The sequence below is a fragment of the Streptomyces sp. NPDC127092 genome (genome assembly GCF_042722475.1).
Lineage (GTDB): Bacteria > Actinomycetota > Actinomycetes > Streptomycetales > Streptomycetaceae > Streptomyces.
This window is the reverse complement of the sequence record NZ_JBHXFE010000002.1, coordinates 76,724-124,084: the sequence shown is the minus strand read 5'-3', so window position 1 is coordinate 124,084 and position 47,361 is coordinate 76,724. Positions and strand designations below refer to the sequence as shown.

Here is a 47,361-nt window from a genome sequence, read left to right as displayed (position 1 = left end):
CGGGGGTGTGCTGCGGTGGGAGGGGGAGAATTTTGCGGCGGGTGGGGTCGTGTTCGTGGCTGTCGCTGGGGGTTTTTCGGTCTCCGCGGCGACGGCCGCCGGAGCGGAGGCGAGGGACGCGGCGGCGGCGACGGCCACGGCGATCGAACGAACGGGCTTGGACATGGCTCCCTCGATTCCCGGCAGGGGGGATGGATGGGCGGGCTCGGTGTGTTACCAACGAGTAGCGGTGGCTCGCAGACCATCATGGATGGCCTGCGGTACCGCGTCTCCGGTGCGTACGACAGAGATTCGCGAGGTGGATTGTGACCGCGTCCAACGGGGGGAACGGCGGCTCGGTGCCGCAGATCGGGGGCATGCCCGTGCACAGCCGGCTGCTGTCCGCCGCGGGGGCCCTGGAGTCCGCGGTGCTGCTCCGGCTCGTCGAGCAGGTGCCGGCGTACCGCACGCTGCCCTCCGAGCAGTTGCGCGGCGAGATCGTCAAGCAGGTGGCACGCGGCATCACGGCCTTCGCCGAAATGCTGCGCACCGGCGAGCCGTTGGGAGAGGACGAGCAGGCCGCGATCCGGGAGTCGGCGGCACGGCGCGCCGACGAGGGCGTACCGATCGAGTCCGTCGTCGGCGCCTACCACGTCGGCGCCGAGGAGTGCGCCGCCCAGGTCCTCTCGACCGCCGACCCCGTGGACCACGCCGACGTGCTGCGGGTCCAGCGCCGCCTCTTCGGCTTCCTGCGGCAGGTGAGCTGCGCCGTCGCCGCGGGCTACGTGCAGGAGCGGCAGTCGGCGCTCGGCGACGAACAGGTCGCCCTGCAGTCCCTGCTGTCCCGTCTCCTCGAAGGCGGCAGCCCGCAGGCCGCGGCCGACCGCGCCGGCATCCACCTGCCGCCCTGCTACCTCGTGCTGAGCCTCGCCATGGGTCCCCACCCGGACGAGCTGCTGCCCGGCGTGAACCGGCCGGTCGTGGTGCGCCGCAAGCTCCGGCGCTTGCGCAACGAGCTGCAACGCCACACGACCGGCGTCCCGTTGTCCGTGCTCTCGGGCGACGGCGGACTGGTGCTCGTCCCGTACGAGAAGCCGGCCGCCGACTTCGGCGCGGCGGACCGCGAACGGCTCGCATGGCTGGTCGCGCAGTTCGGCCGGATGACCGGCGCCGACCTGCTCGTGGCAGCGGCCGTCGCCGCGCCGGAGGACGTCGCGGAAGCGGCCGGGCTCGCCGGTGAGATACGGGAGGTGGCCGAGGCGTCGGGCCGCCCGCCCGGCCTCTACCTGCTCGACGACGTGCTGCTCGAATACCAGCTGAGCCGTCCCGGCCCCGCCAGGGACCGGCTCGCCGCCCTGCTCGGCCCCCTGGACGAGCGCCCCGAACTGCTCGGCACCCTGCGCACGTTCCTCGCCTGCGACCTCGACCGGCGGCAGGCGGCCGCCCGGCTCCAGGTCCATCGGAACACCGTGGACTACCGCCTGCGCAAGGCGGCGGACCTCACTGGCCTCGACGCCGCCCGGGGCGGCGACCTCCTGACGCTCCACGCCGCGCTCGCGGCCCAGGACGCCCTGCGGCGGGGCGAGTCCGCCGACGCCCGCCCTGCCGGGCCGGAGTGACGGCCCGGGCCCGCGCCCTGAGCCGGCCCGACCGGCCCTAGTACGCCGGAACCCGCGCGAAGCGCTCCGTGACGTGCAGGTCCGCCTCGATGCCGGTGATCGCGGCGGCCAGTTCCGGCAGGACCTCGCGCACGCACTCCTCGGCGGATCTGCGGCTGGCGTGGAGGGCCACGTTGACGGCGGCGACGGCCCGGCCCGCGCGGTCGCGGACCGGCATCGCGATCGACCGCAGCCCCTCCTCCAGCTCCTCGTCGACCAGCGCGTACCCGTCGCGCCCCACCCGGTCGAGGAGGGCGTCGAGCTCGGCGCGGTCCGTCACCGTGTACGGGGTGAGGGCGCGCGGTTCGGAGGCGTCGAGACGGGCCGTGCGCTCCCCGGCCGGCAGGTCGGCGAGCAGGACGCGGCCCATGGAGGTCGCGTACGCGGGGAAACGGGTGCCGATGGTGATGTGGACGTTCATGATGCGGCTGGTCTCGACCCGGCCGGTGTACTGCACCTCCCCGCCGACCAGCACGGCCAGCGAGGTGGACTCGCGGACCCGCTCGGCCAGGTCGGCGAGGTGCGGCTGGGCGATCCGGGTCAGCGTGGTCCGCGACAGCGGCGCGAAGCCCAGGGAGAGGACCCGGGGCGTGAGCCGGAACTCCCGGCCGTCCACCGCCACGCAGCCGAGGTGTTCCAGGGTGATCAGCGCCCGCCGTGCCGTGGCCCGGGCCAGACCCGTCGCCTCGGCGACCGCCGTCAGCGGCAGTGCCGCGCGGCCCTCACCGAAGGCCGTGAGCACCGTGAGCCCGCGCGCCAGCGACTCCACGAACTCCCGGCCCAGTTCCTGCTTGGACGCGCCGGTCCACGCGGCGAGCCCGCTGGGCGCGGCCGGAGCCGTCGCCGGTGCCTCCCGCAGGACGCGTTCCATCTCGGCGGCCGCCGCGCGCAGCCGGGGCAGCAGTGCCTCGCGCAGCGAGGCCGCGTCGTGCCGACTGGTGTGGCTCACGGCGCTCAGCGCGCACGCGATCCGCCCGTCGACGCCGCGCACCGGCACGGCGAGCGCGACGAGTCCGGCCTCGACCAGCTGGTCGTCCGCGGCCCAGCCGCGCGCCCCCGCCCCGGCGGCCCGCTCCTCGAAGTCCACGGCGCCCGCCGCGCGCGACGGCGCGACGGGAAAGCCCCGGCCCTGCGGATCGGCGGCCCGCCGCTCGCGCCACGCCGCCCACGCGGCCGCGTCCCACTCGGAGGCGAACAGCGCGCCCGGCGCCGTGCGTTCGGCGGGCAGCAGGTCGCCGATGCGGAAGCTCACCGACATCGCGCGCCGCCGGGTCGCCTGGTGCACGAAGCGGATCCCGTCGCCGTCCGGGACGGCGAGCGACACCGACTCGTCCAGCTCGTCGGCGAGCGCGTCCGCCCGTACGCCCAGGAGGTCGGGCAGCCGTACGGAGGCCAGGTAGGCGTTGCCGAGCTCCAGCAGCCGTGGTGCGAGCAGCACGTCGCGCCCCTCGATCCGCACGTACCCCATGCGGGCCAGCGTCCCGGTGACCCGGTCCACCGTCGACCGCGCGAGCCCGGTGGCCCGCTCCAGTTCGCCGACCGGCATCCGCCCGCCGGCGTCGGTGAGCCGGCGGAGCACGCCGACCCCGCGCAGCAGGGGGGTCACCGCCTCCGGCGGCGCCTCGGTGGTCGTGTCTTCGGTGGATGGCATCGGCTCTCCGTCGTGGATCTTCGGTCCACCGTAGTGAACACGCCGCGGGCAGGGCGCGGCAGCCCGTTGACAGGGCGACCCGCCCACGACCAGACTCCCAGCATAGTGAAGTTGTCTTCACTATGCGAACAAGCGGGCAGGTGATGGTGAACGGACCCGCACGCAGACCTGACGTCCGACGCGACGAGGAGACCCCATGCACACCACCGTCGGCATCATCGGCGGAGGCCCCTCCGGCCTGCTCCTGGCCCGCCTCCTGCACCAGGCGGGCATCGACAGCGTCGTCCTGGAGAGCCGCGACCGCGCCTACGTCGAACGGCGCCAGCGGGCCGGCATCCTCGAGCAGGCCACCGTCGACGCCCTCCGCGCCGCCGGCGCGGGCGCCCGCCTCGACGCCGAGGGACTCCCGCACGACGGCATCGAGCTGCGCCACGCGGGACGCGCCACCCGTCTCGACTTCCCCGCCCTCACCGGCGGCCGGCGCGTCTGGGTCTACGCCCAGACCGAGGTCGTCAAGGACCTGGTCGCCCTCCAGCTCGCCGAGGGCGGCCCGCTGCACTTCGAGGCCGAGGCCACCGCCGTCGAGGGCGCCGACACCGACCGCCCCCTCGTCCGCTACACCCACGGGGGCCGCGAGCGGATACTCACCTGCGACTACGTCGTCGGCTGCGACGGCTACCACGGCGTCACCCGGCACGCCGTCCCCGAGACCGAGCGGCGCACCTTCGAGCGCACCTACCCCTACTCCTGGCTCGGCATCCTCGCCGAGGCCCCGCCGGTCTACGACGAGCTGATCTACGCCCACTCCGAGCGCGGCTTCGCCCTCGCCAGCATGCGCTCACCGTCCGTCAGCCGCCTCTACCTCCAGGTCCCGAACGGCACCGACCCGGCCGACTGGCCCGACGAGCGCGTCTGGGACGAACTCGACGCCCGCCTCTCCCTGACCGCCGACCCCGGCTGGCGCCTCACCCGCGGCACCGTCACCCAGAAGTCCGTCCTGCCCATGCGCAGCTCCGTCACCGAGCCCATGCGCCACGGCCGGGTCTTCCTCGCCGGGGACGCGGCGCACATCGTGCCGCCGACCGGGGCGAAGGGCCTCAACCTGGCCGCCGCCGACGTCATCGTCCTCGCCCGGGCCTTCGCCCACCACGCGAAAACCGGCTCCACCGAGCTCCTCGACGCCTACTCCGACACCTGCCTGCGCCGGGTCTGGCGGGCCGAGCACTTCTCGTACTTCATGACCACCACCCTGCACACCGACCCGGCCCAGTCGCCCTTCGACACCAGGCTGCAGCAGTCCCAGCTCGACCGGATCGCCGGCTCCCCGCACGCCGCCGCCGAACTCGCCGAGAACTACACCGGTCTCCCGCTCGACGCCTGACGCGCCGGTCCGGCGCTCGACGCCCGAAGCGCCGGACCGTACGCGGTGAGCAGCCGGGCCGCGGCCCGGCAGGGCCACCGGAGCGTCAGCGGTGCCCGAGCAGGCCGGCCGCCGGGAGGAGCCTGTCGTCGTAGCCGAACAGCGCCTGGTTCTCCCAGCCGTTGCCCGAGGCGGGATCGGCCGGATCCCAGCCGTTCCCGGAGACCGCCGTCCACGTCGGCTCCCAGTACACGACCCCGAGCCCCCGCCCGCCCGGCACGGCCTCGACCACGCTCATGACGTCCCGCAGCCACGCCGACTGCCCCGCGCTGCTCGCCGCGTAGCCGGACACGAGCTCGGCGGTGGTGTCGATGATGTTCTCGTGCGGGTCCTTGCTGTCCAGGCGGAACGGGTACGCCGTCTCCACGACGAGCACCTTCTTTCCGTACCGGGCGGAAATGTCGTCCAGATTGGTCTGGAGAGCCGACAGCGGGCCGTGCCAGTAGCCGTAGAACGACAGCGCGATCACGTCGAAGGACACGCCCTGGGCCGTGGCGTTGTCGAACCACGTCCGGTAGAGCGCGTTGTCGCCGCCGTGCGCCAGGTGCAGTGCCACCTGCGTCGTCGAGGACACCGCCTTCGCGGCCGACGCACCCGACTTCAGCAGCCCGGCGAGCTGCGACCAGTTGGACGTCGACCCCTCGGGCCACAGCATCCCGGTGTTGATCTCGTTGCCGATCTGCACCATGTCGGCCGTGGTGCCCTGTGCCTTCAGGGCGTTGAGCACGTCGTACGTGTGGTCGTACACGTCCGTCCTCAGCTGCGCGTACGAGTGCCCCGACCAGGCGGCGGGCTTGGTCTGGGCGCCCGGGTCGGCCCAGACGTCGGAGTAGTGGAAGTCGACCAGCAGCTTCATGCCCTGGGCCTTGATCCGCTTGGCCATCGTGAGGACCCGGGCCTTGTCGTTGTAGCCGTCGGCCGGGTTCACCCACACCTTCAGACGCGCGTAGTTGGCGCCCGAGGCCTTCAGGATCGCCAGGGCGTCCCCGTTGGTGCCGGCGCTCGTGCGGTAGGTCCCGCCGAGGTCCTCGCTCTTCTTCAGCGACGACACGTCGACGCCCTTGACCGGCAGACCGGCCGTGCCCCGGGTCAGGGTCAGGTCGTCCACGTTGATCCAGTTGCCCGCGTTGGCGTCGGAGTTCACGCTCACCGTGCACGCGCCGCCGCTCACCACCACCGGGGTGACGATCCGTATCCACGCACCGTTCGGTGTGGGCGGCAGCGCGGTCCGCTGCTCGGCCGAGCCGCAGTTCCGCAGCGCGAGGTACGCCGCGTTCTGGCCGCCGCTGGAGCGCACCCACGCGCTGAGCGTGTAGCCGCCGTCGGTGAGCCCGGTCAGGTACTGGTACGTCTCCACCTTGTACGCGGAGGACGACCAGTGCGCGAGCCGGTAGCCCCCGCTGTGGCCGCCCGCCTCGGTGTACGACGCGGAGTTCTGCCCGGCGGCCGAGTACGTCGACCAGCCGGCGGGCGTCGCGGTGCCGGTTCCGTCGGCCTCGAAGCCGGCGTTGGCGAGCGTGCTCGCGGCCCGCGCCTCCTGGGCGGGCAGCGGCGCGAGCAGCAGGCCGCCGAGCACGGCGGTCACGGCGGCGGCTCGCAGGGTCGTGCGGGGTACGGCGTGCATCGTCGAGTCCCTTCGACGTTGAAGGATGGGGATGGACGTGCGGTGGTACGGCTCACCCGGGGGCGGCGCGGTGAGCGGCCGCCCCCGGGGAGATCAGGGGGAGGAGGGAGGCGCGGCCAGGCGAGAGGCCCAGGCCGTCGCTTCCGGGTCAGGACCCAGGCCGTCTCTTCCGGATCTTGGCCGGGTCCGAAAGAAACGGCCTAGCCGTCCAGCCGGACGACCCGGACCGCGCCGGCCGGCACGGCGACGTGACCGGCGACCGGCGTGCCGGACAGGAGCTCGGTGCCCGGTCCCTCCAGCGGCACCTTCGCGTCCTCGGCGGAGTGGTTGAGCGCGAAGAGGAAGCGGCCCTCCTCGCCGGCGCGGCGGACGACCTCCACGTCCCGTGGCAGGGGCCGCGTCGCGACACCGGCGTCCTCGCAGGCCGCGGCCAGGATGTGGTCGAGGGCCGCCGCGTCCGGACGGGTGGAGACGTACCAGGCGGTGCCGCGCCCCAGACGGTGCCGGGTCACCGCGGGGCCGCCCGCGGCGGGGCCGTCGGCGTACGTCCACACCGTCTCGGCGCCGCGCGGTACGACGAACTCGGTCCACACGTCGCCCGACAGCGACGCCCCGCCCGGCCCGGTGAGGCCCACGCGCTCACCGGCGAGCAGCGGCGACCACTCCTCCACGGCGACGCCGAGCACGTCCCGGAGGACGCCCGGGTAGCCGCCCTCGTGGACGGCGTCGTGCTCGTCGACGATGCCGGAGAAGCAGGAGACGACGAGGGTGCCGCCGTTCTCGACGTACTCGCGCAGGTTCTGCCCGGCGGCCTCGGTCGCGAGGTAGAGCGCGGGCACGACGACCAGCGGATAGGCGGACAGGTCGGACTCGGGGTGGGCGAAGTCGACGGTCAGGTGCCGGTCGTAGAGCGCCTCGTAGTAGCTGTCGGCCCGCTCCCGCGCGTCGAGGTCCTCGCTCGGCCGCCACTCGAGGGACTGCGCCCACCAGGACTGCCAGTCCCACAGCATCGCCACGTCGGGCACGGTGCGGGTGCCCCGTACGGCCTCCAGGGCCTCCAGGTCGGCGCCGAGCCGGACCACCTCGCGCCACACGCGGGTGTCGGTTCCGCCGTGCGGGAGCATCGCGGAGTGGAACTTCTCGGCGCCGCGCCGCGACTGCCGCCACTGGAAGAACATCGCGCCGTCGGAGCCGCGGGCGACGTGTCCGAGGGAGTTGCGGGCCATCTCGCCGGGGCGCTTGGCGGGATTGCGGGGCTGCCAGTTGACGCCGCTGGTGGAGTGTTCGAGCAGCAGCCAGGGTGCGCCGCCCGCGACCGACCGCGTGAGGTCCGCGGCCATGGCGAGGTTGACGTGGGTGCGGCGGCCGTCGGTGATGAGGTAGTGGTCGTTGGTGACGAGGTCCACCTCGCGGCCCCAGGCCCAGTAGTCGAGGCTGTCGCACTGGCTGAGCGCCGTCATGAAGTTGGTGGTGACGGGGATGCCGGGGGACAGCCGGTGGAGGATGTTCCGCTCGGAGCGGAAGTTCTCCCGGATCGTGGCGTCGGCGAAGCGCCGGTAGTCGAGCTGCTGGGCCGGGTTGCCGACGGTCGGGGTCAGCCGGGGCGGGTCGATCTGCTCGTACGAGGTGTAGACCTGGCCCCAGAACGCGGTGCCCCATGCCTCGTTGACGGCGTCGACCGATCCGTACGTCTCCGCGAGCCAGCGCCGGAACCCGGCCGCGCAGGTCTCGCAGTAGCAGGCGCTGACGGGCACGCCGTACTCGTTGTGGACGTGCCAGAGGGCGAGCGCCGGGTGGTCGGCGTAGCGGGCGGCGAGCGCGGTGGTGATGCGGGCGGCCGCCTCCCGGTAGGCGGGGGAGCTGTGGCAGATCGCCCCGCGCGAGCCGTAGGAGTGGCGCACGCCCTCGCGGGTGACCGGCAGGGCCTCCGGGTGGGCCCGGTAGAACCACGCGGGCGGCACCACGGTGGGCGTGCCCAGGTCGACCCGGACCCCGTTGTCGTGGAGGAGGCCGAGGATGCGGTCCAGCCACGCGAAGTCGTAGCGGCCCGGCTCGGGTTCGAGGAGCGCCCAGGAGAAGATGCCGACGCTGACCATGGTCACGCCGGCCTCGCGCATCAGCCGCACATCCTCGTGCCAGACGCTTTCCGGCCACTGTTCGGGGTTGTAGTCCCCGCCGAAAGCGAGCCGGTGCAGGCCCTTGGGGGCGGTCGGCGGCATGCGTGTCTCCTGGAACGTCGGGGTCTGAACTTACATCGGTGAGAGGACTCCTCTGTGAACGTGCACACAGCGGGGTCTCGATGTCGCAACGCAACATAACCGCACACGATCAACCATTGACAAGTGTCCGGAACGTTTCTCTACTGTGAACGCTCACAGATGCATGGCCGGCCTTCCCGCCCTCCGCGGAAGGCCCCTTTCGGTCAGGGAGAAGCACCCCATGCCCCACGCGCTGCGCCGCCGCGTTCTCGCCGCCACCGCCGTCACGACCGCCGTCGTCCTCGGCGCCACCACCCTCACCGCCTGTGGCTCCGGCGACGAGGCCGAGGCCGAGTCCGGCCCCGTCTCGCTCACCTACTGGTCCTGGGCGCCCAACATGGAGAAGGTGGCCGCGATCTGGAACGCCGAGCACCCGGAGATCAAGGTCACGGTGCAGAAGCAGGCCTCCGGCGACGACCTGGTCACCAAGATCATCACGGCCGCCAAGGCCCACCAGGCCCCCGACCTCGTCCAGGCCGAGTTCCAGGCCCTGCCGACCCTCGTCAGCAACGACGCCCTGGCCGACATATCGAAGGAGGTCTCCGGCGCCAAGGACAAGTTCGCCCCCGGCCTCTGGCAGCAGACCACCCTCGGTTCCGACGCCGTCTACGCCGTCCCGCAGGACTCCGGCCCGCTGATGTTCTTCTACCGGACCGACCTCTTCGAGAAGTACGGCCTCACGGTCCCCACCACCTGGGACGAGTTCGCCGCCACCGCCAAGGCGCTCAAGGCCAAGGCCCCGGAGAAGTCCCTCACCACCTTCTCCGCCAACGACGCCGGTCTCTTCGCCGGCCTCGCGCAGCAGGCCGGCGCCACGTGGTGGACCACCGAGGGCCAGAAGTGGAAGGTCGGCATCGACGACGCCGCCACCAGGAAGGTCGCCGACTTCTGGGGCGGGCTCGTCAGGGACGGCGCCATCGACAACCAGCCCATGTACACGCCCGCCTGGAACAAGGCCCTCAACACCGGCGAGCAGATCGCCTGGGTCAGCGCCGTCTGGGCCCCCGGCACCCTCACCACCGCCGCCCCCGACACCAAGGGGAAGTGGGCCATGGCCCCGCTGCCCCAGTGGGACACCGCCAAGCCCTCCACCGGCAGCTGGGGCGGCTCCACCACCGCCGTCACCACCGACTCGAAGCACAAGGCGGCCGCGGCCAAGTTCGCCACCTGGCTGAACACCGACCCCAAGGCCCTGACCGCACTGGTCAAGGAGGCCGGCATCTACCCGGCCGCCTCCGCCGCCCAGAGCGGCCCCGCGCTCGCCAACCCGCCGGAGTTCTTCGCGAACCAGCCCGACTTCTTCACCCGGGCCGCCGAGATCGCCAAGACCACCGCCCCCGCCGCCTGGGGACCCAACGTCAACGTGGCCTACGGCGCCTTCAAGGACGAGTTCGGCAAGGCCGCCAAGGCCAAGTCCGGCTTCGACAAGGCCCTCACCGCCATGCAGGACCTGACGGTCGCCGACCTGAAGAAGCAGGGCTTCGAGGTCGCCCGGTGAGCAAGCCCCACCAGGGCGCACGCGGGTCGTACGGGGCCCGGACGGCCCCGTACGCCCAGCCGTCGCCCACGACCGCCCGCGGACGAGCGCGCAGCGCCCCCTACCTCTTCGTCCTCCCGGCCGCGCTCCTCTTCGCCCTCTTCTTCGCGCTGCCCATCGGCTACGCGATCTGGCTCAGCCTCCACAAGGCCCAGGTCAAGGGGCTCGGACTCGGCAAGGGCGCCAAACAGGAGGTCTGGGCCGGCCTCGGCAACTACACCGCCGCCCTCACCGACCCCGAACTCCTCCACAGCGCCGCCCGCGTCCTCGGCTACGGCCTCGTCGTGGTCCCCGTCATGCTCGGCCTCGCCCTGTTCTTCGCGCTCCTGCTCGACTCCGAGCGCGTCCGCGCCCGCGCCTTCGGGCGGCTCGCGATCTTCCTCCCGTACGCCGTGCCCGGAGTGATCGCCGCCCTGCTGTGGGGCTTCCTCTACCTCCCCGCCGTCAGCCCCTTCCACTACCTCCTGCGCGCCATCGGCCTTCCCGAGCCCGACCTGATGGACGGCGGCCTGCTCTACGGGTCCATGGCGAACATCGCGGTCTGGGGCGGCACCGGCTTCAACATGATCGTCATCTACACGGCGCTGCGCTCCCTGCCCGCCGAGGTCTTCGAGGCGGCCCGGCTGGACGGCTGTTCCGAGCTGCAGATCGCCCTGCGCATCAAGATCCCGATGGTGGCGCCCTCCCTCGTCCTCACCTTCTTCTTCTCGGTGATCGCGACCCTCCAGGTCTTCAACGAGCCCATGACCCTCAGGCCGCTCACCAACGGCATCCCCTCCTCCTGGAGCCCCCTCATGAAGGTGTTCAGCGACGCCTTCACCGGCGGGAACATCTACGCCGCCTCGGCCACCGCCGTGATCCTCGCCCTCGTCACGTTCCTGCTGTCCTTCGCCCTCCTGCGGGCCTCGAACCGCAGCACCACGCAAGGAGCACCCCGATGAGCGGGCTCACCGCCCCCACGGCGTCGCGCAAGGCGGCCCCGGCCGCCGGCACCACCCCCGGCACCTCCCAGGGCCCGCCACGCCCCCGCCGCACCGCCCTGCTGCCGACCGCCGCCCTCGTCCTCGGCGCGCTCTACTGCCTGCTGCCCGTGGCCTGGGTCCTGGTCGCCGCCACCAAGTCGGGCTCCGACCTCTTCTCCACCTTCACGTTCCTGCCCGGCGACGGCCTCGGCGACAACCTCGCCGACCTCCATGCGTACCGCGACGGCATCTACTGGCGCTGGATGGGCAACTCCGTCCTCTACGCGGGCCTCGGTGCCCTCCTGTCGACGGTCGTGTCCGCCCTCGCGGGCTACGCCCTCGCCGTCTACCGCTTCCGCGGCCGCGAGCTCTTCTTCAACGTGATCCTCACGGGCGTCCTGATGCCGCCCGTCATCCTCGCCATCCCGCAGTACCTCCTGATGGCCGAGGCCGACCTGACGGACACGTACCTCTCCGTCCTGCTGCCGCTGATCCTCTCCCCGTACGGCGTCTACCTCGGCCGTGTCTACGCCGAGGCCGCCATCCCCATGGAACTCGTCGAGGCCGCCCGCATGGACGGCGCCGGCGAAGCGCGCATCTTCCTGCGCATCGCCGCACCGATGATGTCCCCCGGCCTCGTCACGATCTTCCTGTTCCAGTTCGTGGCCATCTGGAACAACTTCCTGCTGCCGTACATCATGCTCGGCAACGACGAGAAGTTCCCCATGACCGTAGGCCTGTTCACCCTGCTCATGCAGGGCGCCAGCCAACCCGCCCTCTACACCCTGGTGATCACCGGAGCGCTCCTCGCGGTCGTCCCGCTCATCGCGCTCTTCCTGGTCATCCAGCGCTTCTGGAGCCTCGATCTGCTCTCCGGCGCCGTAAAGTCCTGACGCACAGGGGAACGAGGAGAAACGCACACCATGAGCCCAGCAGCGAGCAGGCGTCGCCCCGCGACCATCCACGACGTGGCGCGCGAGGCCGGCGTCTCACGCGGCACCGTCTCCCGCGTCCTCAACGGGGGCCACTACGTCAGCCCCGCGGCCAAGGCCGCCGTCGACGCCGCCATCCGCAGGACCGGATACGTCGTCAACCGGCACGCCCGCTCGCTGATCACCGGAAAGTCGGACTCGGTGGCCTTCCTGCTCACCGAACCCCAGGAACGGTTCTTCGAGGACCCCAACTTCAACGTCCTGCTGCGCGGCTGCACCCAGGCGCTCGCCGCCCGCGACATCCCCCTGCTGCTGATGATCGCGGGCACCGAGGACGAACGCCGCCGCAACCTCCGCTACATCGAGGCCGGCCACGTCGACGGCGTCCTGTTGGTCTCCAGCCACTCCGGCGACCCGCTCGTCGACCACCTCAACAGCGCCGGCGTCCCCGTCGTCGCCTGCGGCAAACCGCTCGGCCAGACCGCGAAGATCGGTTACGTCGCCGCCGACGACCGCGACGGAGCCCGTGACATGGTGCGCCACCTCTACGGGACCGGACGCCGCCGGATCGCCACCGTCACCGGCCCGCTCGACACCCCCGGCGGCGTGGAGCGCCTCGCCGGCTACCGCGAGACCCTCGCCGAGTGCGGACTTCCCTACGACGAGGCCCTGGTCGCCACCGGCGACTACAGCCGCGCCGGAGGAGAGGCGGCCGCCCGACAGCTCCTCGACCGGGCCCCGGACCTCGACGCCGTCTTCGTCGCCTCCGACCTGATGGCCCTGGCCGTCCTCGACACCCTGGACCGGGCCGGCCGGCGCGTGCCGGACGACGTCGCCGTCGGCGGCTTCGACGACTCCCCGGCCGCCCTCTCGTCGCGCCCCGCGCTCACCACCATCCGCCAGCCCTGGGACCGCATCAGCGCCGAGATGGTCCGCACCCTCCTCGCCCGGATAGCGGGCGAGGAACCGGCGACGGTGATCCTTCCGACCGAGCTGGTACGCCGCGACTCCGCCTGAGGCACCGGGGTCGCGGGACCGGCGGTGCGCCGTACACACCGCCGTCGGTCACGGTGCCGCCGGTCACGCTGCCGCCGGTCAGGGTGCCGTCGGTCGCGCCGCCGCCGGTCGCGCCGCCGCCGGTCGCGGCGTCGCCGGCCCGGCTCGCCGGATGATCTCGCTCCGGTCTCGGGCAACCCCTCAGCCGCGGCGGCGCGGCTTCCCGGCGCCACCGGAGCGCGAGCTCTTGGGTGCGCCGCCGCCGGCCCTGCGCGAGCCGCCGCCGGCGGCCTGCCGCTTCTGGCCGGCCTTCTGCCCCTGCTTCTGCCCCTGCTTCGGGCCTTGCCGGGGCTGCTGGCTCTGCTGCCGGCTCTGCGGCTTCCCGGCCCGGTCGGCCTTCGCTTCCTTCGACGCCTTCTCGTCGGGCCTCCGCCCCCGCGAACTGTTCACCGTCCGCCCGCGCACGATCCCGATGAAGTCCTCCACCAGATCGGTGGTGGCCTCCTCCGGCCAGGACAGCGCGACCTGCGACTGCGGCGTGTCCGTGATCGTCCGATAGGTCAGGTCCCTGCGGTGGTGGAGGCGGGCCAGCGACTGCGGCACGATCAGCAGCCCGATCCCGGCCGCCACCAGTTCGATCGCGTCCGCCGTCGTCGCGGGCCGCTCGAACGCGGGCTGCCCCGGCGGGCGCTCCCAGTCCAGGGTGTCGTCGAGCGGATGCAGCACGATCTCGTCCGCGATGTCGTCGACGGTCACCTCGTCGGCGGCCGCCACCAGGTGGTCCTTGGGGCACACGACCACGGTCGTCTCGGTGTACAGGGGGATGGCGCTGAACACCGTACGGTCCACGGGCAGGCGCAGCAGGGCGGCGTCGGCGCCGTGCTCCCGCAGCGTCGCCTCCGCGTCCGTCGCCGTCACCTGGGTCAGCACGAGCGGCACGTCGGGATGCCGCTCGTTCCAGATCCGCACCCACTTGCCGGGCGTCACGCCGGGCACGTACGCCAGCCGGAACGACGGCGACGGCGCCACCGCGGGCGCCGAACCGAGGCCGGGGGCGGGATCCGCAGCGGCCGCGGGGTCGTGGTCGGAGTCGTGGTCGGGGGCGGGGGAGAGGGGTGCTTCCGAGCCTGTCACCAGGCCAGATTACCGGTCGTGGTCGGCGACCGCGTGCCCGCCCGATATTCTTGTCAGCATGACGCAGCACCAGAACGCCCAGTCCATGAAGCCCGCCACCGCGGCGAAGAAGCTGGGCGTCTACCTCGACGCCACCCCCGCCGATTTCCGCGAGGGTTCCGTCTCCCGCGCCGAGCTGAACGCCCTCCAGACCGACCCGCCGGAGTGGCTGCGCGAGCTGCGCCGCAACGGCCCGCACCCGCGCCCCGTCGTGGCGGCCAAGCTGGGCGTCTCCATCTCCGGCCTCGCCCGCGGCGGCGTCACCGACGCCCTCACCACCGAGCAGATCGAGGCGCTGAAGGCCGAGAACCCGGAGTGGCTCCAGAAGGAGCGCGCCACCCAGGCCGACGTCCGCAAGGAGAACGTCCGCATCAAGGAGATGCGGGCGGAGAAGGAGGCCCGCGCGGCCCAGCGCGAGCGCGACTGACCCCGCGCGGTACGGCCCCGAGCCGGCCGTCGGCCTAAATTCGCGTGCGACCGCGCCGCTCCCGGTGGTGCAATCACCGGATGCGGAGTGAGGCCGAGACCGACACCAGGACCGAGATCGGGGCCGAGCGCGGCGCCGGGGCCGAGAGCGACACCCAGAGCCAGGCCGGTACCGAGATCGGGACCGAGACACGGACCTCGGCCGAGGCCAAGACCCGGACCGGGGCCGAGACCCGGGCCGGGGCCGAGGTCAAGACGGGGGCCGGGACCCGGACCGATCACCAGGCCAGGACCCGGACCGATCACCAGGCCGGGCCGGTGACGACGGTCGACCGTGGCCGTTTCGAGGACGCGGTCACGCCCTGGGAGGAGCCCGACTGGCGCGAGGCCGCGCTGGGCTGGGCGGAGCGAGGGCTTGCCCGCCACGGCCTGCGGGAGACCGGGCCCCGCGAGGTGCGGGTCCGGCCCTGGTCGATCCTCGTCCGCTTCCGCACCGGCCCAGCCGACCGTGACGCCGTCTGGTTCAAGGCGAGCGCCCCGGCCGCCGGTTTCGAGGCCGCCCTCGGCGGGGCGCTCGCAGACTGGATTCCCGAACACGTCATGGCGCCGCTCGCGGTCGACGCGGAGCGCGGCTGGTGCCTCCTGCCGGACGGCGGCCCGCTCCTCCGCGGCATGCTCGACCGCGGCGACGCGGACCTGGGGGACTGGCTCACGGCGGTCGGGCAGTACGCGCGCATGCAGCGCGCCCTCACCCCGTACGCCGACCGCATGACGGAACTCGGCGTGCCCAGCGCCCGGACCCGGCACCTGCCGGAGATCTTCGACGGCCTCGTCGGAACCAACCCGACCCTCGCGCCCGAGACCCGGGACTCCCTGCGCGCCCGCCGTCCGCTCCTGCTCGACTGGTGCCAGGAACTCGACGCGATCGGCGTCCCCGACTCGCTCGACCACTGCGACCTGCACGACGGCCAGGTCCTCACCCCCGGCGCGGGCCGCTTCACCTTCTTCGACTGGGGCGACGCGGCCGTCGCGCATCCCTTCGCCAGCCTCCTCGTGCCCGCGCGGGACGTCCGCGAACGGTACGGCCCCGAGACCGTGACCGCCGTCCGGGACGCGTACCTGGAGCCGTGGACCGACCTGGGCGTGCCGCTCCCGCAGCTGCGCCGCGCCGCGACCCTCGCCGTCAGGCTCGCCGCGCTGTCGCGCGCCGTTTCGTGGTTCCGCCTCTTCCCCGGCACGCCGGCCGCGGACTGCCACGAGGCGAGCGCGTACTGGGTCGAGGAACTGTTCGCCGCACCCGACCTCCTCTGAACTTCCCCTGACCTCCTCCGATCTCCTCTCACCTCCTCTGACCGTCTGATCTCGTCGTGCCTCGCCCTGCCTTCGATATCCGATGGCGTACGAGGGCGTGGCCCGCGAGGATGCGCGCATGGACGCAACCGAGCGCACCGAAGCAGCAGACGTGACCCGTTGGACGCCGTCGGTCGTGGAACCCGACATGTGGGTCGACCCGGACGACGACCCGCGCGAGACCGAGGACGAGATCGTCGGCGAACGCGGCACGCTGGCCGACGGCCTGCGCTACTTCCGGCTCACCTTCGAGATGAAGTGCGCGGGCCTGGACGCGGAGCAGATGGCCCGGCGCTCGGTGCCGCCGTCCACGATGTCCCTGCTCGGTCTGCTGCGTCACCTGGCGGAGGACGAGCGGCACCTTCGCCGCATGGCCGGCGAGGACCTGCCGCGGATCTACCGCACGGCCGAGGACCGGGACGCCGACTGGAACGGTGCGGTCGCCGACCCGGAGGTGGTGGCGGAGGCGTGGAGCCGGTGGCGCGCCGAGTGCGAGCTGACCGACCGGTTCCTCGCCGGCTTCGCCGACCTCGGCGCCAGGCCCGCCGGGGAGGCGCAGCTCCGCGACATCGTGGTGGCCCAGATCGCGGAGTATGCGCGGCACTGCGGCCACGCGGACCTGCTGAGGGAGCGTATCGACGGCCGTGTGGGCCAGTGACCCTGGCCTCTGCCGTCCTGACCTACTGCCCTCCTGACCTACTGCCTTCCTGACCCACTGCCCTCCGGCACTAGCGGTGCCAGTTCCGGTCGAGATGGGCGACCAGTTCGGCCTCCTTGCGCAGCAGCGCCTCCCGCCGCTCGGCGGGAAGGCCCGCAAGGCGGTCGACGAGCACCCGACTGCGCGGGACGAACACCACGTTCGCGGCGAAGAGGCGGCAGGCGGGGCACCAGGCGAAGCCGATGCACCGCTCGTACGAGTCGGACTCAGGCGGGTGCTGCCGGTACTGGTAGGCGCGGATCGACGTCCCGCAGTCGGCGCACGCTCGCCGGTCGCCGTCGGGGACGCCCTCCAAGGGGCCCTTGATCCAACGGTACTTGTCCTGCGGGCGTCGGTTCAGGCGCATGCGGATCATCCTGCACCAGGGCCGGACCGCCCGCCGAGCCCTGCCGGTACGGATTCCCGCAGGGCGCGGGCGAGTGCGGCGACCGCCGGGTGCGGCCCCGCGCCGCTGCGGAAGGCGATCCGGGTCCGGCGGATCACCGGGAGCGCGGTGAGGCACACCCCGGGCGGCGGGTCCGCCGCGCCCAACTGCGGGACCACCGCCACGCCTTGACCGGCGGCGACGAAGGCCAGGACGGTCGCGAACTCGTCCACCTGGTGCCGGACCCGCGGCACGAACCCGGCGGCCCTGCAGACCTGTTCGGTCACCGCACGGCAGAGGGTGTCGGGCCCCGGCATGATCCAGGGCGCGTCCCGCCAGCGCGCGAGACCGTCGAGCCCGTCGAGCCGCGCGCCCCGCGGGTCGAGACCGCCCGGCAGGTCCTGCCGGTCCCCCCGGTCCCGCGCGTCGGGGCCGGCGGCGGCCGACGCCAGGTACATCTCCTCCTCGCACAACTCCTCGGCCGCGAGCCCCGGCTCCAGGGGCGAGGGCACCAGGTCGTAGTCGTGGATCAGCGCCACGTCCAGGTCGCCCGCGCGCAGGGCGTGGGCCACCGCCGCCGGATCGGTCTCGGAGACCATCGGCTCGAGCGCCGGATGCCGCGCCGCGAGTCGTACGAGCGCCTCCGGCACGATCGCACGGCTCGCCGTGGGGAAGGCGCCGATCCGCAGCGGGCCGGCCGGACCGTGCCGTGCCTCGGCGAGTTCGGCCGCCGCCCGCTCCAGGCGTTCGAGCACCGCTTCCGCGTGCCGCACCAGCTTCTCGCCGGCGGGAGTCAGCCGTACGCCGCGCCCCGAGCGTTCGAGGAGGGACACGCCGGCCTCCCGCTCCAGCGTCGCGAGCTGCTGCGAGACCGCCGAGGGAGTGAAGGACAGGGCCTCGGCGACGGCGGCGATGGTGCCGCGCAGGGCCAGTTCGCGCAGCAGGCGCAGTCGTCGTACGTCGAGCATCAGTACAGCTTACGGTTCGCATCGGAAACGCGAACTGGACCTATGGGTTTACTGCCGCCAGTCTCGAAGGCATGGCACAGGACTTCACTCCGCACGGCATCTACGTTCCCCTCGTCACCCCGTTCGGCCCCGACGGCCGCCCCGACCTCGTCGCCCTGGAGGCGCTCGCGGACTCCGCGCTCGACGGCGGCGCCGCCGGACTCGTCGCGCTCGGCACCACCGGAGAGGTCGGCGCGCTCGATCCGGAGGAGCGCGAGGCCGTCGTCGACACCTGCGCGCGGGTCTGCCGGCGACACGGGGCGCCGCTCGTCGTCGGCGCGGGCAGCGGCGCCACCGCGCAGGCCGCACGGGAACTCGCGGGCCTCAACCGATGGCCCGAGGTGCGCGCCGCCCTGGTCATCGTCCCGGCCTTCGTCCGGCCTTCGCCGGACGGCGTGGTCGCCCACTTCACGGCCCTCGCCGCGGAAAGCGCCGTTCCGCTGATTGTCTATCACATCCCGTACCGCACGGGCCGGCCGCTCGACGCCGCCACCCTGCGGGCGCTCGCCGCCGTTCCCGGAGTCGTCGGAGTCAAGTACGCCGTCGGCGGCGTCGACCAGGACACCGTCGCCCTCCTCGGCGACCTGCCCGACGGCTTCGCCGTCCTGGCCGGTGACGACGTCTTCACCTCGCCGCTGCTCGCCCTCGGTGCCGCGGGCGGCATCCTCGCCTCCGCGCACCTGGCCACCGACCGTTTCGCGGCGCTCGTCGAGGCCTGGAACGGCGGTGACGTCGCACGGGCCCGGACCCTCGGCCACCGGCTCGCCCGGCTCTCCGCGCTGCTCTTCGCCGAGCCCAACCCGGCCGTCGTCAAGGGCGTCCTGCACGCCCAGGGCCGCATCCCGACCCCTGACGTGCGCCTGCCGCTGCTCCCGGCCTCCGAGGAGTCGGTGACGGCCGCCCTGAAGGAACTCGACGCCCTGACCGCGGCGGAGGCGACCGGCTGACCGACGGCTGACCGACGGTGCCGCAGGTGCTCCGGGATCGGATCGGAACCGGAAACGGAACCGTGCCATGGACGCACCGCGTCCCCATGGCCGAGCGACGGTCACCCCGTCCCTCCGTCCCTCCGCTTCTCCATCCCTCCGTCCCTCGGCCCGGCCCACGCCCGGACCGGAAGGAGCGCCATGGCCACGCACGGTACGACCCCGCCATCCGGCCGCCGTCAGGGAGGCTGCCTCCCGACCCTGGTGATCCTCGCGGTGATCCTCGGTCTGGCCTACGGCGCCTCAAGGGTCTTCGACGACACCGGCTCGTCCTCCTCGTCGTCCTCCGCGGGCGAAAAGGCCTCGTCCTGGAACGTCGGGGACTGCGGCGGCCCCGACCCCGAGGACGCGCCTGACGGCTACCGGGCCCTGGACTGCGACGACTCGGGCGCCACGTTCAAGGCGCTGGAGGTGAAGGAGGCCAGCATCCTGCCGGACGCCATCCAGTGCCCGGCGGGCACTGACCTGATCATCCAGGTCAAGATCTCCTTCGGTTCCGGCGGCGCCAAGAACGGCGGCATCCCCAGCAAGACCGTCTGCGGCCGCAACCTCTCGGGAGACCACCCCGGTGACGCGGGCGCCGGCGGCGGCCAGCTCGTCAAGGGCGACTGCGTCACGGACACGGCCCAGGAGGTCCCGTGCGCGTCCGCGACGGGCAGCGGCTTCAAGGTGCTCGACCTCGTGAAGGACGAGAAGCAGTGCCCCTCCGGCACCACCGAGCCGATGCGCCTCACCCTGGCCATCGGCAGGCCGTACGACGTGATCTGCGCGACCAAGGCCTGACCAAGCGCGGAGCACACCGCCCAGGCTGCCGGCTGCCGACCTCCGGCCTTCTGCCGACCTCCTGCCGCCGACTTCCGACCAGAGCCCTCGCCGCCCGTACCAGGACCGCCGGACGGTGCCTACGGCCCGTCCGGTGCGTCGGGGCTGACGGTGGTCAGGAGGTGGGCGACCAGGGGGTTGGGGTCGTGCTTGCGCCAGGCGACGGCGACGCGTGTGCGGGCGGTGCCGGGGGCGAGGCGGCGGAAGGCGACGTTCCTGAGGCGGAGGCGGCGGATGCTAGCCGGGGCCAGGGAGACGCCGAGACCGGTCTCCACGAGCGCGCACACGGTCTGCCACTCCACCGCCCGCTGGGCGATCCGCGGTGTGAAGCCGGCAGCGGCACAGAGGCCGGTGATCTGGTCGTGCAGCTGCGGTCCGACGTCGTGGGGCGGCAGGACGAAGGGGGAGTCCGCCAACTGGTCCAGCCGCACGGACCGTTGGGCAGCCAGGGGATGAGCGGCCGGCAGCACCGCGACGAAGGGCTCGGTGAGTACGGTCCTGAAGCCGAGTTCCTCCTCCGTCGCGGGAGGCTCGCGCAGCAGGCCGATGTCGATGGTCTTGTCGTGCAGGGCGGCGATCTGCGGCGCGGTGGTCATCTCGCGGATGTCGAGTTCGGCGTCGGGGAACCGTTCCCGGAAGGTGCGGAGCAGGCCGGGCAGCACCGTCAGCGCGACGGAGGCGGAGAAGCCGATCCGCAGGCGCCCCGCCCGGCCGCTGCCCACGGCCCGGGCAGCCGCCAGGCCGTCCGCGAGCTCGCCCAGCACCCGCCGTGCGGCCGGCAGCAGTTCGCGGCCGGCGGGGGTGAGCGTGACGCGTCCCGGTTCGCGGCGGAACAACGCATGGCCGACCTTGTCCTCCAGGCGACGGATCTGCTGGCTCAGCGGGGGCTGCGCGATGCCCAGGCGGGCGGCCGCGTGGCCGAAGTGCAGTTCGTCGGCGAGCACGACGAAGGCGTGCAGCTGCGGGAGGGGGATGTCGGGGCGCTCCATACGCCCAGAGATATCAGGTCATCCGCTGATGAGTATTAGACGTATCGGTGCGGGCCGCCTAGCGTTCGGCGCATGACAGAGAGACGTGCGATCCTCAGCGGTTCGACCTTCGAGGAACAGATCGGCTACGCCCGGGCCGTGGTGGACGGCGACTGGGTACACGTGTCCGGGACGACCGGCTTCGACTACACCACCATGACGATCTCCGACGACGTGGTGGAGCAGGCCGAGCAGTGCCTGCGCAACATCGAGGCCGCCCTGGCCGAGGCGGAATGCACCTTCGCCGATGTGGTGCGGGTGCGCTACCTGCTGCCCGACCGCGAGGACTTCGAGCCCTGCTGGCCCGTCCTGCGCCGCTGTTTCGGCGACGTGCGGCCGGCCGCCACGATGCTGATGTGCGGTCTCTCCGACCCTCGCATGAAGATCGAGATCGAGGTGTACGCGCGGCGGGCCGCCGCGTCACCCGCCTGATCCGCCCGGGCGCCACCGGTGCTTCCGCGCCGTGACGGACCGCCGGCCGAGCGGGTTCTCCCAGCTCCCGCGCACGGTTGCCGTAATGTCCCGACCGTTCTCGTTGGTCCCGGACATGGCGCGCCGTCAGATCAACAATGGGTAACGGAAAGGGATATGCCGGGCAGAATCCTTTCCTCCGCTCCGCTCTCCTGGGATCTTGCGTCCACCCCACACAACACAGGGCCCGGTCGGCGCCACCCGCGCCTCCGGGTCATCGGAGGACGCATTGTTTTCCCACATATCGAGTCGGCTGAGACTCCCGGTCGCGATCGCCGTCGTCGTCGGCGCCACCGTGGCCGTCGCCGCCCCCGCCCAGGCCGACGGCCGGGCCGTGAACGGCATCGAGCCGCAGGCCACCGCCCAGGCCGAGGGGCGGGCCGCCACCGGCGCCCGCACCCAGGCCACCACCGGCGCGAAGGCCGCCGAGTCTTCCCGGACCTCCGCCGCCTCGGCGGCCGGCACGGCGGCCTGGGCCGCCGGCACCCGCGCGTACCTCGTCATCACGACGCCCGGTGACACCACCGCCGTACGCTCGGCCGTCGCCTCCAACGGCGGCACCGTCTTCGCCTCGTACGACGCCATCGGCGTCATCGTCGCGCACTCCACCTCCGCCTCCTTCGCCGCCACGATGCGCGGCGTCACCGGCGTCCAGCAGGTCGGCGCGACCCGTACCTCCGACGTGCCCGCCGACGCGTACAACCCGGCGCTGCCCGCCAACCCCTCGCAGGCGACCACGACGCTGACCGAGTCCAACCGCTGGGACATGACCCAGATCAAGGCCGACCAGGCCTGGGCCGTCACCACCGGCTCCGCCACCGTCAAGGTCGGCGTCCTGGACACCGGCGTCGACGACCAGCACCAGGACATCGCGCCGAACTTCAACGCCGCCGACTCCGTCTCCTGCGCCTACGGCAAGGCGGACACCCGCGCCGGCGCCTGGCGTGACGTCGGCACCCACGGCACGCACGTCGCCGGCACCGTCGCCGCGGCCAAGAACGGCAAGGGCGTCATCGGCGTCGCCCCCGGCGTGAAGATCTCCTCCGTGCGCATCGCCGAGCCCACCAGCAGCCTGTTCTTCGCGGAGAACACGATCTGCGGCTTCATGTGGGCGGGTGACCACGGCTTCAAGGTCACCAACAACAGCTATTACACGGACCCGTGGCAGTTCAACTGCCCGGACAACGTCGACCAGGCCGCCATCATCGAGGGCGTCCGCCGCGCCCAGGCCTACGCCGAGTCCAAGGGCTCGCTCCAGGTCGCCGCGGCCGGCAACTCGAACTACGACCTGGCCAACAAGACGACCGACAGCGAGTCCCCCAACGACTCCACGCCCGTCACCCGCACCATCACCAACGCCTGCATCGACATCCCGACCGAGCTCCCGGGCGTCGTGACGGTCTCCGCGCAGGCGAGCGGCGGCGCGAAGGCCTCGTACTCCAACTTCGGCAACGGCGTCATCGACATCACCGCCCCCGGCGGCGACGGCGCGACCGGCGTCTACTCGACGCTGCCCGGCGGCAAGTACGGCTCCATGAGCGGTACGTCGATGGCCTCGCCGCACGTGACCGGCGTGGCCGCGCTCATCGCGAGCACCAACCCGACGTTCACCCCGGCGGACATCCGTAACGCCCTCGCCACCCAGGCCACCGACAAGGCCTGCCCGTCCGACAGCCGTTGCACCGGCACCACGACGAAGAACGGCTTCTTCGGCGAGGGCCAGGTCGACGCCCTGAAGGCGGTCAGCGGTACCACCCCGCCGCCCACCGGCCCGTACTTCGAGAACCTCACCGACGTCGCCATCACGGACAACGCGACCGTCGAGAGCGCCATCACCGTCACCGGCGTGACCGGCAACGCCCCGGCGACCCTCAAGGTCGGCGTCGACATCAAGCACACCTACCGCGGCGACCTCGTGCTCTCGCTCGTCGCACCGGACGGCACCGTGTACCCGCTGGAGGACTTCACCAACAGCGACAGCGCGGACGACGTGCTGAAGACCTACACGGTCAACGCCTCCGCCGAGACGGCCAACGGGACGTGGAAGCTGCGCGTCCAGGACATCGCGAGCCAGGACACGGGCCGCATCGACGCCTGGAACCTCACCTTCTGATCCCCCCGCTCACAGCAGCGCCGAGCCCCCGGGAGAAACCTCCCGGGGGCTCGTTCGTGCCAGGTCCCGGGCTCGTCGACCGCCGGCGGGCAGGGTGGTAAGCGGGTGGCTTGCACCAGGAGCGGGCCGGTAACGTGCGCGATCACGCGCAGCGCCTGCCGAGCGACAGGGGGCAGAGCGACAAGGGGCGGGGAGACAGGGGGGGGGACAAGTGGTGGGGAGACAAGTGGCGGGAAGACAAGGGGCGGGGAGACAAGGGGTGGGGACGGGAACCGGGATACCGGAAGGGACCACGGCGGAAGGAATCACGCCGGAGGGGAGCACGCCGGAGGGGACCACGGCGGCGGCGGTCGGCACGATCCCGCCGGAAGGTGCGGCAGGCCGGACGACGGAGGCCTGCCCCGCGTGCGGCGAACCCGTCCCCGTCGACCCGCGCTTCGTCACCTGGTGCGCCGCCTGCGACTGGAACGTCGACCCGGCCGACGGTGATCCCGGTCCCGACCCGGAACCCGCCCGCGTCGAGCGGCTGCGGCGGGCCATGGCGCACCGGTACGGCGAGCAGCTCTTCGCCGGCCTCGTGCAGGAGCCCGCGTCCGGTTCCGGCGCGCCGCCCAGGCCGGGCGCCGCCGGCGTGCTGGCGACGGCCCTTGCCCTGGCCGTCCACGCGCTCACCCTCGTCGTCGCCTTCCTGGGCCTGTGGTTCCTGATCGCGGGCTGGGGGGAAGGCGCCCAGCCCGTCATCGGTGTGCTGCTGCTCGCGCTCGCCTTCCTCCTGCGGCCCCGGTTCGGACGCCTCGACAGGCGCCGGGCAGAACTGCCCCTGCTCGAAAGGGCCGACGCACCCCAGCTCTTCGCGCTCCTCGACGACATCGCCGCGGCGGTGGGGACCAGGGGCGTCGACGTCGTGGCGCTCGACGGGGACATGAACGCCGGCGTCACCGCGTACGGCATCCGACGACGCCGTCTGCTGCACCTCGGCATGAGCCTGTGGGCCGTCCTCACCCCGCAGGAGCGGGTCGCGCTCCTCGCATGAATTCGGCCACTACGCGCACGGCGACACCCGGCACTCCCTCCTGGTCAGCAGCGCGTTGAACTCCCTCACCACCTGGCTGTACATGCTCCTGCCGAGCGGGGGCCGCTCCCTCCTGGACACGTTCTCCAACCTGCTCACCGCGCTCCCGCGCTGGGGCGTGTACGGCCTGATCCTGCTCCTGGACCAGGCGACCCTGCGGAACTCGCAGCGCGCCGAGTACCTCGCCGACGGTGCCGCCGCCCGTCTCGCCGGACGCGATGCCGCGGCCGGCGTGATGGAACGGCTCCTCGCGGCGAGGAGCGCCGAGACGGCGCTGCGCCGCGAAGTCGTCGCCACCCGCACGCGGACCGGCGGCCCGGCCCGCCGCGACACACCGGCGGGGCGGCGCGAAGAGGCGGCAGGCGTCCTGTGGGAGCGCGTCGCGGCCGAGGTCCGTCGCGTTCCCGCCCACGAGTACGAGCGCCTGCGGCGCGTCGCCGCACGGCGAGGTCACTGCGTCGACTCCACCCATCCGCCTACCCACCTGCGGATCCGGCACATCGCCCGGACGCCGGCGCGGGAGCCGGGTCTCGAGCTCGGTCCGGAGCGGGCCGCCGCGGTGGACACCGAGCTGGAGCAGCCGGGCCGGACCGTGGCCCGGCTGCTCCTGCGCGACGGCGCCGCCTGATCACCCACCGGGCCTACGCCGTCACCTCCTCCACGGTGATGGCCCGTACGGGACAGGCGCGGGGGGGCCCCCCGAACCACAGGACGCCCCCCCCCTTTTCCCCGCCCCCCCCCACCCTTTCCCAAACGTCCTTCTCCCTGGTGCAAAAAACCGGGGAGAACCAAGGCCACCCGTCCCCGCCCACGCTCCCCCCCCCTCGGGGTTGGTCCCTGGGAGCGGAACGGGGTGTCCGCCCTCAGAGCCAGGCCCCCCCCCCGCGCCGTTCTCACGGCCCGCGACGACCGTGCCGAAGCCGTCGTCGTCCTGGGTGAAGACGTCGGGGGAGACCAGGGCACACTGGCCGGCGCCGATGCAGACGTCCGTGTCGATGGAGATGCGCATCATCGGCCCCTCACCATGCCACGGGGAGTTCGAGCATCCCCTGGATCGTGTCCCCGGGCTTGAACGGGATCTCCTCGGCGGGTGCCGCGAGCCGCAGCCCCGGCAGCCTGCGCAGCAGCGTCCCGAGCGCGATCTCCAGCTCCGCGCGGGCCAGGTTCTGCCCCAGGCACTGGTGGATCCCGTAGCCGAACGCCAGGTGGTGCCGCGCCGAGCGCACCCAGTCCAGGCTGTCCGGATCGGCGTAGGTCCCCGCGTCACGGTTGATCAGGGAGGTCGAGAACACCACGCCCTCGCCCGCCCGGATCACCACCCCGCCGACCTCGACGTCCTCGCGCGCGACCCGCAGCATCCCGTCCGCGATCGACAGGAACCGCAGCAGCTCCTCCACCGCCTCCGGCAGGATTCCCGGATCGGCGCGCAGCTCCGCGAGGCGCTCGGGATGACGGAGCAGCGTGTAGGTGCCGAGCGAGATCATGTTCGCCGTGGTCTCGTGCCCCGCGATCAGCAGGATGCTCGCCAGCTGCACCAGCTCCTCGCGGTCGGGCCTCCCGTCCCGCAGCTGCCGGGCGACGAGGTCGTCGAGCACGCCCTCGCCCTGTCCGCCGCGCTTGCCGTCGATCAGGTCGCCGAGATAGCCCTCGAGCCGCGCCAGCGCGTCCTCGGTGTCCTCGCTCGTCGGCCCGCGCAGCAGCCGCCGGGACTGCTCCTCGAAGAAGTCGTGGTCCTCGTACGGCACGCCGAGGAGGTCGCAGATGACGATCGAGGGCACGGGCAGCGCGAACGCGCTCACCAGCTCGGCCGGTGGTCCCGCCGCCTCCATGTCGTCGACGAGCCGGTCCACGGTCGCCTGGATGCGCGGCCGCAGACCCTCGATGCGCTTGACGGTGAAGCTCGGGATCAGCATCCGCCGCTGGGTGTTGTGCTCGGGGTCGTCCCATCCCAGCAGCGCGGCCCGGCGCCGCCTGCGCACGCCGGCGGCGCGCTCCGTCGGGATCGGGAAGGCGGGATGGGTGGAGTCGGTGGAGAGCCGCTGGTCCGCGAGGAGCGCACGGGCGGCCTGGTGGCCGGAGACGAACCACACCTGCCGTCCGTCCCACAGGGTCACACGGGACAACGGGCGTTCGTCGCGGAGCGGGTCGTAGGCGGTGGGCGGGTGGTAGGGGCACGTTCGGTTCTGGGGGAAGGCCACGACTTCGGTCATGGGGGGCCTCGCAGACGGCGGTGGTCGGTCGTCGGTCACGGGCCGGCTGTCACCGGTCACGGGTCGGCCGTTCGTCGGTCTCGGTCTCGGTCGGTCGTCGGTAGTCGGTAGTCGGTCGCCGGGTTCCGAAGACGGCTGACCCCTCCACTACATGCCTCAGGCATCTATCCGGTCTACACGTAGTTCGGCCAAACCACCGGAACGGGTAACTCCGTCGGAGGGACGGAAACCGGTTTCGGCCAGGACGCCGCCGCCCTACGCTTCGGCCCATGTCGGAGCCTCTCACCCAGCCCCTCGCCGATCCCCTGTCGCAGTCCCTCGCCCAGCCCCTCTCGCAGCCCCGGCCGGAGTCCCTCGCGCGACCCCGCTCGGACGGGCGGACGATGCTCGTCTTCCCGTCAGACCCCCTGCGCCCGCGCCGCCCCGACCCGCACTACGCGGAAGAGGCGCGGCAGGCCGAGAACCTCGGCGGCGGGTACGCGGTCGTCGACCACGACGCGCTGCTCGCCGGAGACGCGCGGGAGGCGGTACGGCGGGTCCCGGCCGGACCGGAACCGCTCTGGTACCGGGGCTGGATGATGCCCCGGACGGCGTACGCGGCGATGGAGGCGGCGCTCGCCGAGCGCGGCCGCACGCTGCTCACTCCGTCCCGTGACTACGCCCGCGCCCATGAGCTGCCCGGCTGGTACGCGACCTTCGCCGGCCTCACCCCGCCGAGCACCTGGATCCCGGGCACGGGGATGCCGCAGGACGCGGCACTCGCGGCGGCGGCCGCCGGACTCGGCGGCCGCGGCCCGGCCGTGGTCAAGGACTACGTGAAGTCCCGCAAGCACGAATGGGCGCAGGCCTGTTTCGTGCCCGACCTCGCCGACGCGGCCGGTCTGCGACGGGTGGTCGGGCGGTTCGTCGAGCTGCAGGGTGAGTTCCTGGCGGGCGGGGTGGTGCTGCGCCGCTTCGAGCGGTACGTGCGCGACGCCGACGGCCGCGCCGAGGAGGCCCGGGTCTGGTGGCTCGACGGACGGCCGGTCTTCGTCGGCTCGCACCCGGACACGCCACTGGTCCGCCCCGCCCCCGACCTGTCGGCCGTACGACCGCTGGTCCGTGCACTCGGCTGCCGCTTCGTCACCACCGACCTGGCCCGCCTCGCCGGCACCGGCGCCTGGCAGGTCGTGGAGGTCGGCGACGGGCAGGTCAGCGACCTGCCGCGAGGCGCGGAGGCGACGAGCCTGTTCGCCGCCCTGCTGGGCAGCGGCGCCGAAGCCGGCGCCAAGGCCGGCGCCGAGGTCCCCACCGCGGCCGGCAGCGAAGCCGGCACCGCGGCCGGCACGGGCTTCGACCCCGGGGGCCAGGGTCCGGTCCTGGGCAGTGACCCCGATCGGGGCGGCGGCGCGCCGGTGGCGTGATCAGGGTCAGTTCGCCGCGGTCTTGAGGAGCGTGGCGATCCGCTCCTCGACGGCCGGGCCGAGGCCGGTGAGGGCGAACTCGGTCGGCCACATGACGCCGTCGTCCAGGCCGGCGACGTCGCTGAAGCCCAGGGTGGCGTACCGGGCCTTGAACTTCGACGCCGGCTTGAAGAAGCACAGCACCTTGCCGTCCTTGGCGTAGGCGGGCATGCCGTACCAGAGTCTCGGCGCGAGCTCCGGCGTGGTGGCCTTGACCAGGGCGTGGACCTTCTCGCCGAGGACGCGGTCCGCCTCCGGCATCTCGGCGATCTTGGCGACGACCTCGGCCTCCGCCGCGGCCGCCTTGTCCGCGGCCGAACCGGCGCGCGAGGCCGCCCGCACCTCCTTGGCGCGGGCCTTCATGGCGCTGCGCTCCTCGGCGGTGAACCCGTCGGCCTCGGCGTCGGTCGTCCTGGTGCTGCGGGTGGTCTTCTTCGCGGTCATGGCTGAACTACTCCTTGTGCGCCGGCTGTTCGAGCTCTTGCTGACTGATCTCCATGCTAGGGAGGACATGCGGCCGGAGGCTTCTCCGAAACTGATCGGATTCGGAGGACCAGGGGCCAGGGACCGGGGATCCGCATCCGGGCCCGGATCCAGGAGCGGGCGGGTCAGTCGGGGAGGCGTACCGCCGTACCGAGGATGTGGGTCGCGGCCGGCGAGGGGACGCGGGTCTCGGGGAACGGAAAGGTGTCGATCGAGGCGAGGGAGAAGCCCGCGGACGTGATCGCCGCGCGCGTGTCGCGTCCGGTGTGGCAGCCGCCCGCCAGCAGGGGCCAGACCGTGGCGTCGAGGACGCGCTGGACGCGGCGCATGCCGGGCGACTCGGCCCGCACGTGCTCGAAGAAGCGGAGCTCCCCGCCGGGCCGCAGCACGCGACGGAGCTCGGAGAGCGCGGCACCCGGATCGGTCACCGAGCACAGGGTGAGGCAGACGACCGCCGCGTCGTACGAGGCGTCCGGCGCGGCCAGCTCCTCGGCGATCCCGGCGGTGACCTCCACCGGGACCGGTGCCGTACGGGCGGCCTCGCGGGCCAGCGCGCGGAGCCGGGGTTCCGGCTCGACGGCGAGCACCCGCCGTACGCCGGGCGGATAGTGGCCGAAGTTCAGCCCGTTCCCGGCCCCGACCTCGACGACGTCACCCGTGAGTCCGGCCAGCAGCCGTCGACGGTGCTCGGCGGCCCCGGCCCTGTCGAGGGCGGGCCCGGCGACCTTGGCGTAGAACCGCGCGAAGACCGGATGCGACCGGGCCCCGGCGAACCCGCTGCTCGGTCCGGTCATGATCTCCGCCTTCCTCGGCCTCACGCCGCCCTCCTCGGCCTCACGCCTCACACCTCACGATAGGGCGCGACGGATGGGTTCGCGGCATGGCTGACGCAGCACACGCCGACTGGCGAGGCGATCGGTCACGAGCTGGACCGGCTCGTCCGCACGGACTGACGGGGCGGACGTCCTGAGCGCGGCCGGGCGGCCGTGTCGTCAACTGCGCCTCGGCTCCGTGGTGTTGACGCTTGGTCTGGACCAATCTACGGTCGAGGTTGACGGGGTCGGACCAGACGCCCCGCCTCCGGCCCCGCGCTCGCCCATGCTCAGGACCATCCCCCCACGTCCCAAGGAGCACGCATGCCAGGTCATCGGATCGCCCACGCCCTCGGAGCGGGACTCGCCGGCCTGCTCGCCGCCGTCACCGCCCTCACGGCCCCCGCCGCCGCTGCCGGCAGCGGCGCCCAGCCCGCCGGGACCGTCGCGGAGACCTGTGCCCTCAAGCCCAGGCCCGCCGGAAAGGTGCTCCAGGGCTACTGGGAGAACTGGGACGGCGCCGCCAACGGCGTCCACCCGCCCTTCGGCTGGGCCCCCATCGACGACCCGCGCTTCGCCGCCCACGGCTACAACGTCATCAACGCCGCCTTCCCCGTCATCCGCTCCGACGGCACGGTGCTCTGGGAGGACGGCATGGACAGCACCGTCCGCGTCCCCACCCCCACGGAGATGTGCCGCGCCAAGGCGGCCGGAGCCACCGTCCTCCTGTCCATCGGCGGCGCCGCCGCCGGCATCGACCTCAGCTCCCGGGCCGTCGCCGACCGCTTCATCGAGACGGTCGTGCCGATCCTGAAGACGTACAACTTCGACGGCATCGACATCGACATCGAGACCGGCCTCGTCGGCAGCGGCAGCATCGGCACCCTGTCCGCCTCGCAGGCGAACCTCGTGCACATCATCGACGGCGTCCTCGCCCGCATGCCCGCCGGCTTCGGCCTGACGATGGCCCCGGAGACGGCGTACGTCACCGGCGGCAGCGTCGCCTACGGCTCGATCTGGGGCGCCTACCTCCCGATCGTCAAGAAGTACGCCGACAACGGCCGCCTGTGGTGGCTCAACATGCAGTACTACAACGGCAGCATGTACGGCTGCTCCGGCGACTCCTACTCCGCCGGCACCGTCACCGGCTTCGTCGCCCAGACCGACTGCCTCAACCGCGGCCTGGTCGTCCAGGGCACCACGATCCGCGTCCCGTACGACAAGCAGGTACCCGGCCTCCCCGCCCAGCCCGGCGCGGGCGGCGGCTACATGGCCCCGTCAGCCGTGGCCCAGGCCTGGACCCACTACGCCGGCGCCCTCAAGGGCCTGATGACCTGGTCCGCCAACTGGGACGGCTCGAAGAACTGGACCTTCGGCGACAACGTCAAGGCCCTCCAGGGCCGTTGACCTTCCGTGGCGGGCGACGGCGAGCCGCCGGCGCCCGCCCGTCGCGTTCAGATGCCGACCACCGAGCCCTTCGCGGAAACCTCGTAGACCAGCGTGACCGTGCGCCGGCCACCCGGCGGAAGCGCCACGTCCCAGCGGACGATGCCGTCCGCGTCGAGGACGTCGGGCGCGGGGGAGGAGGCCTCCTTGCGGAGCCGTACCTGCACCGCCGACACCTCCGAGACGGGTATCCGCTCCCGGACGACGACCACGCGCTCGCCCTGCTCGCCGGGAGCGGAGAAGCGCGACAGATGGAGCCGGACGGTGCGGGTGACCACGGTCCGCTGGGCGAGCCCCGTGGTGTCGCGGGCCTCCTCGGTCCCGCGGACCACCCGGAGGTCGTCCCGGCTGCCGAAGGCCAGCTCGACGGGCGCGCCCGGAGCCGTGAAGTCCAGCGTGCCGCGTCCGACGAAGCCGCCGCCGCGGATCAGGTCCACCGGCCCCGCGAGCAGCGCGTGCCCGGACCGGTTGTCGAACCGCGCCACCTGCGTGACCAGCGGCGACAGCTCGGGCGAGCACGCGTACTCGCTGCGCACCGAGGTGGTGAACGCCGACAGCGGCACCCGGTGCGCGCGGCCGTCACCGGGGACGCGTACCGGCACCGGAGCGGTCAGCACCCGCGCCTCGCCGCCGTCGTCCACGCCCGGCAGCCCGAGCACGGGCAGCGGACCGAGCGCGGAGGTCTTCTCCTCGCGCAGCTCGACCGCGATCGTCCGGCGCTCCTCCGCAGTGCGGTCCTTGAGCGTCAGCCGGTCCTCGGCCAGCCGCGGCGGATCGGTGGCCAGCGACGACCTGGCGGTCGACAGCGTGAGCCGTGCGTCCGACCAGTCCTCGCCGGTGCGCTGCCACACCACGGCCTCGGTCTCCAGCGTCAGCGAGCCCCCGTCGAGCACGGCACGGTAGGCGGGCCGCCACAGCGCGCACGGGGTGAGATGCCCGAGACGCAGCCGCGCCGGACCGGCGACGGCGGACTCCACCGTCAGCTCGATATGGCCGACCAGCTCGGCGGGCTCCTCCTCCGACCCGCACAAGGCCTGCTCGGTCTCGGCGAGTTCCGTGCCGAGCGTCGCCAGCCGGGCCTCCAGGGCCCGCAGTTCCTCGCCGTACGTGTCGCGTTCCGCGTCCACCCGGTCGAGTTCGCGGGCCCAGCGCGACGTGTCGGTCTCACCCGTCCCGGCGCCCTCGCCGATCTCCCGCAGCAGGTCGGCGGCGAGCCGGCCGAGCAGGTCGAGCCGGGTCTTCAGCCGGTCCCGGCGCCGCTCCCCGTCGGAGCGCTCCTCCTCCAGGGCGTGGACGCGTGCGCGCAGCGCGGAGTCGTCGGCGGAAGGACCGGGCGTGGACGGCTGCCGGCTGCGGACGATCCGCACGTCCAGCACGCTCACCGGATGATCCGCCGTCAGCTCGGTGTGCAGCGTGCGGTCGACGGCCAGCGCGCTGACCGGCCCGAGCCGCAGCCGCCGTACGCCCGCCTCCAGGTCGAGCACGGCGGTGCGCTCGACGTGGGCCCGGTCCTCCAGACAGGTGACGGAGGTGACGGGAAGCGCGACCGGAGGGGACGCCGGTGGCTCGGAGACCGCGTCGGCCGGGGCCGGAGTGTTCTTCGGGGCCGTGGTCATGGGTGTGTCAGCTCCTGCGGTTGCCGTCGACCAGGGCCTTGCCGGCCGGGATGCGGATCTCGTAGCCGCCGTCGAGGACGGCGGTGCCGCCGGCGGGCAGCGCGACCCGCCAGACGCGGGTGCCGGCGGCGTGGTGCTCCGCCCCCTCCGGCCCCTCCTGCCCCGGGGAACCCGGCGGCTCCTGCGGCCGTCCGGAGTCGTCCTTCCTGCCGGCACCGGCACCGGCACCGTCCTCCGGAGCCGTCCAGTCGGCCCGCTCCTCGATCCTGACGTCCGCCTCGGAGGTGACCGGCACCCGCTCGCGCACCTCGACGGTGACGGGCCGGGCCAGCGTGTTAACCAGCTCGACGTGGACCCGGTGGTCCAGCACGGTCGTGCCGCCGCGCAGACCCGCCGTCGACTCGTGCAGGTTCGTGCGCCGGGTGACCCGGATGCCCTCGGCCGGTCCGAGCCCCACGCGCCGTACCGCGCCCGGGGCGAGCGTCGGCAGCCCGGCGGTCAGCAGGAACTCGCCGTCGACGGTGACCTCCACGGGACCTGCGAGCAGCGCCTGACCGGACGTGTTGGACAGCACGAGCGTCGCGTAGACGGTCTGCTCCACGGACGGCACGGTCAGGTACTCGGTGCGCAGACCGACGGCGACCTCGCCGACGGTGACGGTGTGCCAGGTGCCGTCCGACGGGATGTCGGCGCGGGCGGCCGCGTCGAAGCGGTGGTCGAAGGAACCGGCCGACTCCCGTGGCCGCACGGCATGCCGGGGCAGCGGCAGCGCGCCGACCGTCTCGGCACGGCGCCAGTGCTGCTCCGCCACCACGTCGGAGGAGGCGCCGGGGAACAGCCGTCCCCGGCGCTCGCCCTTCTCGTCCGGGCCGCACAGCACGAGGGCGGTGTAGTCGAGTTCGTCACCGCTCGGCCGAGGCGGACCGGACACCGGCTCCGCGGGCGCGGACCGCGCGGCCTCCGCTCCTGCCAGGACCGACCCTCCCGTCGGAGGCGGCGGCGGTGGCCCGGCCATGCCGGGGGCGGCGGGCATCATCGGCGCGGGCGCGGGGGCGAACGCCGGTGCGGAAGCGGGTGCCGCCGCCCGGCCGCGCGGCGCACCGCGTACGACCTCGGGCGCCGCGCCGTACGCCGCCCCGGGAGCCTGCGGTACCGGCGCCGGCGCCGGCATCGACGGCGGAGGCAGCGGAGGGGACGGTACGGGAGCGGGGGAGGGCCCGACGGCCCTCGGTCCCGCCGCCGCGGCGGACCCGGCGGCCGTACGCGGCCGGCGCAGCCGCCCGGCCTGGGCGTCGTACGAGGTGAACAGATCGGCGAGCCCCGGTGGAGGCTCGCGCCAGCCCGCAGGCGCGGGCGCGGGCTGACTCCGCCCGATCCGGAGCGAGCCGAGGCGCGGCAGATCGGTACGGCGGCGCAGATCCGCGGTGGCCAGCGCGACCCGCACCCCGGTCCAGTCCTCACCGGTGCGCTGGGCGACCGAGGCGCGCAGCACCAGCCGGCCGTCGCCGTCCTGCCGACGACAGGACAGGCGGTACGCGGGCACCCAGACCGCGCCGGCCACGCCGTACTCCAGCTCCAGCTCCACGACGTCGCCGTCCTCGCCGGGCGCGCCGTCGAGCGTGACGACCGCGCACACGGTGGTGGCCACGCGCGCGGACGGCCGGGCGGTGGAGGCCCGGCCGAACCTGTCCTCGGCGACGGACAGCTCGTGCTCCAGGTCCCGCAGCGCCAGGTCGAGCTCGGCGAGGCGCGCGTGCAGCCCGGTGAGCCGCTCGTCGACGAACCCGGCGAGTTCCAGCCACGCCTCGACCGGTGTGGTCCGGTGCGGCGGGTCGTCACGCCTGCGCGGCGGCGGCACCGGACGCAGGGCCGCGACCTCGTCGATCAGCGCCAGCTGTCGCTGCCGGCGCGCCCGCGCCGCGGCGCATTCCTCGCGCAGTCGCTCGACCTCGCGCAGCAGCGCGTCCCGGTCGCCGTCGTCGGCCGGCTCGGCCTCCGTCTCGATCCGCGCCTCGGTGACGCGTACGCCCGAACCGCCGAGCACCCGGGCCCGAAGGGAACCCGCGTCCACGGTCCGCGGCAGCCCCGTCACCCGGACCCGCCCGTCCGACGGCACGACGCCCCGTGCCAGTCGCGTGCACAGCGCCCCCTGCGCGTACACCACGACCCCGTCGAGAACCGACTCCCACCTCTGGTCCGCCCCCGCCACCATGCCCCCCTGCGCCGTGCCCGCACTCGTACTCGTACTCGTACTCGTGATGGTCTTCGTGGCCGAAGCCTACGGGCCGGGACCGACAACAAGAACGTCGCGGGAAGAAGTCGAAGGAATTCCGTGCGCCGATGTCGAGAACGCGGGTCCGGCTCCGTCCCCGGGGTGAACGCGACCACAATGGGTCGCACCAGCACGAGGAGAACGCCATGGCCAAGTACCTGCTCCTGAAGCACTACCGCGGCGCCCCGGCCCCGGTCAACGACGTGCCCATGGACCAGTGGACGCCCGAGGAGATCTCGGCGCACATGCAGTACATGCACGACTTCGCCGCCCGGCTCGAGAAGACCGGTGAGTACGTCGACGGGCAGGCGCTCGCACCCGAGGGCACCTTCGTCCGCTACGACGGCGAAGGGCGCCCGCCGGTCACCGACGGCCCGTTCGCCGAGACCAAGGACCTCATCGCCGGCTGGATGGTGATCGACGTCGACAGCTACGAGCGCGCCGTCGAGCTGGCCGGGGAGCTGTCGGCCGCCCCCGGCGCCGGCGGCAGGCCGATCCACGAGTGGCTCGAGCTGCGCCCCTTCCTCTCCGCGCGGCCCACCATCACGGAGTGACCTCCCCGATGAACGAGGCGCTGCTCAGGAGCCTCACGCCCAGCGTGCTCGGGATCCTCGTCCGCCGCGGAGCAGACTTCGCGGCGGCCGAGGACGCCGTCCAGGACGCACTCGTCGAGGCGCTCCGCGTCTGGCAGGCCGAACCGCCACGGGACCCCAAGGGCTGGCTGGTCACCGTCGCATGGCGCAAGTTCCTCGATGCGACCCGCGCCGACACCGCCCGGCGCCGCCGCGAGGACCTCCTCACCGAGGAGCCGGCACCCGGACCCGTGCCCGCCGCGGACGACACGCTCCGGCTCTACTTCCTCTGCGCACACCCGTCCCTGACGCCCTCGTCCGCCGTCGCCCTCACGCTGCGCGCCGTCGGCGGGCTGACCACCCGCCAGATCGCCCAGGCCTACCTGGTGCCCGAGGCCACCATGGCCCAGCGCATCAGCCGCGCCAAACGCACCGTCTCCGGCGTACGGCTGGACACGCCCGGCGACGTGGCCACCGTGCTGCGCGTCCTCTACCTGGTCTTCAACGAGGGCTACTCCGGCGACGTCGACCTCGCCGCCGAGGCCATCCGGCTCACCCGGCAGCTCGCCGCCGCCGTCGACCACCCCGAGGTGTCCGGGCTGCTCGCCCTCATGCTGCTCCACCACGCCCGGCGCGCCACCCGGACCGCGCCCGACGGCAGCCTGGTGCCGCTCGCCGAGCAGGACCGGAGCCGGTGGGACACCGCGTCGATCACCGAGGGCGTCGAGGTCCTGCAGGCGGCCCTGGCCCGCGACCGGCTCGGCGAGTTCCAGTGCCAGGCCGCCATCGCCGCACTCCACGCCGACGCGCCCACCGCCCAGGAGACCGACTGGGTGCAGATCGTCGAGTGGTACGACGAACTCCTCGGCCTGACCGACAGCCCCGTCGTGCGGCTCAATCGCGCGGTGGCCGTCGGCGAGGCGGACGGGCCGCGGGCGGGCCTGGCGGCGCTCGCGGAACTCGACGGCTCGCTGCCCCGGTACGCGGCGGTCGCGGCGTACCTCCACGAGCGCGACGGCGACCTGGCGACGGCGGCCCGGCTCTACGCCGACGCGGCCGGCAAGGCCACCAACCTCGCCGAACGCGACCACCTCACCCGGCAGGCGGCCCGCCTCAACGCCCGTCTCCGGAGCTGACGGAGTCACTCCGAAGCGCCCCCGGTGCCGGTGCGCTGCTTCCGGGGCGCCCAGTCCGCCGCCGGCCAGTGGTACGGGTCGAAGCCGTCCGGAAGTCGGCCGCAGGGGGCGTACGTGCTCAAGACGTAGGTCCCCGTGGGTTCGTACCAGCCCACGTCCACCTTGTCGCCGGTCCCCGGGTGCTCGAACCGGAATCCAGGGTCGGAGAGGTCCTCGCTCGTGAGCTTCCAGCCCTCGCGCTCCAGGCGGCGCCGGGTCCGCTCCTGCGCGGCACGGGCGGTGCCCTCCGCCACGCCGGTGACCCGCCAGGACAGCTCGAAGCTGCGCACGTCGCGGCGCCCCCGGTCGATGTGCGCGAAGGACCGCAGGCCGCGGTTGTAGCAGGTGCCCGTCTCCACACGGGAGTACGGTTCCGCCTCCCCGGGCAGCGCGGCTTCGGCGTACGCCCACTGCGCTTGGGCCTTGAGCCGTGCGGCGACCCGGTCGGGATCGGCCGCGGGGTACGGCGGTCCGTTCCACAGCCTCTCACCGGCGATGCCCGCGCCCACGACGAGCAGGCCGCACAGGAACCACAGGGTCACGCGGGCGGAGGTCGGGCGATCGCCCCGTACGAAGATCATGGCCAGGAGCGTAGGAGCCACGGGCCGAGGCCCGCGTCGGTGCGGATACTCAGATCAGGAATGAGTGCGGGATGCGTGAAGGATGAGTCGCGTACCGGCCTCTCCCGTCGTCCTGCGCGCACCCTGACCGGCCGCCGGCCGAGGCGAATCCCCCTCAGGGAGCAGTGGCGGACTACCGCGGCCGCGGTATCCGCGCCGCACCTGCCACAGCCGCGGCAGCGCGAAGTGTCCGCGCCTGCCGGACGACCGGCGACCGGCCCGGCGGGCACCATCGGCACCAGTCGAGCGCGCCCCGCGCCCGGCGGCCGTACGAGAAGGAGCGCCCCATGGCCACCGACCAGCTGCTCGCCGCGAGCGTCTACACCTTCAGCCTCGGACGCGTCGGTTCCTCCGTGGGCGCGATCATCGGCCTCGCCGGCGTGATCCTCGCGTGGCGTGCCCTGAGGCGCCCGGCCGGCCGTCCCGGCGCCCTGCCCGCCATCGCGGCGGGTGTCGTCGGCCTCGTCCTCGGCGGACTGGTCGCGGCCACCGCCGACGGCGGCCTCGGCACCGGAAACGGCCTGGGCGGCGCCTACGTCGCCCTCCTCGTGGGCCTGCTCGCCACGGTCCTCGGCGGCCGGGCCCTGTCCCGCGCCCGCGCCGCCGCCCGGCGTACGGGCTGAACGGCGTACGACACCAGGGTCTGTCCGGGCGACCCGGCCGTGATCCGCCGGACAGACCCTGAGCCGCCGCGTCAGGAAGCGGCGCCGCCGACCGAGTCGAGCAGCCGGACCTCCTGCTCCGTCAGCCGGATGGCGCCCGCCGCCACGTTGGCGGCGAGGTGGTCCGGGTTGCCCGTCCCGGGGATGGGCAGCACATGGGCGCCCTGGCGCAGGCTCCACGCGAGCCGTACCTGCGCCGGCGAGGCGCCGTGCGCGCCGGCGACGGCGAGGACCTCGTCGTGCTCCGCCTGGACGGCACCGGCCTCGCGCCCCTGTCCGGCGATGGAGAAGAAGGGCACGAACGCGATGCCGTGCTCCGCGCAGGCCGCGAGCATCTCCCGCCCGCTCCGCGAGCCGATCCCGAAGGCGTTCTGCACGCACACCACCGGTGCGATCGCCCGTGCCTGGGCCAGGTGTTCGGGCCGGGCGTTGGAGATGCCGAGGTGCCGGACGAGCCCGGCGTCGCGCAGCTCGGCGAGGGCCCCGAAGTGCTCGCTGACGGAGGACTGGCCCATGATGCGCAGGTTCACCACGTCGAGGTGGTCACGGCCGAGCTGGCGCAGGTTCTCCTCGACCTGTCCGCGCAACTGCTCGGGCCGCGCCGACGCGACCCATTCACCGGACGCGTCGCGGGCCGGTCCGACCTTGGTGGCGATGACGAGGTCGTCCGCGTACGGCGCCAGAGCCGCGTTGATCAGCTCGTTGGCGGAGCGCAGCCGGGAGAAGTAGAAAGCGGCGGTGTCGATGTGGTTCACACCGAGCTCGACGGCGCGGCGCAGGACGGCGATCGACTGACCGCGGTCACGGGGAACGCCTTCGTGAAAGGCGGCGCTGCCGGTGAGGCGCATGGCGCCGAACCCGATCCGGTTGACCGTGAGATCACCGAGGCGCCATGTGCCCGAGGCTGCCGCGGAGACCGTACCCGACGTCATCTGTGCCCTCAGCTCCCCTCGTTGGAGCCTGGAGTATGCGCAGGTGGCGGCCGTGACGGAAAGGCGTGCGGCCGTGGAGGAACGTCACATCAGGGCGGGGAACCCCGAGGCGCCACCGCACGTTCCTCCTTACGGAAGGGCGGTTCGCTCAGGGTCCGGCGACGAGGAAGATGATCTCGACCCGCCCCGGCCTGCCCGGGGCGGGTTCGTGGATGCGGTACAGCAGCGTGATGGTCATGCCGTTGTCGGACGCCGGCGCGGTCGCGACCCGGCGGAGTTCCGCGGACCGTACCGGCTCGGTCCGGGACTCGGCGGGGCGCGGGTCCTCGGCCAGAGCGGCGAGGGCGTCGTGCAGCGCGCGACGCCCACCGGGGGAGAGGCGCGCGATCTCGTGGTAGAGCCTGCGGGGGATCTCGACGGCCCAGCGGGTCACGGGGCGGTGCCCTTGTCGAGCTCGGCGAACAGGTCCTCGACGGTCATGAGCTCCGTCTCGCCGGCCAGCGACGCACGGATCGCCTGCCGCACTTCGGGCCGGGTGCGCAGCGCGACCAGATGCCGCGCCTCGGTGATGACCGCCTCGTGTTCGCGCCCGAAGCGGGCGGCGCCCAGCCGGGCGTCGAAGGCGGCCAGTTCGACGGGATCGATGCCGGCGAGCTCCGCGCGGAGCTCGCCGAGGGTCTGCGGCCCCTGACCGGCCGTGATGCGGTACGGACTGACGTCGGCGGAACCCGGCTCGTGCGGCGGCGACGCGCTCATGCTGTGCCTCCTCGGCTCGTACGGCTTCTACGGTACGGGCGGCAGGCCCCCGCGCGGGAGGGGTCGAGCACCCTCCGCGTCCCCGGACCGGACGCGAGGGGTGACGGCCCACGGTGCGGCCGGCAATTCTCTGCAGTTCCTTTACGTGGAATGCGGGCGTGACACCGGTGAGAATCGGAGCGCAGAAACCACGCGCCTCCCGTCACCCCTGGAGAGTGGTGCTTAGTGTCCGACCTCCGCCGCCGGCGGGGGGCGCTGCCGGACACGTAGCGCCCGACCCGGGGGCTGGGGCCCGGTGCCTGTCGGCCCGGGGGGACGACGGGCGGGAGACGGCGGCGCGCTGGGAACTCGCGGGCCGCAGCCGGTGCGGACAACGCCACGATGTCGCGTTCCCGGCACGCGCCGCGAGTACGGCCGGCGGCGCAATTCCCCCTTGCGCCGCCCGGCCGAGAGGGGGCCCCGGGCGCTTCGGTATCCACGACGCGTGCCCGGGGCCGCCCTCCGGCCCCCGACCGCCCCGCGCCGGCCCGGAACTCGACGGCCCGACCGGCTGACGGCAGGTCATCGCTCCCTTCTCGCAAAGGCGTTGTCAGTGGTCACCACTAGCGTCGGAGGAGTTGGAGAGACCGTTTCCCGGGAGGGGTGGACGATGACTGACAGCCGTATGGGGACCACGCTCAGGGTCGTGCTGACCGACGTCAACGAGGACGTGGTGGAGGCCTGGCGGGCGGCGTTCGCCGACACCCCGGGGATGGAGATCCGCCGCGGCTCGATCCTCGACGAGGACGTCGACGCCTGGGTCACCCCGACCAACTCCCTGGGCCGGATGGACGGCGGGGTCGACGCCGTCATCAAGCGGCACCTCGGGGCGGGCATCCAGCTGCGCGTGCAGCGGGCGATCCGCGACAGGTTCGCCGGGAGGCTCCCGGTCGGCAGCGCGGTCTGCGTCCCGTCCGGGGCGACCACCCCGCGGTACCTGATCTCGACGCCGACGATGGAGCAGTCCTCGCAGAACGTGCGGGACACGCTGAACGTGGCCCTGGCGTGCGCCGCGGCCTTCCAGGCCGTCCACCGGCAGAACCGCCAGGCGCCGGGCAGCATCCGCTCGGTGGCGCTGGTCGGCATGGGCGCCCGGACCGGCCGCGTTCCGGCGCGGGTCTGCGCCAACCTCATGTGGACCGGCTACACGCTCTTCCACGACCACTGGTTCGAGGACGACGACGAGCTGCGCACCACGATCACCGCGCAGCTCGCCGGCATCGAGAGCGCGCCGCCCACGCAGCGGGTGCGCATCGTGCCGCCGAAAGGGCATTCCTTTCGCCGCTGACCCGGCCGGGCCCGGCCTGCCGGCCGCCCATCCCCACCTTCCTCATGCAGATACGACCACCGGGAGCCCTTCCTCCATGACCGACGCCACCACCACGCCGGCCCAGCCCGACCCGAACGACCCGCTGGGCCTCACCGAGCTCTTCACCGGCGGCGGGGAGGCCTGGCTTCCGCTCCTGAAGCCCGTCATCGAGGCACAGCCGGGCGCGGCCGAGTTCATCGGCCAGAACCGCAGCCCCCAGGTCGTCCCCGTCCGGGAGCTGACCTTCCAGGCGCTCAAGCCCAACCCGCCGCACAAGTGGAAGGTCGTCGTCTTCGGCCAGAACCCGTACCCGCGGCCGGAGAGCGCCACCGGCATCGCCATGTTCGACAACACCTTCAACGACTGGAAGGACAGCCAGTTCGGCAGGGTGGTCAGCATCCGCTGCATCATCAAGGCGGCGGCGATGTGGAAGTACGGCATGGCCAGGAAGACGCCGGTCGCCGACGTCCGCGCCCTGCTGAAGGAGCGCGACACGGTCCAGCCGCCCGAGTGGTTCCAGGCGATGCTCACGCAGGGCGTCCTGCTCCTCAACGCCTCGCTCACCGCCAGCGCCGACGGCGCGATGGGCACCGACCGGCACACCCTGTTCTGGCGGCCCGTCGCCGAACGGATCGTCGAGGAGATCCTCAAGGCCAAGCAGGACGCCGACGAGGAGGACCGCGGCGTCGTCTTCGCCTGGTGGGGCGCCCACGCGCGCAACCTGAAGAAGATCGTCCTGCGCCTCCAGCAGAAGTACCCGGACGTCGAGGTCAGGCACATCGACCACGCCAACCCGGCGGCGCAGGGCGACCTCTTCTGCGAAGGCGACCACTTCGCCACCGTCAACGAGGCCCTCGCCTCGCTGGGCGCCGACGAGATCGACTGGCTGCCGAGCAAGGGGTGGAACGAGCAGCGGGCAGGCGGCGCCGACCGCGAGGTCGCGAGCCGCATGGGCGCGTTCATCACGTCGACCATGGAACTGCACCAGCTCTATCTGGAGCGGCTCACCAGCGTCAAGGACGAGGGACTCGTCCTGCCCGCCATCACCGGGGTCTTCGACACCCCGCTGATGCCCTTCGAGGACGCCGTCGCCCCGGTGACCGAGGTGCTGTCCGGACTCGGCCGCCACATCGACCGGTCCCGCGAGTTCGGCAAGCGGCGCGCCGACGAGCCGGCCGCCGCCGGCGGCCTGTCCGCGGACGCCATCGCCGCGCTCTACCTCTACACCTGCGAGTCCGGCTTCTACCGCGACATCAACGCCGTGCTGCGCGCCCCGGACCGCACGAAGGTGCTGCCCTACCTCCCGTACCTGCGCCTGCTCTTCTCGGCGGTCTCGAACCTCCCCGCCCACACCCGGCCCTTGTGGCGCGGCGTCTCGCTGGACCTGCGCAGCCAGTACCCGGTCGGCCGTACGGTCACCTGGTGGGGCGTGTCCTCCTGCACCTCCGAGCCCGACGTGGCCCGCGCCTTCCTCGGCAGCCGCGGCAGGCGGACCCTCTTCGAGGTGACACCGGCGCGCGCCGTCGGCATCCGCAGCTTCTCCGCCTTCACCGGCGAGGAGGAGTACATCCTCGCGCCGGGCACCCAGCTCAAGGTGACGGACGTGAAGACCGAGCGCGGCGGACTGTGCACGGTCAGGCTCACCGAGGTGGAGGAGGCCCGTATGGTCTCCTGACACCGCGGTCGCCGCACCGCGGTGTCCTACACCGCGGTGGCGACTCAGCCGCGAGGGCGGGCGGCGACGCGCTCAGTAGACGTGACCGACATGCGCGAGCGCCTGCTTCAGGAGGACGCCGTGACCGCCCGGCATCTCGTTCTGCAAGGCCGCCGAGGCGGCCTCCTGAGGACTGACCCAGACGAGGTCCAGCGCGTCCTGCCGGGGGCGGCAGTCACCCGTGACCGGCACGATGTACGCGAGGGACACGGCGTGCTGGCGCGGGTCGTGGAAGGGCGTGATGCCCGCCGTGGGAAAGTACTCGGCGACCGTGAACGGCTGGAGCGACGCCGGGATACGGGGCAGGGCGACCGGGCCGAGGTCCTTCTCCAGATGACGCAGCAGCGCGTCGCGCACCCGCTCGTGGTGCATGACCCGGCCGGACACCAGCGTCCGGCTGATCGTTCCGTCAGCGCCGATCCGCAGGAGCAGTCCGATGCTGGTGACTTCGCCGCTGTCGTCCACCCGTACGGGCACGGCCTCGACGTACAGGATCGGCATCTGCCCCCTGGCGGCGTTCAGTTCGTCGACGCTCAGCCAGCCAGGCGTGGTCTCGGTCATGTCAGACATCGCCTGATCATACTTTCCGAGAAGGCCTTTGGCCCGGGTCGTCCGCCTGTCAACCGGGTGACGATCGGGAGACGTGTTCGCCGGACTCGCCGGACCTCCTCGGCCGACAGGTGCCGGCGGCGTCATCCCGCTCTCCACCGGCATCACCTGTTCAGGGACTGTGCCCCGTCGCCTGTTGCTGGCTCCATGGGAGGTGGGCGGTGGGCGTCCGGCGTCGCGGCGCGCCCGTCCCCAGACACCGCTCCCGTAAGGCTCTCGTGACGAGGTGATCAGCGTTGGCGACCGACCGGTACGGTCACGACTTGTACAACGGCACGGCGGAGGCGGCCGGGCACCTGGACCGTGCCGTGGAAGCACTGCTCTTTTTCCGGCCCGAGGTCGCCGCGGCCGTCGACGACCTCCTCGAGGCCGCGCCCGCCGCACCGGTGGCGCAGGCGTTCGCGGCCTATCTGGGCGTGCTGGGCACGGAGCCGGCCGGCGCGGCGGCGGCGCGGCGGCGCTTCGACGCGTTCGCCGCCGGCCTCGACAGGACCGGGCTCGGCCCTCGGGAGCGACTGCACACGGCCGCCGCCGGAAGTCTCCTGGCGGGCGACCTGCGGCGGGGCAGCGCGCTCCTGGAGGAGCTGACCGTCGCCTACCCGCGGGACGCGCTCGCGCTCTTCGTCGGACACCAGCTCGACTTCCTCACCGGTGACGCCCTGCGCCTGCGGGACAGGATCGGCGGCGCACTGTCCGCGTGGGAGGAGGACGACCCCCACCGCGGCCCGCTCCTGGGCATGTACGCCTTCGGCCTGGAGGAGGCCGGGCACTACGCCCACGCCCGGGAGACGGGAGTGGCCGCGGTCGAGCGGAACCGCCACGACGTGTGGGCCATCCACGCCGTCGTGCACACGTACGAGATGCAGGGCCGCTTCGCCGAGGGCATCGCCTATCTCGACGCCCGTACCGGTGACTGGTCCGAGGGCAACTTCCTCACGGTGCACAACTGGTGGCACTACGCGCTCTACGCCCTGGAGGCGGGCCGCACCGACACGGCGCTCGGCATCTACGACGCGGCACTGCACAACGAGGAGTCCCGGGGCCTCGCGATGGAACTCCTCGACGCGGCGGCCATGCTGTGGCGGTTCCATCTCGCGGGTTCCGATCAGACCCGCCGGTGGGAGGCGCTCGCCGACGCCTGGTCCGCACGCGCCGACCCGCCGTTCTACGCGTTCAACGACGTGCACGCGGTGATGTCCTACGTGGGCGCCGGCCGGGTCGCGGAGGCGGAGCGGCTGATCGCCGACCGCCGGCGCTGGCTGGCCGAGCCCGGAGCGGAGACGGTCACCAACCGCGCGATGACCGCGGAGGTCGGCCTGCCGGTGTGCGAGGCACTGGTCGCGCACGTGGCCCAAGACCACGGCACGGTCGTGGCACTGCTGTGGCCGCTGCGCCGGCGGCTCCACGAGATCGGAGGCAGCCACGCCCAGCGGGACGCCCTCCAGAAGACCCTCCTCGACGCGGCCCTGAGGTCGGGGCGGCACGACATGGCACGCGTCCTGATCAGCGAGCGGACCGCGCTGCGGCCGCACAGCCCGTACAACTGGCTGAGCACGGCCCGCCTGGCGGAGGCGCTGGGCGACGCCGCCCGGGCCGCCGCCGCCCGCGACCGGGCCGGCCGGCTGGGCCGGGCCGGAGACCTCGTGTCCGACCGGTTCTGACCGTCCGCCGCGTCACCCGCGGCGGATCCGTACCCCTCGCCCGACGGCGTGTTCTTCTCGCCGTGCGGACCACGGTGCGGAACGATACGGGCGAAAAGCCTGAAAAGAACCGTGCAAGGAAGAAGGGGCGGACGTGTCCGGCAGCGAGAGCGAAAACCCAGCAGTTCCCTCACCCACCCCGACGTCGACCCGCCCCAGGACGAACCGGGACTGGTGGCCCGGCCAACTGGACCTCCAGGTGCTGGAACAGCACGCGGCCGGGCCCAACCCGATGGACCCGGACTTCGACTACGCGGCGGAGTTCGCCACCCTCGACGTCGACGCCCTGAAGCGGGACGTCATCGAGCTGATGACCACGTCGCAGGACTGGTGGCCCGCGGACTACGGTCACTACGGACCGCTGTTCATCCGGATGAGCTGGCACGCCGCCGGCACGTACCGCATCGAGGACGGCCGGGGCGGCGGCGGCAGCGGCGCCCAGCGCTTCGCGCCGCTCAACAGCTGGCCGGACAACGCCAGCCTGGACAAGGCGCGCCGGCTGCTGTGGCCGGTCAAGCAGAAGTACGGCCGCAAGATCTCCTGGGCCGACCTCCTCGTCTTCGCCGGCAACTGCGCCATGGAGTCCATGGGGTTCAGGACCTTCGGCTTCGCCTTCGGGCGCGAGGACATCTGGGAGCCCGAGGAGATCTTCTGGGGCCCCGAGGACACCTGGCTCGGCGACGAGCGCTACAGCGGCGACCGTGAACTCGCCAAGCCGTTCGGCGCCGTGCAGATGGGCCTGATCTACGTCAACCCGGAGGGCCCCAACGGCAACCCGGACCCGCTGGCCGCCGCCCGCGACATCCGGGAGACCTTCGGGCGCATGGCCATGAACGACGAGGAGACCGTCGCCCTCATCGTCGGCGGCCACACCTTCGGCAAGTGCCACGGCGCCGTCGACCCCTCGTACCTCGGCCCCGAACCGGAGGCCGCCCCCCTCGAGCAGCAGGGCCTCGGCTGGCGCAACACCCACGGCAGCGGCAGCGGCGCCGACACCCTCACCAGCGGGCTCGAAGGCGCGTGGACCAACGAGCCGACGAAGTGGGACAACGGCTACCTGGACAACCTCTTCCGGTACGACTGGGAGCTGACCAGCAGTCCCGCCGGCGCACACCAGTGGAAGCCCACCGACCCCGCGGCGCAGGACACCGTGCCGGACGCCCACGACCCGTCGAAGCGGCACGCTCCGATGATGCTGACGACGGACCTCGCACTGCGGCAGGACCCCGTCTACGCGCCGATCTCCCGGCGCTTCCACGAGAACCCGGACCAGCTCGCCGAGGCCTTCGCCAAGGCCTGGTACAAGCTGCTCCACCGCGACATGGGGCCCGTGTCGCGCTACCTCGGACCGTGGGTTCCCGAGCCGCAGCTGTGGCAGGACCCCGTCCCCGCGGTGGATCACGAACTCGTCGCGGACGAGGACATCGCCGCGCTCAAGGACCGGATCCTCGACTCCGGCCTGAGCATTCCGCAGCTGGTCACCACGGCCTGGGCGGCGGCGGCGAGCTTCCGCGGCACCGACAAGCGCGGCGGGGCCAACGGGGCACGGATCCGCCTGGCGCCGCAGAAGGACTGGCAGTCCAACGACCTGCCCGAGGTGGCCGGAACGGTACGGCGACTGGAGGAGATCAAGCAGGACTTCGACGCCGCCCAGACCGGCGGCAAGAAGATCTCGCTCGCCGACCTGATCGTCCTGGGCGGCTGCGCCGCCGTCGAGCGGGCCGCGCGGAACGCCGGCCACGCCGTCACGGTCCCGTTCGCGCCGGGGCGCACCGACGCCTCGCAGGAGCAGACGGACGTGGAGGCGTTCGCCGTGCTCGAACCGCGGGCGGACGGGTTCCGCAACTATCTGCGGGCCGGTGAGAAGCTGTCGCCGGAGACCCTGCTGCTCGACCGCGCGAACCTGCTGACGCTGACCGCGCCCGAGATGACGGTCCTGGTCGGCGGCATGCGCGCGCTGAACGCCGGCTTCCGGGGTTCCTCGCACGGCGTCTTCACCCGGCGTCCGGAGTCGCTGACCACGGACTTCTTCACCAACCTGCTCGACATGGGCACGGAGTGGAAGGCGTCGGAGTCGGAGGAGAACGTCTTCGAAGGACGGGACCGGGCGACGGGCGAGGTGAAGTGGACGGCGACCGCCGTCGACCTCGTCTTCGGCTCGCACTCCCAACTGCGTGCCATCGCCGAGGTCTACGCCGCCGCCGACGCCGACGAGAAGTTCGTGCGCGACTTCGTGGCCGCGTGGAACAAGGTGATGAACCTCGACCGCTTCGACCTGCGCTGAGCGGCCGAGGCGATCCGGCCTCACCGCGACCGTCCGGGGGGGGCACCCCCCCCCCGGGGGGGGGTGGAGGGGGGGTCAGGCCTTGGGTGGGGGGGGGAGGAGGGGGGGGGGGGGTGTTTTGGGGGGGTCGGGGGGACACACAGAAGGGTGGCCGCTGGGTC

Annotated in this window: 41 protein-coding genes and 1 pseudogene; 24 read left to right on the top strand and 18 right to left on the bottom strand. The window is 73.1% G+C overall.

The annotated features are described in order from the left end of the window. Positions 1-356: 356 nt before the first annotated feature. Positions 357-1,598 (top strand): PucR family transcriptional regulator, encoded by a 1,242-nt coding sequence (locus tag ACFWJO_RS02175; protein ID WP_386862926.1) that lies wholly within the window; start codon positions 357-359, stop codon positions 1,596-1,598. Positions 1,599-1,635: 37 nt separating this feature from the next. On the opposite strand, the gene ACFWJO_RS02170 is transcribed toward ACFWJO_RS02175, so the two are convergent. Continuing rightward, positions 1,636-3,288: an IclR family transcriptional regulator C-terminal domain-containing protein gene (locus tag ACFWJO_RS02170; RefSeq protein ID WP_386862925.1), complete on the bottom strand. Its 1,653-nt coding sequence runs from the start codon at positions 3,286-3,288 to the stop codon at positions 1,636-1,638. A 196-nt stretch (positions 3,289-3,484) separates the two neighbouring features. Here ACFWJO_RS02170 and ACFWJO_RS02165 point away from each other — a divergent pair, with 196 nt between their 5' ends. Then, on the top strand, positions 3,485-4,669 hold the full coding sequence (locus ACFWJO_RS02165) for a 4-hydroxybenzoate 3-monooxygenase (protein WP_386862924.1): 1,185 nt from the start codon (positions 3,485-3,487) through the stop codon (positions 4,667-4,669). Positions 4,670-4,754: 85 nt separating this feature from the next. On the opposite strand, the gene ACFWJO_RS02160 is transcribed toward ACFWJO_RS02165, so the two are convergent. Next, positions 4,755-6,332 carry an arabinogalactan endo-beta-1,4-galactanase gene (locus ACFWJO_RS02160; protein ID WP_386862923.1) on the bottom strand — a complete coding sequence of 526 codons (1,578 nt, stop codon included), beginning with the start codon at positions 6,330-6,332 and terminating at the stop codon, positions 4,755-4,757. A gap of 200 nt (positions 6,333-6,532) precedes the next feature. Next, positions 6,533-8,551 (bottom strand): beta-galactosidase, encoded by a 2,019-nt coding sequence (locus ACFWJO_RS02155; protein WP_386862922.1) that lies wholly within the window; start codon positions 8,549-8,551, stop codon positions 6,533-6,535. A gap of 220 nt (positions 8,552-8,771) precedes the next feature. Here ACFWJO_RS02155 and ACFWJO_RS02150 point away from each other — a divergent pair, with 220 nt between their 5' ends. From ACFWJO_RS02150 to ACFWJO_RS02135, 4 genes are read left to right on the top strand one after another with little or no spacing between them, the layout of a single operon-like run. Next, positions 8,772-10,088, top strand: coding sequence for an ABC transporter substrate-binding protein (locus tag ACFWJO_RS02150; RefSeq protein ID WP_386862921.1), 1,317 nt, complete (start codon positions 8,772-8,774; stop codon positions 10,086-10,088). Further along, positions 10,085-11,068, top strand: coding sequence for a carbohydrate ABC transporter permease (locus ACFWJO_RS02145; RefSeq protein ID WP_386862920.1), 984 nt, complete (start codon positions 10,085-10,087; stop codon positions 11,066-11,068). The genes ACFWJO_RS02150 and ACFWJO_RS02145 overlap by 4 nt, the downstream gene beginning before the upstream one ends. After that, complete coding sequence (locus ACFWJO_RS02140) at positions 11,065-11,982, top strand: carbohydrate ABC transporter permease (RefSeq protein ID WP_386862919.1); 918 nt, start codon at positions 11,065-11,067, stop codon at positions 11,980-11,982. Before ACFWJO_RS02145 ends, ACFWJO_RS02140 begins: the two co-directional genes overlap by 4 nt. A 30-nt stretch (positions 11,983-12,012) precedes the next feature. Next, positions 12,013-13,038, top strand: a complete 1,026-nt coding sequence (locus ACFWJO_RS02135; protein ID WP_386862918.1) for a LacI family DNA-binding transcriptional regulator — start codon at positions 12,013-12,015, stop codon at positions 13,036-13,038. A 180-nt stretch (positions 13,039-13,218) separates the two neighbouring features. Here the strand turns inward: ACFWJO_RS02135 and ACFWJO_RS02130 are convergent, their stop codons facing one another. Then, positions 13,219-14,046 carry a LysR family transcriptional regulator substrate-binding protein gene (locus ACFWJO_RS02130; RefSeq protein WP_386863094.1) on the bottom strand — a complete coding sequence of 276 codons (828 nt, stop codon included), beginning with the start codon at positions 14,044-14,046 and terminating at the stop codon, positions 13,219-13,221. 163 nt (positions 14,047-14,209) lie between these two features. Between ACFWJO_RS02130 and ACFWJO_RS02125 the strand changes: the two genes are divergently transcribed. From ACFWJO_RS02125 to ACFWJO_RS02115, 3 genes are all read left to right on the top strand, one after another. Continuing rightward, positions 14,210-14,617: a DUF5997 family protein gene (locus tag ACFWJO_RS02125; protein WP_386862917.1), complete on the top strand. Its 408-nt coding sequence runs from the start codon at positions 14,210-14,212 to the stop codon at positions 14,615-14,617. 80 nt (positions 14,618-14,697) lie between these two features. Continuing rightward, positions 14,698-15,927, top strand: a complete 1,230-nt coding sequence (locus ACFWJO_RS02120; protein WP_386862916.1) for an aminoglycoside phosphotransferase family protein — start codon at positions 14,698-14,700, stop codon at positions 15,925-15,927. 118 nt (positions 15,928-16,045) lie between these two features. Then, the gene (locus tag ACFWJO_RS02115; protein ID WP_386862915.1) at positions 16,046-16,624 is read left to right on the top strand and encodes a DinB family protein; all 579 of its coding nucleotides are present in this window, start codon (positions 16,046-16,048) and stop codon (positions 16,622-16,624) included. Positions 16,625-16,694: 70 nt separating this feature from the next. Here ACFWJO_RS02115 and ACFWJO_RS02110 read toward each other — a convergent pair whose 3' ends face one another. Beyond that, positions 16,695-17,030 carry a hypothetical protein gene (locus ACFWJO_RS02110; protein ID WP_386862914.1) on the bottom strand — a complete coding sequence of 112 codons (336 nt, stop codon included), beginning with the start codon at positions 17,028-17,030 and terminating at the stop codon, positions 16,695-16,697. Between the two features lie 5 nt (positions 17,031-17,035). Next, on the bottom strand, positions 17,036-18,016 hold the full coding sequence (locus tag ACFWJO_RS02105; RefSeq protein ID WP_386862913.1) for a LysR family transcriptional regulator: 981 nt from the start codon (positions 18,014-18,016) through the stop codon (positions 17,036-17,038). 71 nt (positions 18,017-18,087) lie between these two features. On the opposite strand from ACFWJO_RS02105, the gene ACFWJO_RS02100 reads away from it, so the two are divergent. Both ACFWJO_RS02100 and ACFWJO_RS02095 read left to right on the top strand, forming a co-directional pair. Continuing rightward, positions 18,088-19,002: a 4-hydroxy-tetrahydrodipicolinate synthase family protein gene (locus ACFWJO_RS02100; protein ID WP_386862912.1), complete on the top strand. Its 915-nt coding sequence runs from the start codon at positions 18,088-18,090 to the stop codon at positions 19,000-19,002. A 180-nt stretch (positions 19,003-19,182) separates the two neighbouring features. Continuing rightward, positions 19,183-19,824 (top strand): hypothetical protein, encoded by a 642-nt coding sequence (locus tag ACFWJO_RS02095; RefSeq protein WP_386862911.1) that lies wholly within the window; start codon positions 19,183-19,185, stop codon positions 19,822-19,824. Between the two features lie 119 nt (positions 19,825-19,943). Here the strand turns inward: ACFWJO_RS02095 and ACFWJO_RS02090 are convergent, their stop codons facing one another. Next, positions 19,944-20,852, bottom strand: coding sequence for a LysR family transcriptional regulator (locus ACFWJO_RS02090; RefSeq protein ID WP_386862910.1), 909 nt, complete (start codon positions 20,850-20,852; stop codon positions 19,944-19,946). 72 nt (positions 20,853-20,924) lie between these two features. On the opposite strand from ACFWJO_RS02090, the gene ACFWJO_RS02085 reads away from it, so the two are divergent. The 4 genes from ACFWJO_RS02085 to ACFWJO_RS02070 all read left to right on the top strand — a co-directional run bounded on the left by ACFWJO_RS02085 (position 20,925) and on the right by ACFWJO_RS02070 (position 25,175). Next, positions 20,925-21,323, top strand: a complete 399-nt coding sequence (locus tag ACFWJO_RS02085) for a RidA family protein (RefSeq protein WP_386862909.1) — start codon at positions 20,925-20,927, stop codon at positions 21,321-21,323. Positions 21,324-21,591: 268 nt separating this feature from the next. After that, positions 21,592-23,475: a S8 family serine peptidase gene (locus ACFWJO_RS02080; RefSeq protein ID WP_386862908.1), complete on the top strand. Its 1,884-nt coding sequence runs from the start codon at positions 21,592-21,594 to the stop codon at positions 23,473-23,475. Positions 23,476-23,734: 259 nt separating this feature from the next. Beyond that, a complete protein-coding gene (locus tag ACFWJO_RS02075) occupies positions 23,735-24,508 on the top strand; it encodes a M48 family metallopeptidase (protein ID WP_386862907.1) in 774 nt (257 codons plus the stop codon). A 40-nt stretch (positions 24,509-24,548) separates the two neighbouring features. Continuing rightward, positions 24,549-25,175 carry a hypothetical protein gene (locus tag ACFWJO_RS02070; RefSeq protein ID WP_386863093.1) on the top strand — a complete coding sequence of 209 codons (627 nt, stop codon included), beginning with the start codon at positions 24,549-24,551 and terminating at the stop codon, positions 25,173-25,175. A gap of 249 nt (positions 25,176-25,424) precedes the next feature. On the opposite strand, the pseudogene ACFWJO_RS02065 reads toward ACFWJO_RS02070, so the two are convergent. Both ACFWJO_RS02065 and ACFWJO_RS02060 read right to left on the bottom strand, forming a co-directional pair. Next, positions 25,425-25,556: pseudogene (locus tag ACFWJO_RS02065) on the bottom strand (ferredoxin); the annotation flags it as partial. Between the two features lie 10 nt (positions 25,557-25,566). Then, on the bottom strand, positions 25,567-26,757 hold the full coding sequence (locus ACFWJO_RS02060; protein ID WP_386862906.1) for a cytochrome P450: 1,191 nt from the start codon (positions 26,755-26,757) through the stop codon (positions 25,567-25,569). A gap of 269 nt (positions 26,758-27,026) precedes the next feature. Here ACFWJO_RS02060 and ACFWJO_RS02055 point away from each other — a divergent pair, with 269 nt between their 5' ends. Then, complete coding sequence (locus ACFWJO_RS02055) at positions 27,027-28,160, top strand: ATP-grasp domain-containing protein (protein WP_386862905.1); 1,134 nt, start codon at positions 27,027-27,029, stop codon at positions 28,158-28,160. A gap of 6 nt (positions 28,161-28,166) precedes the next feature. Here the strand turns inward: ACFWJO_RS02055 and ACFWJO_RS02050 are convergent, their stop codons facing one another. Next, complete coding sequence (locus ACFWJO_RS02050; RefSeq protein ID WP_386862904.1) at positions 28,167-28,643, bottom strand: iron chaperone; 477 nt, start codon at positions 28,641-28,643, stop codon at positions 28,167-28,169. A 164-nt stretch (positions 28,644-28,807) separates the two neighbouring features. Continuing rightward, a complete protein-coding gene (locus ACFWJO_RS02045) occupies positions 28,808-29,476 on the bottom strand; it encodes a class I SAM-dependent methyltransferase (RefSeq protein ID WP_386863092.1) in 669 nt (222 codons plus the stop codon). A 342-nt stretch (positions 29,477-29,818) separates the two neighbouring features. Between ACFWJO_RS02045 and ACFWJO_RS02040 the strand changes: the two genes are divergently transcribed. Continuing rightward, a complete protein-coding gene (locus tag ACFWJO_RS02040) occupies positions 29,819-30,901 on the top strand; it encodes a chitinase (RefSeq protein ID WP_386862903.1) in 1,083 nt (360 codons plus the stop codon). 47 nt (positions 30,902-30,948) lie between these two features. Here ACFWJO_RS02040 and ACFWJO_RS02035 read toward each other — a convergent pair whose 3' ends face one another. Both ACFWJO_RS02035 and ACFWJO_RS02030 read right to left on the bottom strand, forming a co-directional pair. Next, a complete protein-coding gene (locus ACFWJO_RS02035) occupies positions 30,949-32,556 on the bottom strand; it encodes a mucoidy inhibitor MuiA family protein (RefSeq protein ID WP_386862902.1) in 1,608 nt (535 codons plus the stop codon). A 7-nt stretch (positions 32,557-32,563) separates the two neighbouring features. Then, positions 32,564-34,768: a DUF4139 domain-containing protein gene (locus ACFWJO_RS02030; protein WP_386862901.1), complete on the bottom strand. Its 2,205-nt coding sequence runs from the start codon at positions 34,766-34,768 to the stop codon at positions 32,564-32,566. Positions 34,769-34,974: 206 nt separating this feature from the next. On the opposite strand from ACFWJO_RS02030, the gene ACFWJO_RS02025 reads away from it, so the two are divergent. After that, the gene (locus ACFWJO_RS02025) at positions 34,975-35,382 is read left to right on the top strand and encodes a YciI family protein (protein WP_386862900.1); all 408 of its coding nucleotides are present in this window, start codon (positions 34,975-34,977) and stop codon (positions 35,380-35,382) included. Between the two features lie 8 nt (positions 35,383-35,390). Further along, entirely contained in the window at positions 35,391-36,536 is a 1,146-nt protein-coding gene (locus ACFWJO_RS02020) for an RNA polymerase sigma factor (protein ID WP_386863091.1), read from the top strand. Between the two features lie 5 nt (positions 36,537-36,541). Here the strand turns inward: ACFWJO_RS02020 and ACFWJO_RS02015 are convergent, their stop codons facing one another. After that, entirely contained in the window at positions 36,542-37,156 is a 615-nt protein-coding gene (locus ACFWJO_RS02015; protein ID WP_386862899.1) for a hypothetical protein, read from the bottom strand. Positions 37,157-37,482: 326 nt separating this feature from the next. On the opposite strand from ACFWJO_RS02015, the gene ACFWJO_RS02010 reads away from it, so the two are divergent. Further along, positions 37,483-37,818, top strand: a complete 336-nt coding sequence (locus tag ACFWJO_RS02010; protein WP_386862898.1) for a DUF6223 family protein — start codon at positions 37,483-37,485, stop codon at positions 37,816-37,818. 71 nt (positions 37,819-37,889) lie between these two features. Here ACFWJO_RS02010 and ACFWJO_RS02005 read toward each other — a convergent pair whose 3' ends face one another. The 3 genes from ACFWJO_RS02005 to ACFWJO_RS01995 form a co-directional block, all read right to left on the bottom strand. Then, entirely contained in the window at positions 37,890-38,789 is a 900-nt protein-coding gene (locus tag ACFWJO_RS02005; protein ID WP_386862897.1) for an oxidoreductase, read from the bottom strand. Positions 38,790-38,937: 148 nt separating this feature from the next. Further along, positions 38,938-39,222, bottom strand: a complete 285-nt coding sequence (locus ACFWJO_RS02000; RefSeq protein ID WP_384412954.1) for a hypothetical protein — start codon at positions 39,220-39,222, stop codon at positions 38,938-38,940. Further along, positions 39,219-39,545, bottom strand: a complete 327-nt coding sequence (locus ACFWJO_RS01995) for a hypothetical protein (protein WP_386862896.1) — start codon at positions 39,543-39,545, stop codon at positions 39,219-39,221. The genes ACFWJO_RS02000 and ACFWJO_RS01995 overlap by 4 nt, the downstream gene beginning before the upstream one ends. Positions 39,546-40,194: 649 nt before the next feature. Here ACFWJO_RS01995 and ACFWJO_RS01990 point away from each other — a divergent pair. Then, positions 40,195-40,872, top strand: coding sequence for a macro domain-containing protein (locus tag ACFWJO_RS01990; RefSeq protein WP_386862895.1), 678 nt, complete (start codon positions 40,195-40,197; stop codon positions 40,870-40,872). 76 nt (positions 40,873-40,948) lie between these two features. Further along, entirely contained in the window at positions 40,949-42,568 is a 1,620-nt protein-coding gene (locus ACFWJO_RS01985) for an ADP-ribosyltransferase domain-containing protein (RefSeq protein ID WP_386862894.1), read from the top strand. Positions 42,569-42,640: 72 nt separating this feature from the next. Here ACFWJO_RS01985 and ACFWJO_RS01980 read toward each other — a convergent pair whose 3' ends face one another. After that, positions 42,641-43,168, bottom strand: a complete 528-nt coding sequence (locus tag ACFWJO_RS01980) for an NUDIX hydrolase family protein (protein WP_386863090.1) — start codon at positions 43,166-43,168, stop codon at positions 42,641-42,643. Between the two features lie 284 nt (positions 43,169-43,452). Here ACFWJO_RS01980 and ACFWJO_RS01975 point away from each other — a divergent pair, with 284 nt between their 5' ends. Together ACFWJO_RS01975 and katG are read left to right on the top strand one after the other, a co-directional pair. After that, positions 43,453-44,877, top strand: coding sequence for a tetratricopeptide repeat protein (locus ACFWJO_RS01975; RefSeq protein ID WP_386862893.1), 1,425 nt, complete (start codon positions 43,453-43,455; stop codon positions 44,875-44,877). Positions 44,878-45,010: 133 nt separating this feature from the next. Further along, positions 45,011-47,200 (top strand): catalase/peroxidase HPI, encoded by a 2,190-nt coding sequence (gene katG / locus ACFWJO_RS01970; RefSeq protein WP_386862892.1) that lies wholly within the window; start codon positions 45,011-45,013, stop codon positions 47,198-47,200. Positions 47,201-47,361 lie beyond the last annotated feature (161 nt).

What these genes read in the sequence shown, in the direction of transcription:
- ACFWJO_RS02020 (WP_386863091.1), top strand. Translation starts at nt 35,391, where the DNA reads ATGAACGAGGCGCTGCTCAGGAGCCTCACGCCCAGCGTGCTCGGGATC.
- ACFWJO_RS02125 (WP_386862917.1), top strand. Translation starts at nt 14,210, where the DNA reads ATGACGCAGCACCAGAACGCCCAGTCCATGAAGCCCGCCACCGCGGCG.
- ACFWJO_RS02105 (WP_386862913.1), bottom strand. Translation starts at nt 18,016, where the DNA reads ATGCTCGACGTACGACGACTGCGCCTGCTGCGCGAACTGGCCCTGCGC.
- ACFWJO_RS02015 (WP_386862899.1), bottom strand. Translation starts at nt 37,156, where the DNA reads ATGATCTTCGTACGGGGCGATCGCCCGACCTCCGCCCGCGTGACCCTG.
- ACFWJO_RS02160 (WP_386862923.1), bottom strand. Translation starts at nt 6,332, where the DNA reads ATGCACGCCGTACCCCGCACGACCCTGCGAGCCGCCGCCGTGACCGCC.
- ACFWJO_RS01990 (WP_386862895.1), top strand. Translation starts at nt 40,195, where the DNA reads ATGACTGACAGCCGTATGGGGACCACGCTCAGGGTCGTGCTGACCGAC.
- ACFWJO_RS02045 (WP_386863092.1), bottom strand. Translation starts at nt 29,476, where the DNA reads ATGACCGGACCGAGCAGCGGGTTCGCCGGGGCCCGGTCGCATCCGGTC.
- ACFWJO_RS02155 (WP_386862922.1), bottom strand. Translation starts at nt 8,551, where the DNA reads ATGCCGCCGACCGCCCCCAAGGGCCTGCACCGGCTCGCTTTCGGCGGG.
- ACFWJO_RS02060 (WP_386862906.1), bottom strand. Translation starts at nt 26,757, where the DNA reads ATGACCGAAGTCGTGGCCTTCCCCCAGAACCGAACGTGCCCCTACCAC.
- ACFWJO_RS01980 (WP_386863090.1), bottom strand. Translation starts at nt 43,168, where the DNA reads ATGACCGAGACCACGCCTGGCTGGCTGAGCGTCGACGAACTGAACGCC.
- ACFWJO_RS02100 (WP_386862912.1), top strand. Translation starts at nt 18,088, where the DNA reads ATGGCACAGGACTTCACTCCGCACGGCATCTACGTTCCCCTCGTCACC.
- ACFWJO_RS02040 (WP_386862903.1), top strand. Translation starts at nt 29,819, where the DNA reads ATGCCAGGTCATCGGATCGCCCACGCCCTCGGAGCGGGACTCGCCGGC.
- ACFWJO_RS02025 (WP_386862900.1), top strand. Translation starts at nt 34,975, where the DNA reads ATGGCCAAGTACCTGCTCCTGAAGCACTACCGCGGCGCCCCGGCCCCG.
- ACFWJO_RS02030 (WP_386862901.1), bottom strand. Translation starts at nt 34,768, where the DNA reads ATGGTGGCGGGGGCGGACCAGAGGTGGGAGTCGGTTCTCGACGGGGTC.
- ACFWJO_RS02095 (WP_386862911.1), top strand. Translation starts at nt 19,183, where the DNA reads ATGGCCACGCACGGTACGACCCCGCCATCCGGCCGCCGTCAGGGAGGC.
- ACFWJO_RS01985 (WP_386862894.1), top strand. Translation starts at nt 40,949, where the DNA reads ATGACCGACGCCACCACCACGCCGGCCCAGCCCGACCCGAACGACCCG.
- ACFWJO_RS02050 (WP_386862904.1), bottom strand. Translation starts at nt 28,643, where the DNA reads ATGACCGCGAAGAAGACCACCCGCAGCACCAGGACGACCGACGCCGAG.
- ACFWJO_RS02110 (WP_386862914.1), bottom strand. Translation starts at nt 17,030, where the DNA reads ATGCGCCTGAACCGACGCCCGCAGGACAAGTACCGTTGGATCAAGGGC.
- ACFWJO_RS01995 (WP_386862896.1), bottom strand. Translation starts at nt 39,545, where the DNA reads ATGAGCGCGTCGCCGCCGCACGAGCCGGGTTCCGCCGACGTCAGTCCG.
- ACFWJO_RS02085 (WP_386862909.1), top strand. Translation starts at nt 20,925, where the DNA reads ATGACAGAGAGACGTGCGATCCTCAGCGGTTCGACCTTCGAGGAACAG.
- ACFWJO_RS02090 (WP_386862910.1), bottom strand. Translation starts at nt 20,852, where the DNA reads ATGGAGCGCCCCGACATCCCCCTCCCGCAGCTGCACGCCTTCGTCGTG.
- ACFWJO_RS02055 (WP_386862905.1), top strand. Translation starts at nt 27,027, where the DNA reads ATGTCGGAGCCTCTCACCCAGCCCCTCGCCGATCCCCTGTCGCAGTCC.
- ACFWJO_RS02120 (WP_386862916.1), top strand. Translation starts at nt 14,698, where the DNA reads ATGCGGAGTGAGGCCGAGACCGACACCAGGACCGAGATCGGGGCCGAG.
- ACFWJO_RS02150 (WP_386862921.1), top strand. Translation starts at nt 8,772, where the DNA reads ATGCCCCACGCGCTGCGCCGCCGCGTTCTCGCCGCCACCGCCGTCACG.
- ACFWJO_RS02035 (WP_386862902.1), bottom strand. Translation starts at nt 32,556, where the DNA reads ATGACCACGGCCCCGAAGAACACTCCGGCCCCGGCCGACGCGGTCTCC.
- ACFWJO_RS02135 (WP_386862918.1), top strand. Translation starts at nt 12,013, where the DNA reads ATGAGCCCAGCAGCGAGCAGGCGTCGCCCCGCGACCATCCACGACGTG.
- ACFWJO_RS02005 (WP_386862897.1), bottom strand. Translation starts at nt 38,789, where the DNA reads ATGACGTCGGGTACGGTCTCCGCGGCAGCCTCGGGCACATGGCGCCTC.
- ACFWJO_RS02140 (WP_386862919.1), top strand. Translation starts at nt 11,065, where the DNA reads ATGAGCGGGCTCACCGCCCCCACGGCGTCGCGCAAGGCGGCCCCGGCC.
- ACFWJO_RS02175 (WP_386862926.1), top strand. Translation starts at nt 357, where the DNA reads ATGCCCGTGCACAGCCGGCTGCTGTCCGCCGCGGGGGCCCTGGAGTCC.
- ACFWJO_RS02010 (WP_386862898.1), top strand. Translation starts at nt 37,483, where the DNA reads ATGGCCACCGACCAGCTGCTCGCCGCGAGCGTCTACACCTTCAGCCTC.
- ACFWJO_RS02115 (WP_386862915.1), top strand. Translation starts at nt 16,046, where the DNA reads ATGGACGCAACCGAGCGCACCGAAGCAGCAGACGTGACCCGTTGGACG.
- ACFWJO_RS02170 (WP_386862925.1), bottom strand. Translation starts at nt 3,288, where the DNA reads ATGCCATCCACCGAAGACACGACCACCGAGGCGCCGCCGGAGGCGGTG.
- ACFWJO_RS02165 (WP_386862924.1), top strand. Translation starts at nt 3,485, where the DNA reads ATGCACACCACCGTCGGCATCATCGGCGGAGGCCCCTCCGGCCTGCTC.